Origin of the sequence: Cryobacterium levicorallinum (assembly GCF_004402405.1) — a bacterium.
Lineage (GTDB): Bacteria > Actinomycetota > Actinomycetes > Actinomycetales > Microbacteriaceae > Cryobacterium > Cryobacterium levicorallinum.
The window spans coordinates 1-57,221 of the sequence record NZ_SOFE01000012.1; the positions used below are offsets into that span (position 1 = coordinate 1).

At 64.8% G+C, this 57,221-nt stretch carries 52 protein-coding genes and 3 tRNA genes (1 of these 55 running past the window's edge); 15 read left to right on the forward strand and 40 right to left on the reverse strand.

Going from position 1 to position 57,221, the window contains the following annotated elements:
- Positions 1-384 (forward strand): HNH endonuclease signature motif containing protein (locus tag E3O11_RS06595; RefSeq protein ID WP_134495448.1); only part of this gene is annotated, 384 nt, incomplete at its 5' end.
- A 212-nt stretch (positions 385-596) separates the two neighbouring features.
- Here E3O11_RS06595 and E3O11_RS06600 read toward each other — a convergent pair.
- From E3O11_RS06600 to glgX, 5 genes are all read right to left on the reverse strand, one after another.
- Positions 597-1,343: an enoyl-CoA hydratase/isomerase family protein gene (locus tag E3O11_RS06600; RefSeq protein ID WP_092450750.1), complete on the reverse strand. Its 747-nt coding sequence runs from the start codon at positions 1,341-1,343 to the stop codon at positions 597-599.
- Positions 1,340-1,855, reverse strand: coding sequence for a hypothetical protein (locus tag E3O11_RS06605; RefSeq protein ID WP_092450752.1), 516 nt, complete (start codon positions 1,853-1,855; stop codon positions 1,340-1,342). Before E3O11_RS06605 ends, E3O11_RS06600 begins: the two co-directional genes overlap by 4 nt.
- 78 nt (positions 1,856-1,933) lie before the next feature.
- Positions 1,934-3,688: a malto-oligosyltrehalose trehalohydrolase gene (gene treZ / locus E3O11_RS06610; protein ID WP_092450754.1), complete on the reverse strand. Its 1,755-nt coding sequence runs from the start codon at positions 3,686-3,688 to the stop codon at positions 1,934-1,936.
- Entirely contained in the window at positions 3,685-6,030 is a 2,346-nt protein-coding gene (treY, locus tag E3O11_RS06615) for a malto-oligosyltrehalose synthase (RefSeq protein WP_092450756.1), read from the reverse strand. Before treY ends, treZ begins: the two co-directional genes overlap by 4 nt.
- On the reverse strand, positions 6,030-8,216 hold the full coding sequence (glgX, locus tag E3O11_RS06620; protein ID WP_092450758.1) for a glycogen debranching protein GlgX: 2,187 nt from the start codon (positions 8,214-8,216) through the stop codon (positions 6,030-6,032). Before glgX ends, treY begins: the two co-directional genes overlap by 1 nt.
- Before the next feature lie 462 nt (positions 8,217-8,678).
- On the opposite strand from glgX, the gene E3O11_RS17565 reads away from it, so the two are divergent.
- Positions 8,679-9,077, forward strand: a complete 399-nt coding sequence (locus E3O11_RS17565) for a hypothetical protein (protein WP_134471194.1) — start codon at positions 8,679-8,681, stop codon at positions 9,075-9,077.
- Between the two features lie 20 nt (positions 9,078-9,097).
- On the opposite strand, the gene E3O11_RS06630 is transcribed toward E3O11_RS17565, so the two are convergent.
- The 15 genes from E3O11_RS06630 to E3O11_RS17570 form a co-directional block, all read right to left on the reverse strand.
- A complete protein-coding gene (locus E3O11_RS06630; RefSeq protein WP_092450762.1) occupies positions 9,098-9,439 on the reverse strand; it encodes a TIGR02611 family protein in 342 nt (113 codons plus the stop codon).
- 47 nt (positions 9,440-9,486) lie between these two features.
- Positions 9,487-9,876: a YchJ family protein gene (locus E3O11_RS06635; RefSeq protein ID WP_092450764.1), complete on the reverse strand. Its 390-nt coding sequence runs from the start codon at positions 9,874-9,876 to the stop codon at positions 9,487-9,489.
- A 15-nt stretch (positions 9,877-9,891) separates the two neighbouring features.
- Positions 9,892-10,236 (reverse strand): histone-like nucleoid-structuring protein Lsr2, encoded by a 345-nt coding sequence (locus E3O11_RS06640; protein WP_092450766.1) that lies wholly within the window; start codon positions 10,234-10,236, stop codon positions 9,892-9,894.
- A gap of 317 nt (positions 10,237-10,553) precedes the next feature.
- Positions 10,554-10,629: transfer RNA gene (locus E3O11_RS06645), tRNA-Ala, on the reverse strand.
- Between the two features lie 73 nt (positions 10,630-10,702).
- Entirely contained in the window at positions 10,703-11,104 is a 402-nt protein-coding gene (gene rsfS, locus E3O11_RS06650) for a ribosome silencing factor (RefSeq protein WP_092450768.1), read from the reverse strand.
- A 124-nt stretch (positions 11,105-11,228) separates the two neighbouring features.
- Positions 11,229-12,197 (reverse strand): hypothetical protein, encoded by a 969-nt coding sequence (locus tag E3O11_RS06655; protein WP_134495450.1) that lies wholly within the window; start codon positions 12,195-12,197, stop codon positions 11,229-11,231.
- On the reverse strand, positions 12,194-12,787 hold the full coding sequence (gene nadD / locus E3O11_RS06660; RefSeq protein ID WP_092450772.1) for a nicotinate-nucleotide adenylyltransferase: 594 nt from the start codon (positions 12,785-12,787) through the stop codon (positions 12,194-12,196). The genes E3O11_RS06655 and nadD overlap by 4 nt, the downstream gene beginning before the upstream one ends.
- A gap of 15 nt (positions 12,788-12,802) precedes the next feature.
- Entirely contained in the window at positions 12,803-13,012 is a 210-nt protein-coding gene (locus tag E3O11_RS06665; protein ID WP_092450774.1) for a hypothetical protein, read from the reverse strand.
- 121 nt (positions 13,013-13,133) lie between these two features.
- A complete protein-coding gene (locus E3O11_RS06670) occupies positions 13,134-14,402 on the reverse strand; it encodes a glutamate-5-semialdehyde dehydrogenase (protein WP_092450776.1) in 1,269 nt (422 codons plus the stop codon).
- Positions 14,403-14,449: 47 nt separating this feature from the next.
- Positions 14,450-15,256, reverse strand: a complete 807-nt coding sequence (gene proB / locus E3O11_RS06675) for a glutamate 5-kinase (protein ID WP_092450778.1) — start codon at positions 15,254-15,256, stop codon at positions 14,450-14,452.
- A gap of 149 nt (positions 15,257-15,405) precedes the next feature.
- Positions 15,406-16,212 carry a glutamate 5-kinase gene (gene proB, locus E3O11_RS06680; protein WP_092450780.1) on the reverse strand — a complete coding sequence of 269 codons (807 nt, stop codon included), beginning with the start codon at positions 16,210-16,212 and terminating at the stop codon, positions 15,406-15,408.
- A complete protein-coding gene (gene obgE, locus E3O11_RS06685; RefSeq protein WP_092450782.1) occupies positions 16,209-17,879 on the reverse strand; it encodes a GTPase ObgE in 1,671 nt (556 codons plus the stop codon). Before obgE ends, proB (E3O11_RS06680) begins: the two co-directional genes overlap by 4 nt.
- A 180-nt stretch (positions 17,880-18,059) precedes the next feature.
- Positions 18,060-18,317, reverse strand: a complete 258-nt coding sequence (gene rpmA, locus E3O11_RS06690; protein WP_092450784.1) for a 50S ribosomal protein L27 — start codon at positions 18,315-18,317, stop codon at positions 18,060-18,062.
- 18 nt (positions 18,318-18,335) lie between these two features.
- On the reverse strand, positions 18,336-18,644 hold the full coding sequence (gene rplU, locus E3O11_RS06695; protein ID WP_092450786.1) for a 50S ribosomal protein L21: 309 nt from the start codon (positions 18,642-18,644) through the stop codon (positions 18,336-18,338).
- 108 nt (positions 18,645-18,752) lie between these two features.
- Complete coding sequence (locus tag E3O11_RS17570; protein ID WP_158251689.1) at positions 18,753-18,896, reverse strand: hypothetical protein; 144 nt, start codon at positions 18,894-18,896, stop codon at positions 18,753-18,755.
- Here E3O11_RS17570 and E3O11_RS06700 point away from each other — a divergent pair.
- Entirely contained in the window at positions 18,895-19,167 is a 273-nt protein-coding gene (locus E3O11_RS06700) for a DUF4031 domain-containing protein (protein WP_092450788.1), read from the forward strand. The two genes, E3O11_RS17570 and E3O11_RS06700, sit on opposite strands and share 2 nt — an antisense overlap.
- 23 nt (positions 19,168-19,190) lie before the next feature.
- Here the strand turns inward: E3O11_RS06700 and E3O11_RS06705 are convergent, their stop codons facing one another.
- The 4 genes from E3O11_RS06705 to E3O11_RS06720 are packed head-to-tail and all read right to left on the reverse strand — an operon-like array spanning position 19,191 to position 25,407.
- Entirely contained in the window at positions 19,191-20,666 is a 1,476-nt protein-coding gene (locus E3O11_RS06705) for a hypothetical protein (protein ID WP_092450790.1), read from the reverse strand.
- Positions 20,656-21,423 carry a TIGR03943 family putative permease subunit gene (locus E3O11_RS06710; protein ID WP_092450792.1) on the reverse strand — a complete coding sequence of 256 codons (768 nt, stop codon included), beginning with the start codon at positions 21,421-21,423 and terminating at the stop codon, positions 20,656-20,658. The genes E3O11_RS06705 and E3O11_RS06710 overlap by 11 nt, the downstream gene beginning before the upstream one ends.
- Entirely contained in the window at positions 21,413-22,480 is a 1,068-nt protein-coding gene (locus E3O11_RS06715) for a permease (RefSeq protein WP_092450794.1), read from the reverse strand. The genes E3O11_RS06710 and E3O11_RS06715 overlap by 11 nt, the downstream gene beginning before the upstream one ends.
- A 14-nt stretch (positions 22,481-22,494) precedes the next feature.
- Entirely contained in the window at positions 22,495-25,407 is a 2,913-nt protein-coding gene (locus tag E3O11_RS06720) for an Rne/Rng family ribonuclease (RefSeq protein ID WP_092450797.1), read from the reverse strand.
- Between the two features lie 318 nt (positions 25,408-25,725).
- On the opposite strand from E3O11_RS06720, the gene E3O11_RS06725 reads away from it, so the two are divergent.
- Complete coding sequence (locus tag E3O11_RS06725; RefSeq protein ID WP_233195431.1) at positions 25,726-26,325, forward strand: vitamin K epoxide reductase family protein; 600 nt, start codon at positions 25,726-25,728, stop codon at positions 26,323-26,325.
- Positions 26,326-26,379: 54 nt separating this feature from the next.
- Here E3O11_RS06725 and ndk read toward each other — a convergent pair whose 3' ends face one another.
- From ndk to ileS, 4 genes are all read right to left on the reverse strand, one after another.
- The gene (ndk, locus tag E3O11_RS06730) at positions 26,380-26,802 is read right to left on the reverse strand and encodes a nucleoside-diphosphate kinase (protein WP_092450801.1); all 423 of its coding nucleotides are present in this window, start codon (positions 26,800-26,802) and stop codon (positions 26,380-26,382) included.
- Positions 26,799-27,176, reverse strand: coding sequence for a DUF4233 domain-containing protein (locus E3O11_RS06735; RefSeq protein WP_158251688.1), 378 nt, complete (start codon positions 27,174-27,176; stop codon positions 26,799-26,801). The genes ndk and E3O11_RS06735 overlap by 4 nt, the downstream gene beginning before the upstream one ends.
- Positions 27,173-28,543, reverse strand: a complete 1,371-nt coding sequence (locus E3O11_RS06740; RefSeq protein WP_092450988.1) for a bifunctional folylpolyglutamate synthase/dihydrofolate synthase — start codon at positions 28,541-28,543, stop codon at positions 27,173-27,175. Before E3O11_RS06740 ends, E3O11_RS06735 begins: the two co-directional genes overlap by 4 nt.
- Positions 28,544-28,628: 85 nt before the next feature.
- Complete coding sequence (ileS, locus tag E3O11_RS06745) at positions 28,629-32,045, reverse strand: isoleucine--tRNA ligase (protein ID WP_241994669.1); 3,417 nt, start codon at positions 32,043-32,045, stop codon at positions 28,629-28,631.
- 333 nt (positions 32,046-32,378) lie between these two features.
- Here ileS and E3O11_RS06750 point away from each other — a divergent pair, with 333 nt between their 5' ends.
- From E3O11_RS06750 to E3O11_RS06780, 7 genes are all read left to right on the forward strand, one after another.
- Positions 32,379-34,043 carry an ABC transporter substrate-binding protein gene (locus tag E3O11_RS06750; RefSeq protein WP_092450807.1) on the forward strand — a complete coding sequence of 555 codons (1,665 nt, stop codon included), beginning with the start codon at positions 32,379-32,381 and terminating at the stop codon, positions 34,041-34,043.
- Entirely contained in the window at positions 34,028-34,996 is a 969-nt protein-coding gene (locus E3O11_RS06755; protein WP_092450990.1) for an ABC transporter permease, read from the forward strand. The genes E3O11_RS06750 and E3O11_RS06755 overlap by 16 nt, the downstream gene beginning before the upstream one ends.
- A complete protein-coding gene (locus E3O11_RS06760; protein ID WP_092450809.1) occupies positions 34,993-35,853 on the forward strand; it encodes an ABC transporter permease in 861 nt (286 codons plus the stop codon). The genes E3O11_RS06755 and E3O11_RS06760 overlap by 4 nt, the downstream gene beginning before the upstream one ends.
- On the forward strand, positions 35,850-37,508 hold the full coding sequence (locus E3O11_RS06765) for a dipeptide ABC transporter ATP-binding protein (protein ID WP_092450812.1): 1,659 nt from the start codon (positions 35,850-35,852) through the stop codon (positions 37,506-37,508). The genes E3O11_RS06760 and E3O11_RS06765 overlap by 4 nt, the downstream gene beginning before the upstream one ends.
- Positions 37,509-37,629: 121 nt before the next feature.
- Entirely contained in the window at positions 37,630-40,239 is a 2,610-nt protein-coding gene (gene valS / locus E3O11_RS06770) for a valine--tRNA ligase (protein ID WP_092450814.1), read from the forward strand.
- An 8-nt stretch (positions 40,240-40,247) separates the two neighbouring features.
- On the forward strand, positions 40,248-40,694 hold the full coding sequence (locus E3O11_RS06775; RefSeq protein ID WP_092450816.1) for a GNAT family N-acetyltransferase: 447 nt from the start codon (positions 40,248-40,250) through the stop codon (positions 40,692-40,694).
- Between the two features lie 3 nt (positions 40,695-40,697).
- Positions 40,698-40,967 (forward strand): hypothetical protein, encoded by a 270-nt coding sequence (locus tag E3O11_RS06780; protein WP_092450818.1) that lies wholly within the window; start codon positions 40,698-40,700, stop codon positions 40,965-40,967.
- A gap of 15 nt (positions 40,968-40,982) precedes the next feature.
- Here the strand turns inward: E3O11_RS06780 and E3O11_RS06785 are convergent, their stop codons facing one another.
- Positions 40,983-41,816: a class I SAM-dependent methyltransferase gene (locus E3O11_RS06785; protein WP_092450820.1), complete on the reverse strand. Its 834-nt coding sequence runs from the start codon at positions 41,814-41,816 to the stop codon at positions 40,983-40,985.
- 90 nt (positions 41,817-41,906) lie between these two features.
- Between E3O11_RS06785 and E3O11_RS06790 the strand changes: the two genes are divergently transcribed.
- A complete protein-coding gene (locus tag E3O11_RS06790; protein ID WP_092450822.1) occupies positions 41,907-43,970 on the forward strand; it encodes a M3 family metallopeptidase in 2,064 nt (687 codons plus the stop codon).
- Between the two features lie 89 nt (positions 43,971-44,059).
- Here E3O11_RS06790 and E3O11_RS06795 read toward each other — a convergent pair whose 3' ends face one another.
- The 6 genes from E3O11_RS06795 to E3O11_RS06820 form a co-directional block, all read right to left on the reverse strand.
- A complete protein-coding gene (locus E3O11_RS06795) occupies positions 44,060-45,250 on the reverse strand; it encodes a benzoate/H(+) symporter BenE family transporter (RefSeq protein ID WP_092450825.1) in 1,191 nt (396 codons plus the stop codon).
- Between the two features lie 30 nt (positions 45,251-45,280).
- Positions 45,281-46,558 carry an ATP-dependent Clp protease ATP-binding subunit ClpX gene (gene clpX / locus E3O11_RS06800; protein ID WP_092450827.1) on the reverse strand — a complete coding sequence of 426 codons (1,278 nt, stop codon included), beginning with the start codon at positions 46,556-46,558 and terminating at the stop codon, positions 45,281-45,283.
- Positions 46,559-46,689: 131 nt separating this feature from the next.
- Positions 46,690-47,349: an ATP-dependent Clp protease proteolytic subunit gene (locus E3O11_RS06805; protein ID WP_241977922.1), complete on the reverse strand. Its 660-nt coding sequence runs from the start codon at positions 47,347-47,349 to the stop codon at positions 46,690-46,692.
- Positions 47,350-47,415: 66 nt separating this feature from the next.
- Positions 47,416-48,012: an ATP-dependent Clp protease proteolytic subunit gene (locus E3O11_RS06810; RefSeq protein WP_092450832.1), complete on the reverse strand. Its 597-nt coding sequence runs from the start codon at positions 48,010-48,012 to the stop codon at positions 47,416-47,418.
- A 180-nt stretch (positions 48,013-48,192) separates the two neighbouring features.
- Positions 48,193-49,602: a trigger factor gene (gene tig, locus E3O11_RS06815; protein WP_166787516.1), complete on the reverse strand. Its 1,410-nt coding sequence runs from the start codon at positions 49,600-49,602 to the stop codon at positions 48,193-48,195.
- 43 nt (positions 49,603-49,645) lie between these two features.
- Positions 49,646-49,719, reverse strand: a tRNA-Pro gene (locus E3O11_RS06820).
- A gap of 184 nt (positions 49,720-49,903) precedes the next feature.
- On the opposite strand from E3O11_RS06820, the gene E3O11_RS06825 reads away from it, so the two are divergent.
- Positions 49,904-49,974 (forward strand) — tRNA-Gly (locus E3O11_RS06825).
- A 73-nt stretch (positions 49,975-50,047) separates the two neighbouring features.
- Here the strand turns inward: E3O11_RS06825 and E3O11_RS06830 are convergent.
- Genes E3O11_RS06830 through E3O11_RS06845 form a run of 4 tightly spaced genes read right to left on the reverse strand, consistent with a single transcriptional unit; the run spans position 50,048 to position 53,798 of the window.
- A complete protein-coding gene (locus E3O11_RS06830; protein ID WP_092450836.1) occupies positions 50,048-51,628 on the reverse strand; it encodes a multicopper oxidase family protein in 1,581 nt (526 codons plus the stop codon).
- Between the two features lie 45 nt (positions 51,629-51,673).
- Complete coding sequence (locus tag E3O11_RS06835) at positions 51,674-52,657, reverse strand: Fpg/Nei family DNA glycosylase (protein ID WP_092450838.1); 984 nt, start codon at positions 52,655-52,657, stop codon at positions 51,674-51,676.
- 1 nt (position 52,658) lies between these two features.
- A complete protein-coding gene (locus tag E3O11_RS06840) occupies positions 52,659-53,156 on the reverse strand; it encodes a ribose-5-phosphate isomerase (protein WP_092450840.1) in 498 nt (165 codons plus the stop codon).
- 9 nt (positions 53,157-53,165) lie between these two features.
- Positions 53,166-53,798 carry a mycothiol-dependent nitroreductase Rv2466c family protein gene (locus E3O11_RS06845; protein WP_092450842.1) on the reverse strand — a complete coding sequence of 211 codons (633 nt, stop codon included), beginning with the start codon at positions 53,796-53,798 and terminating at the stop codon, positions 53,166-53,168.
- Positions 53,799-53,963: 165 nt separating this feature from the next.
- Here E3O11_RS06845 and E3O11_RS06850 point away from each other — a divergent pair, with 165 nt between their 5' ends.
- A complete protein-coding gene (locus E3O11_RS06850; protein WP_092450844.1) occupies positions 53,964-55,532 on the forward strand; it encodes an MFS transporter in 1,569 nt (522 codons plus the stop codon).
- A 98-nt stretch (positions 55,533-55,630) separates the two neighbouring features.
- Positions 55,631-57,157, forward strand: coding sequence for an SDR family oxidoreductase (locus E3O11_RS06855; RefSeq protein ID WP_092450846.1), 1,527 nt, complete (start codon positions 55,631-55,633; stop codon positions 57,155-57,157).
- On the opposite strand, the gene E3O11_RS06860 is transcribed toward E3O11_RS06855, so the two are convergent.
- A protein-coding gene (locus E3O11_RS06860) for a type II toxin-antitoxin system PemK/MazF family toxin (protein WP_338419212.1) crosses the window boundary here: on the reverse strand, positions 57,158-57,221 show its 3' portion. The gene runs 221 nt beyond the window's last position; 64 of the gene's 285 nt are visible here — the last part of the coding sequence; its start codon lies beyond the right edge, outside the window — the gene reads right to left on this strand; its stop codon occupies positions 57,158-57,160.

Below are 57,221 nucleotides of genomic sequence, written 5' to 3' on the forward strand. Positions count from 1 at the left end.
TTCGGCGAGAACGGCGACGTGCTCTACCTCGGCGACAAAATCCGCTGCTTCACCGCCAAACAACGCGCCGCGATCGCCGCCCGCGACGGCGGCTGCATCATCCCCGGCTCCACCATCCCCGCCCGCTGGACCGAAGTCCACCACGTCCTCCCCTGGGAACAGGGCGGCCCCACCAACATCGAAAACGGAACACTCTTGTGCTGGTTCCACCACCACACCATCAACACAAACGGGTGGAAAATCCGCATGGTCAAAGGCCGGCCCCAAGTGCTCGGCCCACTGCTGTGGGACCCGTCCCAAACCTGGCGACCCGCCCAGACCCACCGGGCCAATACGCCCAGCCCGGAACCACCGTTAAAGAGACAGTCCCCGCACGTGAGTTGAAGTGTGTTTCATGTGGCAGAGCAGTGCTGTTGGCGTAGCGTCCAGCGCTGAACGAGTCTGGCCCTTTCCTGAATTCGCCGTGGCCACATCCAAGTGGGTCGCAACCGCACGCGAGTGGCCTCGCGATGCGATAGTGGGCGCAAAGAGGGAGTATTCATGGAATGGGCTGCGATCGCTATTGGCACTGTCACCGCTTTAGCCGTGGTCTTCGTCTAGCGCTTGCGACGGGCGAGGAAGGCATCCATTCGGGCGAACTTGGCCTCGGATTCGAACAGAATCGACTGAGCAACGTTGTCGACGAGCGGATGCGCCGCCCGCGGAGCGTGGAAAACTTCTTTGGCCAGACGGGTCGCCAGAGGGTCCTGCGCGGCGATGCGGTCGGCCAGCGCGTGGGCGGCAGCGAGCAGGTCGTCGGGGTCGTGCACCTCGGTGACCAGATGCACGGCAAGGCATTCGGGGGCGCTCAGAATGCGTCCGGCCAGGATGATCTCCTTGGCCACCGGCTCGCCGACGAGCTCGGCCAGTCGCCAAAGCGCACCGGCAGCGGGCAGAATGCCGAGGGCTGTCTCAGGATTGCCGATCCGGGCGCTCGTGGAGGCGATGCGAAAGTCAGCCGCATAGGCCAGTTCGGCGCCGCCGCCGAGCGCCCAGCCGTCGATCGCGGCGATCACCGGCATCGGCAGTTTCGCAATGCGGGAGAACAGCCCGGAGTTGATGCCGAGCAGCGCGTCGTCGCGGCGCCGTTCGCGCAGCTGGGCGATGTCGGCACCCGAGGCGAAGACACCGTTCGCTCCGCTGATAATCAGGATACGCGGCTGCTGCTCCAGTTCAGCGCAAATTGCGTGCAGCTCATCGATCATGGTCTGGTCGATGGCGTTGCGCACGTCGGGCCGGTCGAGCTGCACGTGCACCCGGTCGGCGCGATGCTCAATCGTGAGAGTAGTGGGAATGTTGTTCATTGTGGAACGTCTCCGTTGAGGTCGGGGCTGGAATCGGGGTCAGTCGTGCCGGCCGGGAACACCCGCTTGTAATTGCGGCCGTCGGGCAGGGTCACCGTGCGGCTGACCAGGGTGCCGCGCCGCACCTGCAGGTAAATCGCCTGGGCGCTCACACCGCGTTCGGCCGCCGCCTCGGCGACGGACAGGCCGGGGAGGTCGGTCGGCACACTGCTTGGCCGCACGGATCGTTTGCGGCCGGCTTCGAGGCGGGCGCTGATCTCGTCGTCGGTGCCGCCCCAACGCCATTTGGCCGCCGGAGGCTTCAGTCCGGTCGCATCAGCGATCTGGTCCCACGACACGTCAGCAGCGAGGGCGCCGCGAACAGCGGCCAGGGTCGCCGGGTCCTGTTCGAGGGCGGTCTGCAGCGAGCGGATGGCGCGCAGCCGATCCAGGGGCGAACCAGCGGTATCCGTTTGCAGCGTCAGCACCCGCTTGAGCGCGGCCGCCGTGGTCGGCGCCAGAAACGATCCCATGCGTGGTCCCCCATCGAGTGTGCTGCGACTGGAGGCAGCAGCCCCATCTTGCCAGATCCAACGCGTCGTTTGAACAGATCACGCCAGCACGACGACCGAGTGCGGAGCCAGCTGCAGGGCGTTAGGCAGTCGGTCCTGCACAGCATCGCCAGCGGCGGCGAAGGACAGCACGACCTCTCCCCCGCTGGCCGGGATGTGCGCCGAACGCTCGCCGAGGTTGATCAGAATCTTGGTGCGGCCACGGTGCAGCCGCAGCCACCCCTCGGCCGCATCCAACTCGACGGCGATCTGGTCGAACCGGGGATCGGTGATATCGGGGTGGGTGCGGCGCAGCGCAGCCAAAGCACGGTAGAACTCGAGCAGTCGAGCGTGCTCGGGCTCGGCCAGTTCGTTCCAATTGAGCTTGGAGCGCTCGAACGTCGCCGGGTCCTGCGGGTCGGGGACGAGCGCCGGATTCCAGCCCATGCGGGCAAACTCGCTGATGCGTCCGGTGGCCGTTGCCGTGCCGAGTTCAGGTTCGGGATGCGAGGTGAAGAACTGCCAGGGTGTCGTCGCCCCCCATTCTTCCCCCATGAACAGCATTGGCGTATACGGCCCGAGCAGGGTCAGCGCCGCGGCAATTGCGAGCTGGCCGACATCCAGTTGGGCGCTGAGCCGGTCGCCGACGGCCCGATTACCGATCTGGTCGTGATTCTGGGATGCGACGACCAACCGCCAGGTGGGCATCCGTTCCCGGTCGATCCGGCGACCGTGGGTGCGCTCCCGAAAACTCGAATAAGTGCCGTCGTGAAAAAACCCGTGGGTGAGCACCTTGGCCAGGGCGTCGAGCGGCTCGAAGTCGGCGTAGTACCCTGAGGTTTCCCCGGTGAGGGCGACGTGCACGGCGTGATGAAAGTCGTCGCTCCACTGGGCGTCGAGGCCGTAGCCGTTCGCCTCTCGGGGGGTGATGAGGCGCGGATCGTTGAGGTCGGATTCGGCGATCAAGGTGAGTGGCCGCCCGGTCTCGGCGCTGAGTGCGGCGACCTCGACGGAGAGTTGCTCGAGCAGGTGGGTGGCGCTGCTGTCGCGCAGCGCGTGCACGGCGTCGAGGCGCAGGCCGTCGACGTGGTAGTCGCCGAGCCACATGAGTGCGTTGTCGAGAATGTATCGGCGCACCGGATCGGAGTGCGGCCCGTCGAGGTTGAGCGAGGACCCCCAGGTGTTACCGGCGGCCTCGCTCAGGTAGGGACCGAACTGTGGCAGATAGTTGCCGCTCGGGCCGAGGTGGTTGTAGACGACATCCTGAATGACGCCAATGCCACGCTGGTGGCAAGCATCGACAAAGGCCTGGTACGCGGCCGGACCGCCATAACCCTCGTGCACGGCGTACCAGAGCACACCGTCGTAGCCCCAGTTGTGGGTGCCGTTGAAGGCATTCACCGGCAACAGCTCGACGAAGTCAACGCCGATCGATTGCAGGTGATCGAGCCGGCTCGCGGCCGCCCCGAACGTACCCTCGGGTGTAAAGGTTCCCACGTGTAACTCGTAGATGACGGCGCCGGCCAGCTGCCTCCCGGTCCAGTCGGCATCCTGCCAGACATGCGCGGACGCATCGAAACTACGCGACGGGGCGTGCACCCCGGCCGGCTGCCGCCGTGATCGCGGGTCGGCGTACGGCCCGCGCCCGTCCACGATGAAGCCGTAGTCGTTCTCGGCGCGCACCGCCGGTCGAGCGGATGCCGGCAGTTCCCACCAGCCGTCATCGCGGGCGGTAAGTTCCAGCCTTCGCGTGCCCAACACCAGCTGCACGGTCTGCGCGTCGGGTGCCCAGACCTCGAATCTCTGCTCGTTCATGTGTGACGTCCGATGCGGTGGGAAGGGCGGTCTCGGTCGTCGGCAGCCACCAGTAACGCCACCGGATACCGGGCCAGCACATCGGCGACTCGCAGGCTCGGGCCGTCAAAGCGCTGGCGCGTGAACACATCGACGATGGTGCGACCGGCCACGGCAATGGTCGTGTCGCGCCAGCCGCCGGCCTCGTGCAACCCGATCGGCAGCCGCGTGGCCACGGTGATCGCTCCGCCGCGGTCGAACGCGACGATATGGCCAGCAGCCGGGCCGAAGGCGGGTACGGGCAGGTAGCGGGTGAACAGGTCTGACCGGTCGCCGCGCAGGTGCAGGGCGCTGGAGGTGACCAGCAGCTTGGCGGCGCCGGTCTCGTCGACCGGGGGGAGCCATCCGCTTTCCAGACGGGTCAGCAGCTCGCGGCGCAGCGCATAGTCGACCGGGCGACGATTGTCGGGGTCGACGAGCGAGGTCTCCCACAGCTCGCTGCCCTGGTAGACGTCTGGGACGCCCGGCATGGTCAGCTGCAGCAGCTTCTGGGAAAGCGAATTGCTCCACCCGGGCTGCTGCAGCCGGTCAACCAGTGCGGTGAGGAGATCGCGGGTCGGCCCCGACTCGACGGCGGCTGTGACGAGGTCGTCGAGAGCCGCTTCGAAACCGGTGTTCGGCTGGGTCCAGGTGGTCGACGTGCCGGCTTCGCGCGCGGCCTTGAGGGCGTAAGCGGCGAGCCGCTCCCGGCTGGCCGGCCAGGCGCCCACGATCGCCTGCCAGAGCAGGTTCTCGAAGGGCGCATCGTCGAGCGGATGCGCTGCCCGCAGCTGGTGTAGCGCCTCCGCCCACTCGGCGGGGATCTCGGCAAGCACCGCAATGCGCGCCCGCACGTCTTCGCCGCGTTTGGTGTCGTGAGTCGACAGCGTCGTCATCGAGTGCGGAAAACCCGCCTGACGCGTGCGCTGCCGCTTGTGAAACTCAGCCACCGGCACGGCGAACTCGTCGGGATCGGCCCCGACCTCGTTGAGCGAGGTCAACCGACTGAACCGGTAGTAAGCCCGATCTTCAACGCCCTTGGCCATGACCATGCCCGAGGTCTGTTGAAAGCGCACGGCGGCCGGATGCCCCGGGTCGCCGAGCAGGGGCAGCAGCCGGTCGATCTCGGATTGAAGTTCCGGGCGGCGGGTAGCCGAGCGGCGGGCCGCCTCGCGCAGATTCTCCGAGCCAACGGGCAGGTACGAGCGATAGACCGGAAACCAGGCCAGCAGGTCGGCCAGGGCCTCGGCGGTCGGTGCCAGGTTCCCCGTATCGCTCGGCACGAGTCGGGCGATTCGCAGCACCTCGGAACGCAGAATGCCGTCGGTCACGTCGCGCTTGTTGCGATAGACCAGGTCGGCCCAGTCGGTGGCGACGCCCTGCAGGCTGGCCTCGAGCGCATCGAGGGGCTCCTGGCCGGCCGGATCGACGAGCACCCGGTCGACGTCGGCGAGGGCGTCATAACCGGTGGTGCCGGCAGTCGCCCAGCTGGTCGGCAGCGCTTCGCGCCCTTCCAGGATCTTCTCGACCAGAACGTAGCAGCCGTCGGTGGCCCGCCGCAGGGCTTCCAGGTAGCCGGCAGGATCGGCGAGCCCGTCGGGGTGGTCGACCCGCAATCCCTGCACGAGGCCGTCGCGCACCCAACGCACGATCTCGCGGTGCGATTCCTCAAACACCCACGGCACCTCGACCCGGATACCAGCGAGGCTGTTCACCGCGAAAAATCGGCGGTAGTTCAACTCGGCGTCGGCGCGACGCCAGTTCACCAACTCGTAGTGTTGCCTGGAGTGCACATCGGCCGGGCTGGCACCGTCATTGTTGCTTTCGGCCGCCAGGGGAAATCGGTTGTCAAAATAATGCAGCTCGCCGCCCACGATCTTGAGCCGGTCGAGTTCCGTGCGGCCATCCGAACCATCGTCGCCGAGAACCGGAATGCGAATCTTGCCATTGCCGAACGCCCAGTCGACGTCGAAGGCCTCGGCATAACGCGACTGCTGACCGTTCTGCAGCAGGTCCCACCACCAGGCGTTCTGCGCCGGGCTGGCGACCCCCATATGGTTGGGCACAATGTCTACGAGCACGCCGCACCCGGCCTGGTGCGCTGCCGTTGCAAGCCGGACGAGCCCCGCCGCACCGCCACGGGCCGGGTCAACCAGCGAGTGGTCGACCACGTCGTAGCCGTGATCCGATCCGGGTTCGGCCTTCAGCAGCGGCGACAGGTAGACCCAGCCAGCACCGAGGGAGCGCACGTAGTCCACGATTTCGGCCGCTGCATCGAGGTCGAATCCGGCCGTGATCTGCAGCCGATAAGTGCTCAGCGGCATTAGGTCAGACCCGGGAGGGAGATCAACCCGGTGTTGCCCGCGAGTGACGCGGCCACCGAATGATCCGGGGCAGCTTCGGGTTCGTGATACGCGCGCAGAACCACGAGGGACCGACCAACTACCGTTTGAATGGCTCCGGCCGGACGGGCAACGGAATCGGCCCCCTCGCCGGCGGTGTCGACGACGATCTCCCAGGCCGGGGCGTACTCATCGGGCGGCAGCTTGAATTCGACGTCCTCGGCATCCGCGTTGAACAGGAGCAGAAAATTGACGTCGACGACCTCTTGCCCGCGCACGTCGCGTTCGCGGATTCCGTTGCCATTGAGAAACTTGGCCACCGTGCGGGCCAGATTCTCGTCCCAGTCTTCTGACGCCATCGGCTCGCCGTCGGTGTTGAGCCAGACGATGTCGGGCAGGGACTCCCCTGCCACCCGTTTGCCCGGGCGTCCGTCGAAGAACCGGCTGCGCCGGAACGTCGGGTGCTCGCGGCGCAGGCGGGAGACCGCCGCCGTGAACTCGATCAGTGGCAGGTCGGCTTCGTCCCAGTGCACCCAGGTCAGCTCGGAGTCCTGCGCATAGGTGTTGTTATTGCCAAGCTGGGTGCGGCCCAGTTCGTCGCCGTGCAACAGCATCGGAACCCCCTGCGACAGCAACAGGGTGGCAAGGAAATTGCGCGCCTGGCGGGCGCGCAGCCCGCGAATCTCGGGGTCGTCAGTAGGGCCCTCGACGCCGGAGTTCCAGGACCGGTTGTGCGATTCGCCGTCGTTGTTGTCTTCGCCGTTGGCATCGTTGTGTTTCTCGTTGTAGGACACGAGGTCAGCGATGGTGAAGCCGTCGTGCGCCGTGACGAAGTTGATCGAGGCCATCGGGCGCCGCCCTGAGTGCTCGTACAGGTCGGCCGAGCCGGCCACGCGCGAGGCGAACTCGCCGAGTGTGGACGGCTCTCCCCGCCAGAAGTCTCGAACGGTGTCGCGGTACTTGCCGTTCCATTCCGACCACTGGGAGGGGAAATTACCGACCTGGTAGCCGCCCGGGCCGACGTCCCACGGCTCGGCGATGAGCTTGACCTGCGACACGATCGGGTCCTGCTGCACAAGCTCGAAGAAGGTGGACAGTTTGTCGACTTCGTACAGGTCTCGGGCCAGAGCGGAGGCCAGATCGAACCGAAAGCCGTCAACGTGCATCTCGAGCACCCAGTAGCGCAGCGAATCCATGATGAGCTGCAGCACGTGCGGGTGCCGAACATTGAGGGTGTTGCCGGTGCCCGTGTAGTCCATATAGTAGCGCTTGTCGTCATCCATGAGGCGGTAGTAGGCCTCATTGTCGATGCCCTTGAACGATAGGGTGGGCCCCATTTGGTTGCCCTCGGCGGTGTGGTTGTAGACCACGTCGAGGATGACTTCAATTCCGGCGGCGTGCAGGCTGCGCACCATGCCCTTGAACTCCTGCACCTGCTGACCGAGATCACCGGTGGAGGAATACGCGTTGTGCGGCGCGAAGAATCCGATCGAGTTGTAGCCCCAGTAATTGTTCAGGCCCTGCTCCATGAGGGTGCCGTCGTTCACGAACTGGTGCACCGGCATGAGTTCGATAGCCGTCACCCCCAATTTCTGCAGATGGTCGATGACCGAAGGATGCGCCAATCCCGCGTAGGTGCCCCGTTGGGTCTCCGGTACGGACTCCTGAAGCTTGGTGAGTCCCTTGACGTGTGCCTCGTAGATTAGGGACTCGCTGTATGGCGTGCGCAACGACCGGTCGCCGGTCCAGTCGAAGAATGGGTTGACGACCACGCCGAGCATCATGTGTGCCGCGGAGTCTTCGTCGTTCGGGGAATCCGGGTCGTCGAAGTCATAGGAGAACAGCGACGGATCCCAGTCGATGGCCCCGGTCGTAGCCTTGGCGTAGGGGTCAAGCAGCAGCTTGCTCGGGTTGAGCCGGTTGCCCGCTGCGGGGTTGTAATCGCCATGCACCCGGTAGCCGTAGCGCTGGCCCGGCTGCACGAGCGGAAGATAGCAGTGCCAGATATAAGCGGATGACTCGCGTACCTCGATGCGCGTCTCACCGCCGTCTTCATCAAAGAGGCACAGTTCGACTCGTTGGGCCGCCTCACTGAACAGGGCGAAGTTGGTGCCGCTCCCGTCAAAGGTTGCGCCGAGGGGGTAGGCGGTGCCGGGCCAGGTTTCCATGAGACTCCTCGAAGGGAAGGTGGGACACGGTCAGGTGCTAGTTGAGGGACACGGCAGCACCCGACGGTGGCCGCGCTTGGAAAATACGCTACAGGCATCCGCCGACATATCTGCCTTCCGCTCGAGCGGGAGTTGGTTGGGACCCTAAGAAGTTCCTCGCGGCGCTGGAGGGTCAGTCGCCAACCGGCACTGTCTTTCCACCGCGACTGCGCGTTGAACAAAGGCATGGCATCCTCAGTCGCAGATCAACCCATCGGCCAACTTCTGCGGGCGGGCGTGCGCCGAATTTATGGGATCGTCGGCGATAGCCCGAATCCCATCGTGGATGCGGTTCGCCGAACCAACGGCTCGGCCAATTCATCGTCCGATCCAACGGATGATCTCGCTGAACACGCTGAACACGCTGAACACGCAAGAATGGAGTCAGGCGCCGTCGGCGGTGCCACAACGAATGGAGCCACCATGACGGAATCCCAGCTCATAACTTTCTGGGGCAAGGCACGCGCACACATTATCGTGTCCCAGGCCGCCCCGACGTTTCTGCTGACCGCTGTCGTCGGCTTTCTCGCACTCGGACTGGCAACCGCTGACCCGGCCGTACGCATCGCTGCGGCAGGCATCCTGCTCGCCTCGGGTATTTTTGGTGCCCTTGCACAGATAAGTGCCGCCAACGAGGGTCTCGCCGTCATCGCCGACCTGCGGGCCCTGGAAGCGCCCAGCGCGCTCACCCGGTGCATCATTGCCATGGCGCCGTGGGTGAATGTCGTGCGCTACGTCACCCCGGCAATTTTCGTCATCGTTTACGTCGCCATTCTGGCGTCACTGTTCTTCAGCGCTCCCGCCATGCCCTTCGGCCGCTGAAGCAGCCGCCCTGGCGAGGGTTACGCCGAGCTCGCAACGCGGCGAGCACGGCGTGCGCGCCACCAGGCCCAGGCACGAGTGACGATCCGTTTGAGGAACGCACCCACCCGTCGAGCCGAGGCGAACTCCGTTCCAAGCACGGCGAGGCCCAGAAAAACGATGAGCCAGCCCGGCCCAGGCAGGGGGATCAGAATGACTCCCACAAGAATGACGAGGGTGCCCAGCAGGGCAACCGCCAGGCGATAGGCGAAGAGCAGATAAGCATGCCCATCAACCCAGGCCCGTGCCCGGCCCAACGCGCGACGCACCGGATGCCGGGGATCGGTGCCGGTGGCGATATCGCGGGAGAGGGCGTTAGACATGGCATTCAATCTATGACGCATGGCTGGGAAGACGCCGCCGGGAGTGGTCAGCCCGCCGATTCGCCGTCGAGGTAATACCAACACCCCGTCACCTTCTGAAAGCGGCTAACTTCATGTTGCTGCCCGGGAATACCATCCTGGCGATAGTGAGCAGTGAATTCGACGACGCCGTCGCTATCGAGCATTCCCCCGCTCTCGGTCCGCAGAATGTCAAGGCGACGCCAGGTGAGGGACGGGTCTAATTCGAGTGAGCTCGGCTTAGTGAGCGGATGCCAAGTGTCCAGCAGATACTGCGCGTGACCGAGTGCAAAGGCGCTGTAACGCGACCGCATCAACCACTGGGCGGTGGAAGGAACGGCCGCGCCGGCGTGAAACCGACCGCAGCAGGCGGAATAGGTGTCTCCGCTCAGGCAGGGACACCGCACATCCTCGTGCATAAAGCAGAACCTGTCTTAGTTGGCCAGTGCTCGTGAATAGGCCTCACGAACGGTCGCCGCAATGCGCCCGCGGTCGGAAACCTGAATGCCATTGGCCGCAGCCCATGCCCGCACGGCTTGAAGCTCGGCACGATCCGACTTTGATCCGCTGGCGGCTCGCGCTTTCGCGGGAACATAGCCAACTCTGCGGGCAACGTCGGCGTAGGGCTTCAAGGCTGCACGAAACTCAGCGAGATTCTTTTCTGACAGATCGACCTCATAGGAGTCGCCCTCAAACGCGAAAGAAACGGATGCCCCCGAGCCATTCTCGATAACGGAACCGTCGAGGTCGTCTAACAATTGAACGGTGGTCTTCTTCATGCTGTATATCTCCAATTTATGAGGGATGCATTCGGGACGCATATATTGAATTCGTGCTTGTGGGATCAACCACTAAGAGATTATCGCTGCCCAAAACTTTTTCCGATACCCGCCACGCGGTATTTCTTCGGCAGCTTTGAACCTGGCAAGGATGCCACTCTTGCCCAGCCAGGTCGGGGACTCGACTAACTCTGGCACTCGGCCGCAGAAACTCACGAAAAAACTCGTCATGAAGATTGCAACACTTTTTAGCCGGCTCCAAAAAATACCGGGAGAGGGCACAAAAAAGCCCCGACACTGTCGGGGCTTTTTTATTCTGGTGGATCCGAGGGGATTCGAACCCCTGACCCCCTGCATGCCATGCAGGTGCGCTACCAGCTGCGCCACGGACCCAGATTGTCGTTTCGAATCTCTCCGAAACAACTTTGTTAGCTTACAACACAGAATGTGATCTGCGAAACCGAAGCTACTCCGCGACCTCTTCCGCGTCAACTTCGGCTGCCACTTTGGCCGGAATCCCGGTCGGAATCACCGGGCAGTCCTTCCACAGGCGCTCCAGAGCGTAGTACTGGCGCTCTTCCTCGTGGAAGACGTGCACGACCAGGTCGCCGAAGTCAACGAGGACCCAGCGTCCGGCAGCGCGTCCCTCACGGCGGAGCGGCTTGTGGCCGGCCTCGATTAGCTTGTCTTCGATTTCACCGGCGATGGCAACGACGTTACGTTCGGAGCGTCCGGTGACGATGAAGAAAATATCAGCCAGGGGAAGCGGATTGGACACGTCAAGCGCAACCAGATCTTCCCCACCCTTCGAATCGGCGGCGGCAACGGCAATTTTGAGCAGCTCGAGGGCGTGCGGCGACGTGGTCATAACTGAATCCTTGAGATTGTGCCGCGGGGCGTGAATGCGCACGCAGCGATGATGGGGGGAACGGAGGGAAACGAGTCACATCGACGCGTCGGAGAAAATTGTGGGATCGATCCGCGTAGCGGCACTAGAAAATGCCCAACAGGTAGCCAGTCACGAAGAGAGCGAGAACACTGACCGCAAGGATCGCCGTCGTGATGACCAGAACCATGGGAAGCGACGCTCGCTGCTTCTTTGGCGGCGTCAGCATGCCGCGAGTCGAGGCATGCGTACTCACTGCGCGACTGGCACTGACCGGTGCCGAGTCGCCGCCAAGCTGGTCAGCATCGAGCTGGTCCATCATGTGGTCCATCTCGGACGAATCAAACAGATTGGGATGCGCCCCGGTGGAGCCAAGACTGCGTGGCAGATCGAAAGATCCCGTGATTATGATCTCACCGGTGTTGGAGATCGGACTCACGCTGGGGCCCTGATGCGGAATCGACGGCAGAATGAGCGCATTCGTCGTCGTTGGGATGCCGCCGGCGCCGATTCCGCGATTGATCAGTTCATCCAGCGACTGTTCGGGCGCGTGCACCGGCGTTTGCTCGCCCGAATCAACGGACCAGTGACCGACGGGCGGAGTCCAACCGGCGGGCTCACTCCGCCCCGATTCGATCTGCTCCGATTCGATCTGCTCCGGTTCCATCAGCTCGGCCTCGATCAGCTCGGCCTCGGGAACCGCGGCCTCGCGCGCGACCGGCGCTGACACCGTCGGCACGGCATCCTCTTGCTCTGATTGATTTTGACGCGCCTGCAGGGCTCGCAGTTCGCGGCGGCTGAGGGCGTGCTCGACGGCGGGAACCGCAGACGGGGGTGTCGGGGTTTCCGCTGGTGCAGTGGATGCCGCCGACTCGGCCGGTTCGCTGGCTCGGTCGGGCGTGTGGTGGCGACTGGACCGCCGCGCGACTGGGGCACTCCCCGGGGCTGCCAGCGCAGCTGGGCGTAAGGCTGCGGGGGTCAGCGCGGGCACGTCAAGAACGGGAACGGGCTCCTGATGACGCGCAAGTTCACGCGCCTGACGTCGGCTGAGCGGCTGAGGCTCTCCCAACGTCATGCCACACTCCGATACAGATGATGCTTTGAGATGTACTGGACGACCCCATCGGGGACCAGATACCAGACCGGGAAACCCCGATTGACCCGTGCCCGGCAGTCAGTAGACGAAATGGACAGTGCCGGAACTTCCAACAAGCTTACGTCCTGGTTGGGTAAACCCGAAACGCTCAGCTCATGCCCCGGGCGACTCACAGCGACGAAATGGGCCAGCTGCCACAGCTCGCGCACGTCTTTCCACCCGAGAATCTGCGTGATGGCATCCGCTCCGGTGATGAAGAACAGTTCGGCGTCTGGTCGTTCCTCGTGCAGGTCCCGAAGCGTGTCGATCGTATATGTCGGCCCGACCCGGTCGATATCGACGCGGCTGGTGGTGAATCGGGGATTCGACGCGGTGGCAATGACCGTCATCAGGTAACGATGCTCCCCGCCGGTCACGCCGCTTTTTTGCCAAGGTTGCCCGGTGGGTACGAAGACGACTTCGTCCAGGTCGAAGCTCTGCGCCACTTCGCTCGCGGCGACGAGGTGTCCATGGTGGATGGGGTCGAAGGTACCGCCCATCACGCCGATGCGCGGACGACGAACTGTCACGTTACGATCAGGCTTCTAGTGGCCACCGGTGCTGGAGCCGTGTCCGCCGTGCGCTGCCGCGTAGGCGTCGGCCTTACCACTGTGACGGTTGGAGACATCGCGAAAGCTCCACAGCACGATGCCGAGGGCGAGGAACAACACGGCCGCGACCATCGGGTAGGCAATCAGGGGCAGCGGCAGGGCGATGTGCTCGACCTCGGTCAGCACAGCAGTCACAAAGGACATCGGTTCTCCATTCAGGCACAACGACCAGCACGCTGCTCGAGCTGTTCAAATCAAATTATGGGTGCGACGTTTCACGCCGCCGTACCCATTCTAGCGGCAGCCAGCAGTGACCTGGCTAAAGCTACGAGCGCACCTGTCCGGTGCCGCGCACGATCCACTTGGTGCTGGTCAGCTCGGGCAACCCCATCGGGCCGCGGGCATGCAGCTTCTGGGTGGAAATGCCCACCTCGGCGCCGAAACCGAACTCGCCGCCGTCGGTGAACCGAGTCGAGGTGTTGACCATGACCGAGGCCGAATCCACCTCGTTCAGGAACCGCTCCGCGTTCTGCAGGTCGTTGGTAATGATCGACTCGGTGTGCCCGGTCGAATAGCGACGGATGTGCGCAATCGCCTCGTCGAGAGAATCCACGATCGCGACCGAGAGGTCGAGGCTCATATATTCGGTGGCCCAGTCATCGTCGGTCGCCGGGACGGCGGACGGGTAGAGGGCGCGGGTGCGGGCATCCGCGTGAATCGTCACCCCGGAGGCTTCCAGCTTGGCCAGCACGTCGGGCAGAAGTCGTTCGGCGGCGCTGCGGTGCACGAGCAGGGTTTCGAGGGCGTTGCAGACGCTGGGCCGGTGCGTTTTGGAGTTGTGCACGATGTCGATCGCCCACTGCTTGGTGGCCGTTTCGTCGAGGAAGATGTGCACGACGCCGGCGCCGGTTTCAATGACGGGAACCTGGGACTCGGTCACGACGGTGCGAATGAGGTTGGCGCTGCCGCGCGGAATGAGCACATCGACGAAGCCGCGTGCCTTCATGAGTTCGGTCGCGCCGGCCCGGCCGAAGGGATCGATGGTCTGCACCGAGTCGGGGTTGAGCCCGGCCGCGGCGATGGCGGCCTGGACGAGATCGATGAGAACTCGGTTGCTGTTCTCGGCGGCGGACCCACCGCGCAGCACGACAGCGTTGCCGCTCTTAATGGCGAGGGCGGCGAGGTCGACGGTGACGTTGGGGCGGGCCTCATAGATGACGCCGATGACGCCGAACGGCACGCGCACCTGGCTGATCTTGATGCCGTTGGGCAGGCTGCTGCCGCGCACGACCTGGCCGACCGGGTCGGTCAATAGGGCGATCTGGTCGACGGAATCAGCGAGAGCCGTGAGACGCGCCTCGTCGAGCTTGAGCCGGTCGAGCAGCCCGGCGGTCAGGCCGTTGGTCGCCCCAGCATCGAGGTCGATCTGGTTCGCCGTGACGATGGCCGCGACGTTCTCCCGCAAAGACTGGGCGATCAGCTTGAGCGCCGTGTTCTTCACCTCTGTCGGTGCCGAAGCGAGCGACAGGGAAGCGGTGCGAGCGGCCTCAAGGGTGGGCGTGAGCTGGGCGACATCGTTCAGTGACTGCAACATGCCCGCCAGTTTACCGGAGGGCCTGCCGAGAGACTATTTAGACTTTCTCAGCGGATGCGCTGGGCCGACGGTGCCGGCGAGGGTTCAAACCAGGTTCCGACCGGTTCGCCGCGCAACGCTTCGGACACGAGTCCGGTCGCGGTGACGAGCACGGCGGTTCCGGCCTGCGCGGCGATCCGGGCGGCCGTGATCTTGGTGCTCGCTCCCCCGGTGCCCACCCCGTTGACCTTGGTCGCGCCAAATTCCATGCCGATCAGTGGATCGCCGGAAGCGACGTGGCTGATGCGCTCGGCGCCGGGCAGGTGCGGCGGGCAGGTGTAGAGCGCGTCGACGTCGCTGAGTAGCACCAGCAGGTCGGCATCGATCAGGATGGCTACGAGGGCGGCGAGTCGATCGTTGTCACCGAATCGAATTTCGTGGGTCGCCACCGTGTCGTTTTCGTTCACGATCGGCAGGATCCGCAACGCCATCAGGCGCTCCATCGCCCGCTGGGCATTGCCGCGGTGGGTGGCGTTATCGAGATCGCTCGCGGTGAGCAGCACCTGCCCTGCGACGATGTCATAGCGGTCGAGGCTGTCCTGGTAGCGAAAGATCAACAAATTCTGACCAACGGATGCCGCGGCCTGCTGGGTCGCCAGGTCGGTGGGGCGCTCCTGCAGCTTCAGGTACGGCATGCCTATGGCGATCGCACCCGACGACACCAGGATGACCTCGGTGCCGCGGCCATGGGCTTCGGCGAGGGCATCAACGAGCGGTGCGATCTGCCCGGAATTCTCGCCGCTGATCGACGAGGAACCCACTTTGACGACGATGCGCGCCGCCGAACGAACAAGTTCCTGCGAGCGGGCCCTCACTCGGAAACCATGAATAGTGCACGTATCAACGGACTGCAACCGCACATGTAACTGGTCCTCCGGCGAGAATTACGGACGCAACGGAAGCGACCAGAGGCAGTTTAGCGCAGCCGGGTCGGGCTCCCGATCCGGCTCAGACCCGATCCGGCTCAGAGTAGGGCGCGACGCTCTTCGCTGGCCGTCGGCTCGAACCAGGTGCCGACGTGCTCGCCGCGCAGGGCTGCAGCGGCCAATTCGGTCGAGGTGACCAGAACGGCGGTTCCGGCCTTGGTCGCGAGGCGGGCCGCGACGACCTTCGTGCTCGCTCCCCCGGTACCGACCCCGGTCGCTCCACTAGAGCTGAACTCGAAACCGTCGAGCGGGTCATCCGCCGCGATGAAATCGAGCTTCTCGGCGCCGGGCAGGTGCGGCGGCTTGGTGTAGAGCGCGTCAACGTCGCTGAGCATGATGAGCAGGTCCGCGTGGATGAGCGTGGCAACGAGTGCGGCGAGACGGTCGTTGCTTCCAAAGCGCAGGCCGTACACGGCGACGGTGTCGTTCTCGTTGACGACGGGCAGGATGCGCAGGTCGAGCAGACGCTCGAGCGCGCGCCGGGTATTGCTGCGGTGCGGCTCCTTGAGGGCGTCGCCCTCGGTCAGCAGCACCGTGCCGGCGGCGATGCCGTACCGGTCCAGGCTCTCCTGGTATCGAAAGATGAGCACGTTCTGACCGACGGCGGCAGCCGCCTGCTGGGTGGCGACGTCACTCGGACGTTCTTCCAGGTTCAGGAATGGCATGCCGGTGGCAACCGCGCCGGAGGAGATGAGCACGACCTCGGTGCCGCGACCGTAAGACTCGGCCAGAGCGTCGACCAGTAGGGTGATCTGGTCGGAGTTGTCGCCGCTGATCGACGACGAGCCGACCTTCACGACGACCCGTTTCGCGCTCGCTACATTTTCTCTAGCTAAGCCACTCACTTCTGTACTTCTTCCGTTGTGTCGTTCTCGCTGTCGGCGTCGACGTTTGTTTCGACCTCGACCTCGACCTCGACCTCGACCTCGACCTCAGTGTCGACCGGGGCGACGCTGCCGTCCGCAGCCACCGTGACGTCGGCGAGGCGCACGTCCTCGTTGTATTCCTCTTCACCGGTCTGCCACATTCCGGCTTCGCGCTCACGAATGAGTTCGGCGCGGGCCGATGACTTGGCATCCATCCTGCCGAAGTACTCCTCGCGGCGTTCGTTACTGGTACGACGTTTGGGCTCGTCAAGGCGGGCGTCTGTTCCGCGGGGAGCCGTGATGAGTTCGGCGGTCGAGGTGAGCGTGGGCTCCCAGTCGAAGACGACACCATGGCCCGGGCCGATGATGACGGTCGAGCCGGCGATGGCACCCGACTTGTACAGTTCGTTCTCGATACCGAGTTTGGCGAGTCGGTCGGCGAGGAAGCCGACGGCCTCGTCGTTGGTGAAGTCGGTCTGCTGGATCCAGCGTTCCGGCTTGGTGCCGAGGATGCGGTAGATGTTGCCGAAGGTGCCACCCTCGACCTTGATGACGAAGCCACCCTCGTCGACGGCCTTGGGACGGATGATGATGCGCGGCTTCTTCGCTTCGGCTGCAGCTGCCTCGACGCGGCCCTGTTCGACGACCTCGGCGAGGGCATAGTTGAGCTGCTTGAGGCCCTCGTGGGTGACGGTGGAGATCTCGAAGACGCGGTAGCCGCGGGCTTCGAGGTCGGCCTTGACGAAGGCGGCAAGTTCGCGGCCTTCCGGTACGTCGATCTTGTTCAGGGCGATGAGCTGGGAGCGCTGCAGCAGCGGCTTCTGGCCCTCGGGCACCGGGTAGGCGTCCAGTTCACCGAGGATGACGTCGAGGTCGCTGATCGGGTCACGGCCGGGCTCAAGGGTGGCACAGTCGAGCACGTGCAGCAGGGCGGTACAGCGCTCAACATGGCGCAGGAACTCCAGGCCGAGGCCCTTTCCCTCGCTCGCACCCTCGATCAGTCCGGGTACGTCGGCGATGGTATAGCGCGACTCGCCGGATTCGACGACGCCAAGGTTGGGGTGCAGCGTGGTGAACGGGTAGTCGGCAATCTTGGGCCGAGCCGCGCTCATGGCGGCGATGAGGCTGGATTTGCCGGCGGAGGGATATCCAACGAGCGCGACATCCGCTACCGTCTTGAGCTCAAGGTAAACGTCGCCTTCCCAGCCGAGCGTGCCGAGCAGGGCGAAGCCGGGGGCCTTGCGCTTGGTCGAAGCGAGGGCAGCGTTACCGAGCCCGCCCTGACCGCCGGGCGCGACGACGAGGCGCAGCCCGGGTTCATTCATATCGAGCAGCTCGTTGCCCTCGATGTCCTTGACGACGGTACCGATGGGCACCATGAGCTCACGCAGGTCGCCGTTGTGCCCGTTGCGGTGGTCACCCATGCCGGGGCCGCCATTGTCGGAGCTGCGGTGCGGTGAGCGGTGGTAGCCGAGCAGGGTGGTCGTGCTCGGATCGGCCACGAGCACGAGGTCTCCGCCGCCGCCGCCGTTGCCGCCGTCCGGGCCGGCGAGGGGTTTGAACTTCTCGCGCTTGACCGAAACGCATCCGTTTCCTCCATTGCCCGCTCGTAAATGCAGCGTCACGTGGTCAACGAATGTGGCCATGGAGTGCCCCTTTCAGGTGGCGCAAGAAATGCTTCAAAACAAAGGTGCTATGAAACGTTGTGCGGTAAATCGGTGCTGCGGTAAATCGGTGCTGTGTTTGATCAACACCGCGGAGAAACACGTCAGGGCGGACCGAAGCCCGCCCTGACGATGTGCTGAAAAGCACCGTACTGTGAAAACCTACTCGGCTGCCACCACGATGTTGATGACCTTGCGGCCACCCTTGGCACCGAACTGCACGGAGCCGGCTGCCAGGGCGAAGAGCGTGTCGTCGCCACCACGGCCGACGTTGACGCCGGGGTGGAAGTGCGTGCCGCGCTGACGAACGATGATCTCGCCCGCGCCGACAACCTGACCACCGAAGCGCTTCACGCCGAGGCGCTGAGCGTTCGAGTCACGACCGTTGCGAGTGGAACTCGCACCTTTTTTATGTGCCATCTGTCTATCTCCTCAGGCCTAGGCGATGCCGGTAACCTGAACGCGAGTGAGCTCCTGACGGTGCCCCTGACGCTTCTTGTACCCGGTCTTGTTCTTGAACTTCTGGATGACGATCTTCGGACCGCGAAGGTTGTTCAAAACCTCAGCGGTGACCTTGATCTTGGCCAGCGACGCCCCGTCAGAGGTGATCTTGTCGCCGTCGACGAGAAGCACGGCGGCCAGCTCGACGTTGCCGTCCTTGTCAGCCTTGATTCGGTCCATCGTCACGATGGTACCGACCTCTACCTTCTCCTGCCGCCCTCCGGCGCGCACAACTGCGTAAACCACTTTACGTACCAATCTCTGGGGAGCCCAAGGCTCCGAATCTGAAAATTCACTAGTGTGAATTGACTGCTGTAATTGACTGCAGCGTACGAACCGGCTGGCTGCGCACACTCAGAAAACCTTGGCATTTGCGTTGATTTTGCCTAACGCACACCAAGGGTTGACTTTACCTGATTCGCTACCCGCGGTCAAACCAACGGCGCGGCGTGTCTGAACCACATCTGAAACACGGTGCGGCTCGTAGACTTCGATCATGGCAATACTTATCGACCAGCCTAGCTGGCCGGCGCACGGAACGGTGTGGGCACACCTCGTGAGCGACTTGAATCTTGACGAATTACACGCCTTCGCCGCTGCCGCCGGCCTTCCGCGGCGCGGATTCGACCTGGATCACTACGACGTGCCGGAAGCCAACTACCACGAGCTGGTGGCCGCCGGCGCTCTCCCGGTCACCTTTCGCGAGATGATCGTGCGGTTGCGCGCCAGTGGCCTGCGGGTGACCGCTCGAAAGCGCCGCGGGCTGTAGCCGGGGCGTTGGCCACCCGGCAACTACTGCCAGGTGGCGTCGAAACCGAGCACGCTGCGGCGCAGCTCACCGGTCGCCACGTTCACAAACAGGGTCGTCGCATCCGTCGCCTGGGCATTCTCCGGGTAGCCGTCGGAGAGTTCGCTGTCTCGATTGGGCACCACCTGCACCGCCAAGTACTGGTCGTTGGGTGAGATCTCGAAGCCGATGATGGTTTCCAAAGCGGATGCCGGCGCGTAGACCGTGCGCGCCTCACCCCCCGCAACGAGGGACAGGTACTGCCGCACGGCACCGGTCGCCGGATCAAACTCGGCCACCCTCTGCACGTACCGGTCGGTCTCCGTATCCCCGTCTCCCCCGGCCAGAAACTTGAGCTCGGCCGTGTACCGCGTGGTGCCTTCCACGCTCTGCGGCACAATCGCCGACTCAGTGCCCCGCGAGAGATCGAGCACGTATTGGCCATCGCGGTCGGAGACGGCGATGCGCACCCCGTCGGGGGCAAAGGCGGTGAGGTTGGCAAATTGGCCGAGCGGTACCGGCGGGTCGAGCTCTGGTTCGTTCTCGAGCGGGTTGCCGCCGGACTGGTCGATCGGGTTGATCAGCAGCATGGTCGAGTCGTATTGCTGCGCGACGATATCGGCACGATTCGCCATGAATCCCCAAGTAGTGACGCTGAGTGGGTCACCGTTCAGATCGGCCACCGGAGTGGACGCGTTGGTGCGCAGGTCGAGGATGAACAGCACATTGTCGTAGCGGGGGCCCGCGGCATTCGCTGCGCTGGTGAATCGAAAGCCGACCAGGGACTGGCCGGGAGCGGCCTGCAAGGCGTGCACGATGCCAACTCCGGGCAGGTTGAGCACCTCGGCGCTGCCGTCGGCGTCGACCCGGTAGAGCGCGTTGGCCAGGTCGTCGTTGACCGTAACGACGGCCAGCTCCGTGCCCATCGGCACGAACTCCTGAATATTCGCGGCGGCAAAGGCAACGCTTGTTTCAGTCGAACCGACCGTGGTGCGAAGGATCCGGTCGAGGGCCCGCGCGTCGGCACCGACCGAAGGGGCGGCCCGGCTGAGGTAGTACAACGACGGTTCGGAGGTGCTGAACTCCGTACTGAAGGACGACTGGCGGTCAACGGCTGCCCCGGTAACACCCCGCACGGAGACGACGTAGTCGGTGTTGTAGGCGAGCGGCTGGGGAAAGGAGATCACGACGGAGTTACCGCTCGTCGTCACCTGGAAGTCCGTGGCGGGCGCGATATCCACCTGGTCCGGCGTGACCTCGACGAGCTGACGATTGGTCGCGATAACCAGGCGCTGGTTGGCGGCGGAAACCACAGCGGTCGTGTCGACGTCGACGGAGGTGAGCCGGGGACCACTAATCAGGTTCACGGCGACAAGGGCGAAACAGGCCACGACCAGACCGCCAACGAGCAGCCAGAGTGCGCGACGAAACGGACGCAGTGCTGGCTGCTGCTGCTGCTGCGTAGCCTGCTCAATAGACATAGGGATCATTCGGCTGATCGACGGGAAGAATTTCGACCGGGGTAATCGCGAGCGGGTCGCTCGCCGCTGCGCTCGCGCTCACCTCGAACCGACCGGTGACCTGCACCCAGTCATCGACCTCGTACTCGGCCTGCCAGCCGGGCAGATAGACCGGGACGCCAATTGGCTGGGCGTCGACGGCGCAGCACGTCACGACGAACCGGGCGACGTAGAACACGTTCTCCGGGTCGCCGGCATCGGGGGTCACAAACCCGGTGACCTGCGCGGTCTTATCGGAGTAAAAGGCTGGGTCGGAGGATTGCGCGAGCAGGGAGACCCATTCCCGTACGCTCAGCTTCTCGAAATCACCCGTGCCGATGAGTGCAGCCGCCTGCTCGGCATCCTCGTCGGTGCCGAGTCCGCCGGAGTTTACCTCGCGCTGGGTAGCGGTCGCGCTCGTCAGTGTGGTCGGCGGCAACACGACAATGGCGACACCCATGACGAGCAGCAGCACGACCCCCACACCGGTCAGGGTCGTTTCCACCCAGCCGGTACGTTCCACCGCGAAGTGGCGGCGGCGCGCGAAACCGGCGCTCACCAGCACGAGCCCGACGACCGCCATGGCGATCGTGAAGACGAAGTAGCGCGGGTGGATATACAGCCCGAGCTGACCGCTCAGGCCGAGCCACAGGGTCGCCACGACGACGACGAGGCTGAGCAAAACTCCCTGCCAGCGCTCAGCCCAGTAGCGGAGCGCCGAACCGTTCCTACGCAACATAGTTCACCAGCAATCCGAGCGCCGCGCTCATCAACCCCACCACCACTGTGATGTGCAGGAGCGTGCGACTCGTGAAAGTCGTGCGCATAAGGGCGAGCATCTTGACGTCGATCAGGGCGCCGAACACGAGGAACGCCACGATACCGCCGGGAAGAAAAGTGCTACCAAAGGACAGTACGAAGAAGGCATCGACGTTGGAACAGACCGCCACGATGAAGGCCAGGGCCATCATGGCCAGCACGGACCAGACCGGGTTGCTGCCGAGGGCCAGCAGCACCGAGCGCGGCACGAACACCTGGGTGAGGGCGGCCACGGCCGATCCGATGAACAGGGCCGGCATGATGACCGAAGTCTCGCGAATGAAAATCTCGGTGGTGCGGCTGAACCGGCTCTCACGGCCGTGCTCATGATCGTGGCCTGCACCGCCGTGGCCGCTGGTCGAACCAACCGCGCAGGCGGCAGCGAACCTCGTCGTCAGCAGGCTTTGGGGGTCTGGGTGCTTGCTGAACAGCCAGCCGACGACGTTAGCGATCAGAAACCCGCCGAGCAGCCGGGCGACCAGGATGTGGCCGTCCCAGCCGAAGGCCTGGTGCGTGGTGATGATGGTGATCGGATTCAAAATAGGCGCGGCGAGCAGAAATGTGATCGATTCGGAGACAGTGAAGCCTCCCACCATGAATCCGCGCGCGAGCGGAACGTTGCCGCACTCGCAGACCGGAAAGAACATGCCGAGGAGCGAAATGGATGCCCGCCGCAAAATCGGATTGCGCGGCAGGTGCCGGGCCAGCACGCCGTGCGGCAGCCAGACCTGCACGACCGCGGACAGCAGAATGCCCAGAAAAACGAAGGGCACCGACTCGATGATGACGCTAATGGCGAGAGTGAGGGTGTCCTGTACCCGGTCGGGCAGCTGCCAGTCGGTGAGCTGCTCGTCGACGAAGGCCGGCGACAGGGCCCGCACGACGAAAACGGCGAGCACCACCAACACCCCTGCGGTGAGGCCGAGAGGCCATCGCCGCAGGAGCGGAAGCCGCCCGCCGATTACGTCGTCGCCCAACTCGCTGCTCGCGCCTACTCGCCGTGCGGCGGCTGGCTGGTGGCAGAGGCGGCGGACGCGACCGGAACCGTTCCGGTCGCGGTCAGAATGGCCTGGCCGGCGGCACCACCAGCGGTTGTGACGCGACGGCTGCGCGCGCGTCCCTGACCGGGCAGTTTCGGTTCTGGCAGGGAATCGAGCACGGAGTCCAACAGCTGGTCGGTGACCTGCTTGCTGGGGCGCCGCGTATTGCGGGTGGACTTCTGAACCGGGATGTCAAGAATTTCGACGGATTCCGACTGCTCGGGCGCGGGTGACTGCACGGCCGGCGCACCGGCTGCCAGGTTGCTGCGACCGCCACGGGTGCGGGGTGCTGCTTCCGTGGCGACCGACTCGACTGCCGGCTCGACTGTTGCCGCGGGTGCTGTCTCAGCGGCCGGGGCAGCGGATGCCGCTGGCTCGGCCGGCACGGTGTTCGCCGGTGCAGTGCTGGCCTGAACGGTGCTGGCCTGAACGGTGCTGGCCTGAGCGGTGCTGGCCTGCTCCGCCTGGCGGGCGCGGGCCTGTTCGGATCGCGACTGCTGGCCGCGCCCACCCTGGCCGCGCGAGCGCGACTGGCGACCACGCGAACGCTCGGTGCCCGTCGTCGGGTCGCCCGGTTCCGTGCTGACTGGCTCGGCTGTCGACTGATCCGCTGCTTCCGGTTGGACTCCGGCCTGCGCGGTACCGGCCTGCGCGGTACCGGCCTGCGAGACCGCAGGTGCCGGAGCATCCGGTGCGGTCACGATGGCGATGGAACCGGTGCGGGTGATGGTGCGGGCGGCGATCAATGCGAGGGCATGCTTGGCGTCTTCGGTTATGCCGTGCGTGCCCGCCCCGCTCTTGGGAGCGTCGGACGACGAGTTGGAACCCGCGTGCTGGTCGCGGTTGGAGCCGTCACGCTGGCCGGAGTTGTGCGCGTTGTCACCGTTGCTCGTGCCCCCGTTGCTTCCGCTCTTGGTGCGCGGGCGTCGTTCCTGCGGCGGCTGCGCCGTCTGGCGGTGCTTGATGACCGGGTCGTGGTGCACGATGATGCCGCGGCCAGCGCAGGCCTCACAGTTCTCGCTGAACGATTCGAGCAGCCCGAGGCCCAGCTTCTTGCGGGTCATCTGCACGAGTCCGAGCGAGGTGACCTCGGCCACCTGGTGCTTGGTGCGATCCCGGCTGAGGCATTCGATCAAGCGACGCGACACGAGGTCGCGGTTGCTTTCGAGCACCATGTCGATGAAGTCGACGACGATGATGCCGCCGATGTCGCGCAGGCGCAGCTGGCGCACAATCTCTTCGGCCGCTTCGAGGTTGTTCTTGGTGACGGTCTCTTCGAGGTTGCCGCCGCTGCCGACGAACTTGCCGGTGTTGACGTCAACGACGGTCATGGCTTCGGTGCGGTCGATCACGAGGGATCCACCGGACGGCAGCCAGACCTTGCGGTCGAGGGCCTTTTCGATCTGCTCCGAGATGCGGTACTCGTCGAAGGCGTCGACCTCGCCCTCGTGGGTTTCCACGCGCTCGAGCAGGTCGGGGGCGACTTGACTGAGGTAGTTCTCAATCGTCGAGCGCACGTCGGGGCCGGCCACGACCATCCGCTGGAAATCTTCGTTGAAGACGTCACGCACGATCTTGACCAACAGGTCGGGCTCGCTGTGCAGCTCGGCGGGCGCCTGCGCCGACTCGACCTGCTCTGCGATGTTCGCCCACTGCAGGCGCAGCCGGTTGACGTCGACGGTGAGCTGCTCGTCGGTGGCGCCCTCGGCGGCGGTGCGCACGATGACGCCGACGTTGTCGGGCAGAACCTCCTTGAGGATCTTCTTCAGGCGGGCCCGCTCGGTGTCGGGAAGCTTACGGCTGATACCGTTCATCGACCCGTTGGGCACGTAGACCAGGTAGCGGCCGGGTAGCGAAACTTGGCTGGTGAGGCGGGCACCCTTGTGGCCGATCGGGTCTTTGGTGACCTGCACGAGCACCTTGTCGCCGGGCTTGAGCGCGAGCTCGATGCGGCGGGCCTGGTTGCTGGTGCCGGAGTTCTCGGCGGCGGCGTCCCAGTCGACTTCACCGGAGTAGAGCACGGCGTTGCGGCCGCGTCCGATGTCGACGAAGGCGGCTTCCATGCTGGGGAGCACGTTCTGCACCCGGCCGAGGTAAACGTTGCCGATGAGCGAGGCGTCCTGGTTCTTGGCGACGTAGTGCTCGACCAGCACGCCGTCCTCGAGTACGCCAATCTGGATCTTGTTGTGCTTGGCGCGCACGACCATGAGGCGGTCGACGGACTCACGACGGGCCAGGAACTCGGCCTCCGTGATCACCGGGCGACGACGTCCGGCATCGCGGCCGTCGCGACGACGCTGCTTCTTCGCTTCGAGCCGGGTCGAGCCCTTGATGCGCTGGGGTTCGGTGATGAGTTCGGGTTCGCGCGGGGCGCGCACCTTGACCACGGTGTTGGCGGGGTCGTCGGTACCCGAACGGTTCTCGTCGCCGGTGCGACGACGGGCCCGACGACGAACCGTCGTGGACTCTTCTTCCTCGTCGTCATCCAGCTCGTGCAGTCCCTGCTGCGATTGCTGCTGCGACGAGCGGATGCCGGTGCGCGCCGGCAACGGCAGAATCTCCGGCGCCTGAAACAACAGGGAGAACGACGGGCGAACCTGGGCCTGGGCCTGACCGTCCTTCTGGTCGTCCGTCGTCTTGGCGCGCTCTGGCGTGGAGTCGGTCATCTGCTGCGCTCCGGTGACGTTGTTGTACTCGGCGATGGTCACCTTGTTAATCGGAGGCTCCGGCGGCATTGCGGGCGCTTCGATGGCGGGCGCTTCGGCTGCTGGCGCAACGGTCGGCACAGTGACCGGCGTCTTCCGGGTTGACTTGCGAGTGCCGAACAGGCTCTTGCGTTTTTTGTTTTCGTTGTCTTCCACCATCGCTGGTGCGCTCCTTGACCGCTGTGAATGACCGCGCCATCCACCGGTTACTCTCTCGTGCGAGGTCTCCACCTGCGTGAAATCCCCGCGAATCTTTTACTGCTGCACCCGGCTTTGACCCCCGGTGTAAATTCGGGGACCTGTGCTCTGGCTGCTAATACTGCGGGTCGTGGGACCCTTCTACTGGGCGACTTTTGCCCATTAAGCTCTGTACTCGTTAAGCACTGTGGCGTCTGCTTGAGCGCGGCTCAACGACTACCAACGATTATCGCATGCAATCGCACTAAGCCACGCCGTGCGGGTGGCATAATCACAAGAGTGCCGCAGACAGAGCGTTATCACCGTCCAACGGGGCTGGCCTTTTTCCTGATCATCGCCGGAATCATCGCGTTTGCCGCCGCATTCGCCCTCACGCTGGACAAGATCCACCTGCTGGAGGATCCCAATGCGCAGCTCAGCTGCAGCTTCAGTGTGTTGATTGGCTGCGCGACGAATCTGTCCTCGCCACAGGGCGCCGTTTTCGGTTTTCCGAACCCGCTGATCGGGCTCGCCGCCTGGAGCGTCGTGATCACGATCGGCATGGCCATTCTGGCCGGCGCCCGGTTTGCGCGCTGGTTCTGGGTCGGCTTCAACGTCGGTGTGCTCGGTGCGATCGTGTTTGTGATCTGGCTGATCGGGCAGAGCATCTTCGTGCTCGATGTGTTGTGCCCCTGGTGCATGGCCACCTGGGCGGTGACCATTCCGGTCTTTTTAGCCGTGACGCTGTACAACTTCAAGGTCGGCAATCTGCCGGGTGGGGCATCCGTTCGCCGCGCGGCTGCTGGGGCTTATTCGTGGATGTTCGTCATCACGATCGTCTGCTACATCGTGTTCTTCATCGTTGCCCAGGTCAATATGGACGTGCTGAACCGCCTGTAACGATAACCAGAAAAGGCCCCCGTCTTCTCGAGACGGGGTCCTTTTAGATGGTGCCTAGTCGAACCAGAGCGCGAGTTCACGCGCGGCGGATTCGGGCGAATCGGAGCCGTGCACGAGGTTCTGCTGCACCTTGGAACCCCAGTCGCGGCCAAGGTCACCACGGATGGTGCCCGGAGCGGCGGTCGTGGGGTCTGTGGTTCCGGCCAGGGCGCGAAAGCCTTCGATGACCCGATTGCCGGCAACGCGGAACGCGACGATGGGGCCGCTCTCCATGAATTCGACGAGGGGCTCGTAGAAGGGCTTGCCCGCGTGCTCGGCGTAGTGCGCGGCGAGCAGTGAGCGGTCGGGTTCGACGAGCTTCACGTCGACCAGGGAGTACCCCTTGGCCTCGATGCGCCGCAAAATTTCGCCGGTCAGGTTGCGGGCAACGCCGTCGGGCTTGACCAAAACGAGGGTTTCTTCAATCGGGGTGTTCATTCAATCTCCTTGTGTTGATCTGGATGCGTGTGATCTATTCGGGAGCCGGTGACCATGCAGTAGGTCCACATGGCGGCAAACAGCGCGCCGACAAAAAACATGGCCGGGGTGACGAACCCGGTGGCGATAATGATCGCCTGCAGCGCCCAGCCGATCGGGTACGACCAGCGGTAGCGGAGCAGTGGGATCAGGGCGACCATGGCCGCACAGAGCAGCACGCCGCCGATGATCACGCCGAGCGGTGCGACCGGGCCGGGCTCGGTCGCCACGGACACCAGCCCCAGGGTGACGACGCCGCCCAGAAAGACGACGATGGTCTCGAAACCGAGCAGAATCGTCGCGAGCGACCGCTTGACCGAGCGCGGACCGCTCACTTCTCCATCCACTCACCGGCGGCGGCGAGGATGATCGCGTCGCCGACTAGCACGATCGATCCGGTGACGAGCACAGCACGCTTGGGCGCCTCGGCGGCCCATTCACGGGCGCTCTCCAGGGCACCGGCCAGGTCATCGAAGCGGAAGGTGATCTGGTCGCTGGTCCACTCGGCAATGTTGTCGGCGAGGTCGTCCATGCGCACAGCCCGCTCCGAGTGCGGCTCGGTCACGTAGAAGCGGTCGACCTGCGGCGCGAGCGCAGCGATGATTCCCTGCGCGTCTTTCTCGGCCAGAATTCCCACGACCACGGCGATTTCGTCGAAGTCGAAGTACGCCTCGAGGGCTGTTGCGAGGGCTGTGGCACCGTGCGGGTTGTGCGCGGCGTCCACGAGCACGGCCGGTTCGATTCCGACAAGCTGCAAGCGGCCGGGAGACGTCGCCGTCGCGAGGCCCTCGGCGAGGAGATCGCTGGCGAGGGCCTGGCTGCCGGCGCCGAGAAACGATTCGACGGCGGCAATGGCCACGGTGGCATTCTGCGCCTGGTGGGTGCCGTAGAGCGGCAGGAAAAGTTCGCTGTAGGTGCCGGCCAGGCCGCGCACCGAGATGACCTGCCCGCCGACGGCGACGGTGCTCGAGAGCAGTTCGAAGCCCTCATTCTCGAGGGCCAGCGTTGACTCGGTCAGTTGCGCTGCGCGATTAAGTTCGGCCTGCACCTCAGCGCTCTGCGCCGCCGAGACCACGGATGCCGCCGGCTTGATGATTCCGCTCTTGGTGCGGGCAATCTCGGCGACGGTATTGCCCAGGCGCAGCGTGTGATCGAGGGCGATCGGGGTGAAGACGGCGACCTGGCCGTCGGCGACGTTGGTGGAATCCCACTCGCCGCCCATGCCGACCTCGATCACGGCGACATCCACCGGCGCGTCAGCGAAGCAGGCGAATGCCAGCACGGTGAGCGCCTCGAAGAAGGTCAGCGGCGCTTCGCCGGCGGCTTCAAGCTCGCCGTCGACCAGCTGCAGGTAAGGCTGGATGTCGGTCCAGTTCGCGGCGAGGATCTGGTCGCTGATCGGTTCGCCATCGATGACGATGCGCTCGTTCAGCCGGACCAGGTGCGGACTGGTCAGCAGGCCGGTGCGCAGACCGTAGGCGCGCACGATGCTCTCGACCATACGACTCGTGCTGGTCTTGCCGTTAGTGCCGGCGATGTGAATGATCGGATACGACGTCTGCGGGTCGCCGAGGAATTCCAGCGCCCGACGCGTCGGTGCGAGACGCGGTTGCGGCTGGGCCTCGCCCACCCGCAGCAGCAGGGCGGCGAAGACGGCGTCGCCGGCTTCACGAAAAGCATTGAGCGGAGCCGGCTGGTTCATCGGCTCCTCATCGTCACCGCGACCGGTGATGCTCTTCCAGCCGGCAGTGTCGTCGTCGGGAGTGCCCTCAGCAGGGGCGTTGGTGTCAGACAAGGATGGCTCCATTCACGCGTGCGACGGCAACAATGACGGCACCCAAATTGACATAGTGGTCGGCTTCAAAGCGCACGTAGTGTTCGACCGGCGCGCCGACGCGCGCTTCGAGCCACTCGGACGGCAGGTCGGCGGAGAATTCGCCCTGCGACGGGCGATGGGTGCTGAACGTCGTGGCGAGGGTTTCGTCCGCGACGTTCACCCCGAGGGCCAGGTCGAAGGAGTCGGCATCCGCTTCATTCTGAAACAGCAGATCGAGACGGATGCGGTCGCTCACCTGAAAACCGGCCGATTTGCGGGTGTCCTGCACGGCGCGAATGAGGTCGCGGGCAAAGCCCTCGGCCTCGAGTTCGGGCGTGGTGCTGGTGGCGAGCAGGGCGAACCCGCCGCCGGGCAATAACGCCAGCGCGGTGCTGCCGTCACCCGCCTCGTTGTTCGCTTCGAGGGTCAGTTCGAATTCCCTCGGCTCAAGGGCGATGCCGCCGGCCGTCACGATGCCGTCGGTCTCACTCCAGTCGCCGGCGCGAGCGGCCTTGATCACCTGCTGCACCTGCTTGCCGAGGCGGGGACCGGCGGCGCGGGCGTTGACGACGAGTTTGCTGGTGACGCCGTACGCGGCGGCACTGTCATCTTCGAGCTCGATCAGGGTGACCGTTTTCACGTTGAGTTCGTCGCGGAGGATGCCGACGAACGCAGCGAGAGCGGACGTGTTTCCGGTGACGACGGTGAGGTTGGTTAGCGGCAGACGCACGCGCAGGCCGGCCTGTTTGCGCAGCGACAGCACGGTGCTACTGATCAGGCGCACCTGGTCCATCGCGGTGACGAGTTCTTCGTCGGCAGGGAACAGGGCGGCATCGGGCCAGTCTTCGAGGTGCACGCTGCGGCCGCCGGTCAGGCCCTGCCAGATGCGTTCGGTGACGAGCGGCAGCAGCGGAGCCGTGACCCGGCAGACGGTTTCCAGCACGGTGTAAAGGGTGTCGAAGGCTTCGTGCGAGGTGGCACCGGCAGCGGCGCCGCCCCAGAACCGGTCGCGGGACCGGCGTACGTACCAGTTGGTGAGCACGTCGGCGAAGTCGCGCAGGCGGGCGGCGGCGACCGTGCTGTCGAGGGCTTCGAGGTCGCTCGTGACGCCGACGATGAGGTCGCGGGTCTTGGCGAGCAGGTAGCGGTCGAGCACGTCGGTCGAGTCGGTACGCCAGGTGGCGTCGTAGCCGGCGGCACCGGCGGTGTCAGTGGACGCAGACGCGTTGGCGTAGAGGGAGAAGAAGTACCAGGTGCTCCACAGCGGCAGCATGACCTGGCGGGTACCCTCACGAATTCCCTCCTCGGTGACGACGAGGTTGCCGCCGCGCAGCACCGGTGAGCTCATCAGGAACCAGCGCATGGCGTCGGCGCCATCGCGGTCGAAGACCTCGTTGACGTCGGGGTAGTTGCGCAGCGACTTGCTCATCTTCTGGCCATCGTTGCCGAGCACGATGCCGTGACTGACCACGTTCTTGAACGCCGGCCGGTCGAACAGGGCGGTGGAGAGCACGTGCAGCAGGTAGAACCAGCCGCGGGTCTGCCCGATATACTCCACGATAAAGTCGGCCGGGTTGTGCGCTTCAAACCATTCCCGGTTCTCGAACGGGTAGTGCACCTGGGCGAACGGCATGGAGCCCGAGTCGAACCAGACGTCGAGCACGTCCGTGATGCGGCGCATGGTGGACTGGCCGGTGGGATCGTCGGGGTTCGGTCGGGTGAGTTCGTCGATATACGGGCGGTGCAGGTCGGTCGGGCGCACCCCGAAATCGGCTTCCAACTCGTCAAGCGAGCCGTAGACATCCGTTCTGGGGTAATCGGGGTTGTCGCTTTTCCAGACCGGAATCGGGGAACCCCAGTAGCGGTTGCGGCTGATCGACCAGTCGCGGGCGTTGCCGATCCACTTGCCGAACTGGCCGTCTTTGACGTTCTCCGGAACCCAGTTCACCTCTTGGTTGAGCTCGACCATGCGCGGGCGAAAGTCGGTGACGCGCACGAACCAGCTCGACACGGCCTTATAGATGAGCGGGTTGCGGCAGCGCCAGCAGTGCGGGTAAGAGTGCTCGTGGCTGGCCTGGCGCAACAGCCGGCCGTTGGCCTTGAGCAGCGCGGTGAGCGGCTTGTTGGCGTCGCTCCAGAGCTGGCCGGCCACCTCGGAAATGTCGCTGAGAAACTTTCCCCCGTCGTCGAGGGAGAGAATGACCGGGATTCCGGCGGCCTCGCAGACCTTCTGGTCCTCCTCGCCGTAGGCGGGAGCCTGATGCACGATGCCGGTACCGTCGCTCGTGGTGACGTAGTCGGCGACGACGAAACGCCAGGCCTGCTCGGTGCCCCAGACTGCGGTGTCGGCGTAGTAGTCGAACAGGCGGTCATAGCCGACACCGGCGAGCTCGGTCCCGGTAACAGTGCGCGAAACGGATGCGACGGCGTCCGCCGCCGACTCATAGCCCAGGTCCTTGGCATAGTTGCCGACCAGGTCGATGGCGATCAGGTATTCGGCGCCGAGTACTTCTGCCGTGGCATCGGCGGCCTCCCGCAGCACCTCGGCGTCCGGCGTGCCGTTCGGGCCGGCCGGAACGATGGCATAGGTGATGTCGGGGCCGACGGCGAGGGCCATGTTGGACGGCAGGGTCCACGGGGTGGTGGTCCAGGCCAGGGCACGCACCGCGGTCAGGCCGAGGGCTTCGGCCTTCGTGCCGATCAGCGGGAACGTGACCGTGACGGTCTGGTCCTGGCGCATCTTGTAGACGTCGTCGTCCATACGCAGCTCGTGGTTGGAGAGCGGGGTCTCGTCTCGCCAGCAGTAGGGCAGCACCCGGTAACCCTCGTAGGCGAGGCCCTTGGTGTGCAGCTGCTTGAAGGCCCAGATCACCGATTCCATGAAGGTGATGTCGAGGGTCTTATAGTCGTTCTCGAAGTCGACCCAGCGGGCCTGCCGGGTGACGTACTCTTCCCAGTCCTTGGTGTATTCGAGCACCGACTCGCGGGCGACGGCGTTGAAGGCAGCGAGGCCCATCTCTTCGATCTGGCTCTTGTCGGTAATGCCGAGCTTACGTTCAGCCTCGAGCTCAGCCGGCAGACCGTGGGTGTCCCAGCCGAAGCGGCGGTGTACTTGCTTTCCGCGCATGGTCTGAAACCGGGGGAACAGGTCTTTGGCGTATCCGGTGAGCAGGTGCCCGTAGTGCGGCAGCCCGTTGGCGAACGGCGGGCCGTCATAAAAGGTCCACTCTTCGGCGCCGGCGCGTGCGTCGATCGAGGCCTGGAAGGTGTCGTCGTTCTTCCAAAATTCCAGCACCTCGCTCTCGAGCGCGGGAAAGTTCGGTGACGGAACGATGGCCTCGGCGGGCGTGCCGTGGGGGGTCGTGTTGCGGCTCTTGGGGTACAAAATGCTTCTCCTACCGGGACGGGTCACTGGGGCCCTGCTCCACGAGGACGAACGATTCTGTAGAAATCGCCGCGGTACCACCTCGCTTGCCGCCCAAAACCGCCGGGCGACCGCTTGTTCACAGGCTGTAACGGGCCCGACTCGTTCGGTTCTACTGAGCTGTCCACCCGAAGGTGGGCATCCGTTCTTCCGAAGACTTCCCGGTGATGGCCGGGTCACTGTCATCCACTTTTGATTGTACTGGAGTGGGACGGCGTTAGTGTTATAGGTCGGCCCATTCGCACGATGGGTCGGTTCAGTTGAGACCAACTCGGCAATGGATGAAAGAGTTTGTGAATGTCTGCTCCCCACCGCGTTTCCACGCGCACCGCTCGGTCATTCGGAGGGCTCGTCGGCCTGGTCACCGTCGGCCTGCTGGTCGCCGGCTGCACGCCGACCACCTCGAACGACCTCGTCGGCGAGCCGCAAAGCGGCGGCACCCTCACGTACGCCTCGGGCGATGCCGAACCGAGCTGCCTCGACCCGCACGTCGGGGGCAATTTTCCGCAGGGAATGATCAGCGCGCAGTACCTGGAGTCGCTGGTTTCGCGCGATTCCGCCGGCCAGATCATTCCGTGGCTGGCCGAGACCTGGACGCCGAGCGCCGATGGCCTGACCTGGGACTTCACTCTGCGCGATGACGTCACCTTCACCGACGGCACGGTCTTCGACGCCGCAGCCGTGCAGGCGAATGTCGCCCACCTGCAGGACCCCGAAACGCTCTCCTCGACCGGTTACCTCGCCCTCGGCAAGGTCGCCAGCACTGAGGTTGTCTCCCCCACCGTGGTGCGTTTCACCCTGACCGAACCCGACAGCGCTCTGCTCGAGTCGCTGTCGCAGGTCTGGCTCGCGATGGAATCCCCCACCGCGCTCGAGCGCAGCCAGGACGAGAACTGTGCCACCCCGGTGGGCACCGGCCCGTTCCGTGTCGACAGCTGGGTCAAGCAGAACGCGATCACCCTCGTGCGCAATGATGACTATGTTTCCCCGCCGGCGGATGCCGACCACAGCGGTCCCGCCTACCTCGACAAGGTGATCTGGCGCTTCATTCCCGACTCGGCCTCCCGCTATGCCGCGCTGCAGTCCGGCGAGGTCGACGTGATCGACAACGCCCAGCCCGACACCATCGTGCAGGCCGAGCAGAGCGACTCGATCGAGCAGCTCGACTCGCCGCGCCCCGGCGCCTCCAACCGCATCGAACTGAACTCGGGTCAGGCACCGTTCAACGATGTGCGCGTTCGTGAGGCGTTTATCCGCTCGGCCAACGTCGACGACGCGGTGTCGAGCCTGTTCCAGGGCACCGCCACTCGGTCGTACTCGGCGCTGTCGAGCGTTGAGGCCATGGGCGTGTCGAACGAAGCCCTGTTCAACTACGACCCGTCGGCCGCCGCGGAGCTGCTCGATGCGGCAGGCTGGCGTGAGACGGATACCGACGGCTACCGGGTCAAAGACGGCGTGCGACTCTCGGTGGAATTTCCGGTCAGCACCAACCAGTCCATTCCGGCCGAGCAGAGCGTGTTCGAACAGATCCAGGCCACGGCCAAGGAGACCGGTTTCGAAGTGAAGCTCGCCCCGATGGATCTCTCCAGCTGGTATGCCGCGCTCGCCACCAACGACTACGACGCCGTGAGCGCGCCGTATACCAAGGTCGGCCCCGACGTGCTGCGCATCCTGTATCACTCCGATAGCATCGTGCCGGCCCCGAGCGGGTACTTCGCCAACCTCGCCCAGGTCAACGATCCCGAGATCGACGAACTGCTCACGACGGCGGCCCGAACCGCGGATGAAACAAAGCGCACGTCGCTCTACGCCGAAGCGCAGGACCGCATTCTGGCGGGCTTCTACATTCTGCCGCTCTACGACCAGCAGAACCACTACCTGCTGCGCAGCGACGTCGTTGGCCTGCGCACGCTGCCGACCGTGGCCGTTCCCACGCTGTACGACGCGTGGCTGAACCGGTAGCGCCGACCGATCGCTCCGGGCCGCGGGCGCTCGGCCGACTCGGCGTGCGTCTGGGCGGAGCGGTCTTCGTGCTGTGGGCCGTGGCATCCGTCACTTTTTTTGCGGTGCGGTTGATTCCCGGCGACCCGGCTCAGGCTGTGCTCGGCGGCCCGGGGTCGCAGGCCTCCCCCGAAGCACTCGCTGCGGTCACCGCGGAGTACGGCTTCGACCAGCCCGTTTTCACGCAGTACCTGGTTCAGCTGGGACGCCTCGCGACCGGTGACCTCGGGCGTTCCTACGCCCTTAATATGGAGGTCGGTCCGCTCGTTCTGGCCCAACTCGGGGGCACCCTGCTGCTCGCCGTGCTCGCCCTCGGCCTGGCCTGGATGATTGCGCTGGCCCTGGCCACCTGGTCGACCCGCGGTGGTCGGGTCGCTGCCCGGGTGGGGTCGAGCCTCGAAATCGTCGCGGCGGCGATGCCGCATTTCTGGCTCGCGACCTCACTGATCGTCGTGTTCAGCATCTGGCTCGGCGCACTGCCCCCGATCAGTACTGGCGGGGTGGCCGGACTGGTCTTACCGGTGCTCACCCTGGCCATTCCGCTGGCCGGTTTTCTCGGGCAGATCATGCGTGAGTCCCTCATGATCGCCCTGGAGAGCCCGTTCGTGCTCTCGGCGCGGGCGCGTGGCGAGGGTGAGCGCGGCGTCCGCTGGATCCACGCACTGCGTCATGCCTCCCTGCCGGCGATCAGCCTCTCCGGCTGGGCCTTCGGCTCACTGATCAGTGGCGCGGTCGTCGTCGAGACCATTTTCGCCCGCCCCGGACTGGGCCGCACCCTGCTGAACGCGGTCACCCTGCGCGACGTTCCGGTGGTGATCGGCGTCGTCATGATCGTCGCCGTCGCCTATATCCTGATGACTTTGCTGACGGATGCCGTCAGTCGCCTGGTCGATCCCCGGCTGCGACTCTCGTGAGCGATCTCGAGGTACAGGCCGAACTCGCCGTGCGGTCCAGCCAGTCCTTTCGGCCACGACGTCTGGGAGTGGCCGAGGGCGTGGCCGGCTTGCTCGCCCTCCTGTTATTGATCGCGGCAGTGGCGCCGCAGTTTCTAGCCCCTGGCGATCCACTCGTCATCGACCCGCTGGCGGCGTTTTCGCCACCGACCTTCGCTCACGGTTTCGGCACCGACGAATCCGGCCGCGACATCTACACCCGGGTCGTGCACGGCACCCAGTACTCGCTCGTGATCGGTATCGCCGCGACCGCGATCGGTCTGGGGCTCGGCGTGATGCTCGGAACTCTGGCCGGAATGCTCGGACCCATCGTCGATTTCACCGTGAACCGGGTTCTCGAGGTATTGTTCGCGTTTCCGGGTCTGCTGCTGGCCCTGCTGTTCATTCTGGTGTTCGGCCCCGGCGTGGCGACGGCGACCATAGCGGTCGGGCTGTCCACCGCCCCGGGCTACGCCCGCATTATTCGCGCGCAGCTCATCGCCGTGCGCGGGGCCGCCTTCGTCGAGGCCGCGACCGTGCTCGGCCGCACCCGCTGGCAGATATTGGTGCGTCATATTCTGCCGAATACGCTCGCGCCGTTGTTCGTGCTCGCCACCCTCGGAGTGGGCCAGGCGATCGTCTGGGCCGCAACACTGAGCTATCTCGGCCTCGGTGCCGAACCGCCGACCGCAGAGTGGGGCGCGATGCTCTCGGCCGGACGTACTTACATCACCTCGGCCTGGTGGATGAGTTTCTTTCCCGGTCTGTTCATCGTGCTCACCGCCGTGACCGCCACCGTGCTCGGCCGCAGCATCGACCGTCGAATGCGGCACGCATGAGCGCCACCGCGGCGCTGACCGTGCACAACCTGCGTGTGGGCTTCGGCGCGACCGAGTCGGTCGTGAACGGAGTGTCGTTCGAGATAGCGCCGGGCGAGTGCCTCGCCATCGTCGGCGAATCCGGCTCGGGCAAGAGCGTGACCGCGCGCAGCCTGCTCGGACTCGCCGGCGGCAACGCCCGGGTGCAGGCCGACCGGCTCGACCTCGGCGGGCGCAGCGTGCTGGGGCTGACCGACCGGGCCTGGCAGTCTCGGCGCGGCAAGGACGTCGGCCTGGTGCTGCAGGATGCCCTGGTTTCGCTCGACCCGCTCCGGCCGATCGGGCGGGAGATCGCCGACTCGCTGCGGCTGCACACGACCCTCGGCGCCGCGGCTCGTGCCCGCCGGGTGGTCGAACTGCTCGATGCCGTCGGACTGCCCGACCCGGCTCAACAGGTACACAAACTGTCCGGGCAGCTTTCCGGCGGTGAACGCCAACGCGCCCTGATCGCGGCGGCGATCGCGCTGGGCCCGCCGCTGCTCATCGCCGACGAACCGACGACGGCGCTCGACGTGACCGTGCAGGCGCAGATTCTGGCGCTGCTCGAGCAGATCAAACTGAGCGGCACTGCCCTGCTCCTGATCAGCCACGACCTCGCGGTGGTGAGCCGCATCGCCGATCGGGTTGCGGTGATGCACAACGGCCGGTTCATTGAATCCGGCCAGACCGAACAGGTTTTGGGTTCCCCACAGCACGAGCAGACCCGCCGCATGGTCGCCGCGGTTCCGGCGGACAAGCCGCGCGGAAGCCGGCTGAGCCCGCTAGATTCCCCCGCCACCCAAACTGTTCCCCGCTCCCCGGCTCCGGCCCCGAACGCCACGGAGCAGGGCGAAATCGTGCTCGAGGCCATCGGCCTGACCAGGAGTTTTCGGCGTCCCGACGGCAGCCGGCAGCTCGCCGTCGACGACGTCTCGTTCGCACTGCACCGGGGTAGCACCCTCGGCATCGTCGGTGAATCCGGCTCCGGAAAAACCACGACGGCTCGCCTGATGCTCGCACTGCTGAAACCGGAACAGGGCGAAGTAGCGCTGTTTGGCCGGCCGTGGAGTTCGATCGCCGAGAAGGACCGGCGGGGACAACGACCCGGCATTGGGGCGATCTATCAGGATGCCCTCGGCTCGTTCGATCCGCGCCGCAGCGTCGCCGAGATTCTCGCGGATGCCCTCGGTCCCGCGCTCACCAACTCACGGGGTTCGCGGCGGTCCCCGCAGAGCCTTGCCCGGCTCACGACTCTGCTGGACGAGGTCGAACTGGCCGGAACAGTACTGCCGCGGCGCCCGCTCGAACTTTCCGGCGGACAGCGCCAGCGTGTCGGTATCGCCAGAGCACTGGCCGGGCGTCCCGAAATCCTCATTTGCGACGAGCCCGTGTCCTCCCTCGACGTGAGCGTTCAGGCGCAGGTGCTCGATCTCCTCGACGACGTGCAGCGGGAACGCGGACTCAGCCTGATCTTCATATCGCACGACCTCGGGGTCGTGCAGCACATCAGCGACGAGGTCGCCGTGATGCGCAGCGGGCGCATCGTGGAGAGTGGTCCTGCGGCGCGCGTATTCGCCGCACCGCAGCATCCGTATTCGGTGCAATTGCTCTCAGCTGTACCCCGACTACTCGGGTAAACACCTGCCGACGCGCCCTACCGCTCTGCCCGTTCGGGGAAAAAGAGCCGATCGGGTAGATTAGACGGGCAGACTTAGGCACCTCACCACCGACACGGTGCCGCATACGAACCGGAGAGCTATGACCACCGCCGATCGCGCCGCAGACAATCGAGTGCCAGAGAAACCAGCCCTCGAAGGGCTCGAAGCTAAATGGGAGTCCCGCTGGGAGACCGACGGCACCTATCGCTTCGCCCGGGAGAACGCGACCCGCGAGACGATCTACTCGATCGACACTCCCCCGCCGACCGCCTCCGGCTCGCTGCACATCGGCCACGTGTTCTCGTACACCCACACAGATGTCGTCGCCCGCTTTCAGCGCATGCGCGGCAAGAACGTGTTCTACCCGATGGGCTGGGACGACAACGGCCTGCCCACCGAGCGTCGTGTGCAGAACTACTACGGTGTGCGCTGCGACCCATCGCTCGGCTACACCGACGACTTCGTTCCGCCGTTCGAGGGCGGCGATGGCAAAAGCGTCAAGGCCGCCGACCAGCTGCCGATCAGCCGCCGCAACTTCATCGAACTGTGCGAAACCCTCACCAAGGAAGATGAGAAGCAGTTCGAAGCGCTGTGGCGCACCCTCGGCCTCTCTGTCGACTGGACCCAGACTTACCGCACCATCGGCCAGGAAGCCTTGTTCACCTCGCAGCTGGCTTTTCTCGGCAACGTCGAACGCGGCGAGGCATACCAGGCGATGGCACCGACCCTGTGGGACGTCACGTTCCGCACCGCGGTCGCCCAGGCCGAACTCGAAGACAAGGACATGCCGGCCGCGTACCACCGGGTGTCGTTCGCAAAGCCCGACGGCACCACGATAGAGATCGAAACGACCCGCCCCGAGCTGATGCCGGCCTGCGTGGCGCTGGTGGCGCATCCGGATGACGAACGGTACAAGCACCTGTTCGGCACCACGGTGACCACCCCCGTGTTCGGCGTTGAGGTTCCGGTGCTCGCCCACCACCTCGCCCAAAAGGACAAGGGCTCGGGAATCGCCATGATCTGCACCTTCGGCGACGTGACCGACGTCGTCTGGTGGCGGGAGCTCGATCTGCCCAACCGTGCAATCATGGGCTTCGACGGTCGCATCATGGCCGAAGTGCCAGAGGCGATCACCTCCGAAGCCGGTCGTGAAGCGTATGCGCAGCTCGCCGGCAAGACGGTGTTCGGTGCGAAAGCGGCCGTGGTCGAGCTGCTGAAAGCCAGCGGCGACCTGATCGGCGAACCCAAGCCCATCGTGCACGCGGTGAAGTTCTTCGAAAAAGGCGACAAGCCGCTCGAAATCGTCTCGACCCGCCAGTGGTATATCCGCAACGGTGCTCGCGACGAAAAGCTGCGCGCCCGCCTGCTCGAGCACGGCACCGAGCTGGCCTGGCACCCCGAATTCATGAAGGTGCGTTACGAGAACTGGGTCAACGGCCTCACCGGCGACTGGCTCGTCTCGCGTCAGCGCTTCTTCGGCGTGCCACTGCCGGTCTGGTATCCGCTCGACGCCGACGCCAACCCGGTCTTCGACCAGCCGATCGTCGCCACCCGCGACCTGCTGCCGGTTGACCCCTCGTCGGATGCCGCCCCCGGCTACACCGAGAGCCAGCGCGGCCAGGCCAACGGTTTCGTCGGCGAGGTCGACGTGATGGACACCTGGGCGACCTCCTCGCTCACCCCGCAGCTCGCCGGCGGCTGGGAGCGGGACCTGGAGCTGTTCAACCTCGTCTTCCCGTACTCGCTGCGACCGCAGGGCCAGGACATCATTCGCACCTGGCTGTTCTCCACCCTGCTGCGCGCAGAGCAGCAGCACGGCAAGTCACCCTGGCAGCACGCCGCGCTCAGCGGCTTCATCGTCGACCCCGACCGTAAGAAAATGTCGAAGTCGAAGGGCAACGTGGTCACCCCGGCCGACATGCTCGAAAAGCATGGTTCCGATGCAGTGCGCTACTGGGCGGCATCCTCTCGCCTGGGCACCGATGCGGCCTTCGATCCGCAGAACCCGACGCAGATCAAGATCGGCCGTCGCCTCGCCATCAAGATTCTCAACGCGAGCAAATTCGTCTCCATGTCGCAGGGCAGCATCGACGCCCCGGTGACCGAGCCGGTCGACCAGAGCATGCTCGCCGGCCTGACCGCCGTCGTCGCCCAGGCCACGACCGCGTTCGAGAACTATGACCACGCTCGGGCGCTGGAAACCACCGAGAGCTTCTTCTGGACTTTCTGCGACGACTACCTCGAACTGGTCAAGGAGCGCGCCTACGGCGAGCCCGGAACCGGTCAGGCTTCCGCTGTTGCTGCGCTGCGCACCGCGCTGGCCACCCTGCTGCGCTTGTTCGCACCGTTCGTGCCGTTCGCGACCGAAGAAGCTTGGTCCTGGTCGAATGAGGGTTCGGTGCACACCGCGCCGTGGCCCGTCGCGGCGGAGCTGCTCGGCAGCGATGAGGTTGCCACCGGCAACATCGCCCTGCTGGATTTGGCCAGTCGTGCGCTCACCGGCATCCGTCGGGCTAAAACGGATGCCAAGGCCTCCCAGAAGTCCGAGCTGGATTCCGCAGTGATCTGCGGTGCACCGGCCGAAATCGCGCTGCTTACCCTGGCCGCCGCCGATCTCAAAGCGGTCGGCCGAATTCAAGAATTAACCTTTGTCGACGGCAGTGAACTCGCCGTGACCGACATCGTTTTCGCCACCGTGTTGGAAAGTTAGGAAACCAGATGTCAGTTACCGTACGCCCGCTGGGTGACAAAGATTTCTTCCCCTGGCTGGGCCTGTTTGAGGGTTACAGCGCGTTCTACGCGAGCGAGTTGACCGACCAGATCGCGCTGCAGGTCTGGAGCTGGATCATCGACGCGAACAACTCTCTCGACGGTGCCGTCGCGGTCAATGACGCCGGCGACTTCGTCGGTTTCGCGCACTACCGCACCGTGCCGCGCACGCTCAGCGGCGATCATGCACTCTTTCTCGATGACCTGTTCGTGGCCGAGGATTCCCGCGGCCAGGGCGTCGCAACGCAGCTGATGGATTTCACCAAGTCCTACGCGCGTGCGCGAAAGCTGGCCCAGGTGCAGCTGCTGACCGCCGCCGACAATGCCACCGCCCAGGTGCTCTATGACCAGGTCGGCACCCGCACGGACTGGGTCACCTACGAGATCGACGTCTAAGTCATGCAACTCGGCACTCGCTGGTCGCTCGGCGGCACCCTGCCCGCCGGCCTCCCCCACGTCGTGGAAATCGCCCTGCACACCGTGGAGGAGGACCTCGCTGCCCTCGCCGTGGACACCAGCACCTGGCGCTGGACACTGACCTGGCTGGAGTCCAAGCCGGTGATCGAGCTGGACGATGGCACCATCATTCGGTTCAACCCGGTCGATGACAGTGCCACCATCACGCAGCCGTCCACCAACACGGATGACGATGACGAGGAGTGGATCTAACCCGTAACTCCTGGGTCAATCCCGCGCAAGAATTTCGCCGTGCGGCATGCCGAACCACCCGGTCGGATCGCGCAGCCACACGCGCCAGGCGGCCGCCATCCGTTTGAGATCGGCCAGCTCGGCCACGCCGGCTTCGATGGCGTGCGCCGCGAAGCTCGACTCGGTCACGCGCACAGCCCAGGATTCTCCCCACCATTCCCGTTCGGCATCGGACGCGAAACACCACATGGAGGCACTACTCGTCACGCTGGTGAAGCCCGCCGCCAAAGCCCACGCTTTCAGCGAGCGTCCGGCGTCCGGGTCACCGCCGTTCCAGTAGTGCACCTCGCGGTAGACCCGCATCCACTCGGTGAGACCATCGATCACGGGAGCAATCATCACTCCCCCGTAGTCGACGTCACGGGCGGCGAAGACGCCGCCGGGCCGCAGCACTCGCCGAATCTCGGCCATGGCGGCGACGGGACGGGCCAGATGCTGCATCACCTGGTGGGCGTGCACAATGTCAAACGACGCATCCGGAAAGTCCAACGCGTAGATATTTCCGACCTGGAACTGCGCGTTGTGCACTCCCGCATCGGCGGCCAGCCCGGCTGCACGCTCGACGATCTCGGACGAAGCGTCCAGGCCGACAACTCGGCCGGGGGCGATCCGACGGGCCAGATCAACCGTGATCGTGCCGGGTCCGCAGCCGACATCCAGCAGCACGCCGCCGGCTGCGAGCTCGGGAATCAGATAGGCGGCCGAGTTGGCCACCGTGCGCCAGGTGTGTGAGCGCAGCACGCTTTCGTGATGACCGTGGGTGTACTGGTCACGTGGAGCGGACTCGGAGCTCGCGGTCTGGTCTGTCATGGTCAGATCCTACGACCCCGCGGCAGCCTGCGGCTGATTTGCGCGCCGCGCGCTGGCGAGCGTGCTCGGGCCGGTCGCTAGTCTGGGAGCATGGCTTCCACCGCGAACAATCCCTTCTTCGCCCGCAGTACGCTGCCCTACCAGCTGCCGCCCTTCGCGCAGATTGCCGACGCCCATTACCGGCCGGCTTTTGTGCAGGGCATGACTGACCAGCTCGCCGAGGTCGCTCTCATCACCGGCACAGCGGATGCGCCCACCTTTGAAAACACGTTCGTCGCCCTCGAGCGCAGCGGGCAGACCCTGGGTCGGGTTGCCGAAGTCTTCTTCACCCAGAGTTCGTCAGACTCCAGCGACTTCACCAACGACCTCGAAGAAGAACTCGCGCCGTTGCTGGCCGCCCACGCCGATTCGATCCGACTCGATCCCGCACTGTACACGCGCATCTCCGCCGTGCACTCGCAGCGAACGAGCCTGAGTCTCGATGCCGAGTCGCTCTATCTGATCGACCGCTACTACACCGAGTTCACGCTCGCCGGAGCCGGGCTCGACGATGAAGACAAGCGGGCACTGGGTGATTTCAACTCACGCCTGTCGACCCTGACCACCCGCTTTGAGAAGAATCTGCTGGCCGATACCAACGAACTCGCGTTGGTGATCGACGACGTGGCCGAGCTCGCCGGGCTCACCGACGGCGAGATCTCGGCTGCGGCTGAAGCGGCCGCCGAACGCCGCCTCGACGGTAAATACCTGATCAGCCTCGTTCTGCCCACGTCGCACCCGTACCTAGCGAGCTTAACCAACCGGAGCGTGCGGGAACGGTTGCTGACGGCAAGCCGGGCCCGCGGCATCCGTTCTGATGAGGCCGGAGCCGGCAACGACAACCAGCCGCTCGTGATCGAGATCACGCACCTGCGTGCCCAGCGCGCCGGCCTGCTCGGGTTCGACAGCCATGCCGCCTACGTTACCGCCGACGAGACAGCCAAGACTCCCGGCGCCGTCTGGGATCTGCTCGGCGGCCTCGCCCCGGCCGCCGCCCGCAACGCCCTCGTGGAACAGGCCGACCTGCAGGCCGTGATCGATGCCGAGGGCGGTGGCTTCGAGCTGGCGGCCTGGGACTGGGCGTTCTACACGGAGAAGGTGCGCCGGGCGAAGTACGACGTCGATACCGCGGCGATGCGCCCCTATTTCGAACTCGAAAGCGTGCTCGCCAACGGAGTATTCTTCGCGGCCCAGCAGCTCTACGGCCTCAGCTTCACGGCGCGGCCCGACCTGGTCGGCTGGCATCCCGAAGCACGCGTGTTCGAGGTCAGCACCGACGACGGCACCGGTATCGGATTGTACATCGGCGATTTCTACACCCGCGATTCTAAGCGTGGCGGGGCGTGGATGAATTCCCTCGTCTCGCAGTCCGCGCTGCTCAGCACGGACACAACCGTGGTCTGTAACAACCTCAACGTGTCCAGGCCGGCAGCTGGCCAACCCACGCTGCTCACCTATGACCAGGTCACCACGCTGTTTCACGAGTTTGGCCATGCCCTGCACGGGCTGCTCGCCCGCGCGACCTATCCCAAATTCTCCGGCACCAACGTGTATCGCGACTTCGTGGAGTTTCCCAGCCAGGTCAACGAAATGTGGATGCTCTGGCCCGAAGTGCTGGCGAACTACGCCCACCACTACGAGACCGGCGAAGCGATGCCGCAACACCTGGTAAGTCGCATCCAGGCGTCCTCGGCCTTCAACGAGGGATTTCTGACCAGCGAATACCTCGCCGCCGCGCTTCTCGACCAGGCCTGGCACCGCATCGACGCCGACACGGTCGTTACCGACGTTGCCCAGTTCGAAGCGGATGCCCTCGCCTCCGTTGGACTCGACAATCCTGCCGTGCCCACCCGTTACGCGAGCACCTACTTCGCGCACACGTTCTCCGGCGGTTATGACGCCGGGTATTACTCCTATATCTGGAGTGAGGTGCTCGACGCGGACACGGTCGAATGGTTCAAGGAGAATGGCGGGCTAACCCGCACCAATGGTGACCGTTTTCGTGATCGGCTGCTCGGCGTCGGAGGTACGAAGGACCCGCTTGAGGCCTACCGCCACTGGCGCGGGCGCGACGCAGCGTTGCAGCCGCTCCTCGACCGCCGCGGCCTGAACTAGGCTGAGGCATCCGCTCAATAGACAACTTTGGTGGGTGCGGACCCGCCGGCACCCACCAAAGTTGTCCACTGAGCCGGGTCCATGGTCGTCTACGCACCGAGGGGCCGCCGCCAGCCAAGCCAGAGCATAAAGATGCCACCGACCACGAGGCCCCAGAACGCCGACCCGATGCCCACGATTGTAATGCCCGATGCGGTCACGAGAAAGGTCGCCATCGCGCTGATGCGGTGTTCCGGTTCTTCGAGCGCGCTGGTCACACTCGTCACAAGCGCACCGAGCAGGGCCAGACCGGCGACGGCAATGATCAAAATGGGCGGCGACGCCGCAACGAGGGCTGTGGCTAGCCCTGACCCGAGTCCAAGCACGAGATAGCCGAAACCCGATGCGACCGTGGCAATCCAGCGTTTCGACGGATCGCGGTGAGCATCCGGACTACCCATGAGGGCCGCCGTAATGGCCGCCAGGTTCATATTGTGCGCGCCGAAGACCGATCCGAGCATGGTGCCGATCCCCGACCAGACCAGCACCGAACGCGGCGGCGGCCGGTAGCCGAAGGTTGAGAGCACGGCGAATCCGGGAACGTTTTGGCCCGCCATGGTCACGACGAACAACGGCAAGCCGAGGCTCACAATGACGAGCGGATCAAAAACCGGCGCGACGAAGACCAGACCGGGAGCGGATGTCGGTGCTGACAGCCAGCCCGTTCCCGCGGTTATGCCGATACCGATCGCCGCCACGACCATGGCCATCGGGACCGCCCAGCGCGGGGCCAGCCGGTAAAGCACCAGCCACACCAGCACGACGGGAATCGCCAGCAGCGGCTGTTCAATTGACGCCTGAATCGGCGCGAGACAGATGGGAAAGAGGATACCGGCCAGCATCGCGCCGGCGAGGGGCCTCGGGATGCTCGTGATGACCCGTCCGAGCGGCGGCCAGACGCCACAGAGCACGATGAGCGCACCGCAGACGAGAAAGGCGCCGACGGCCGCGCCGAAGTTGTCGGTCGTGGCGCCCGCCGCGACGAGGAGTGCCGCGCCGGGTGTTGACCAGGCAAATGAGATCGGCATGCGAAAGTACAAGGGCAACGCGATGCAGGCCAAACCGACGAGTAGGCACAGCGCCAGCAGCCCTGAAGACGCCTGAGCTTCGGAGGCGCCGACGGCGCGCAGCCCCGCAATCACCAACACGAACGAACTGGCAAACCCGGTGATCGCGGCGACAATGCCGGTCGAGATCGGCTGAAACACACCGGGGCTTGCGCCGGATGACTGCTCGCTCATCGTCGCTCCCCCATGCGACTATTCAGCGGCCTACGCCGACTTCACCTGACGGGTCTTGTGCAGAACCATTTCAGCGGGGGCATTGTTCAACACGGTGTCGCGGGTGATGATGACCCGCTCGACGTCGGTGCTGGAGGGCACCTCGAACATGACCGGGCCAAGCACTTCTTCGAGGATGGCGCGCAAACCGCGGGCACCGGTCTTGCGAAGCACAGCCAGGTCGGCAATGGCTTCCAGGGCGGGCTGCTCAAATTCCAGCTCAACGCCGTCGAGCTCGAACATGCGCTGATATTGCCGCACGAGCGCGTTCTTGGGCACGGTGAGAATCTGCATGAGCGCCACCTGGTCGAGCTGGGTGACCGTCGTGACGACGGGAAGCCGGCCGATGAACTCGGGAATCAGCCCGAACTTGTGCAGGTCTTCGGGCAGAACCTCGCTGAACAGGTTGATGTCGTCGCCCTTGATGTGCAGCGGAGCGCCGAAACCGATGCCCTTCTTGCCGGCCCGAGACGAGATGATGTCTTCGAGCCCGGCGAAGGCGCCGGCCACAATGAATAGTACGTTCGTGGTGTCGATCTGAATGAACTCTTGATGCGGATGCTTGCGCCCACCCTGTGGGGGCACGGAGGCAATGGTGCCCTCAAGGATCTTCAGGAGCGCCTGCTGCACGCCCTCGCCGGAGACGTCACGGGTGATCGACGGGTTCTCGGCCTTGCGGGCGATCTTGTCGATCTCGTCAATGTAAATAATGCCGGTCTCGGCGCGCTTGACGTCGTAGTCGGCGGCCTGAATCAGCTTGAGCAGAATGTTCTCGACGTCTTCACCGACGTAGCCGGCCTCGGTGAGGGCCGTCGCATCCGCTACGGCGAAGGGTACATTGAGACGCTTGGCCAGGGTCTGGGCCAGGTAGGTCTTGCCACAGCCGGTCGGGCCGATCAGCAGAATATTGGACTTGGCAATCTCGACATCGTCGTGGATCGCCTCGGCTGCGGTGAGCGTGGCACGAGACCGCACACGCTTGTAGTGGTTGTACACGGCGACGGCGAGGGCACGCTTGGCGGGTTCCTGGCCGATGACGTATTCCTCGAGGAAACCGAAGATTTCTTTGGGCTTGGGGAGGTCGAATTCACCGGCGGTCGCTTCAGAGCCGGCCTCGGCCAGTCGCTCTTCAATGATCTCGTTGCACAGCTCGACGCACTCGTCACAGATGTACACGCCGGGGCCGGCGATAAGCTGTTGTACCTGCTTCTGGCTCTTTCCGCAGAAGGAACACTTGAGCAGGTCGGCACTTTCGCCTATTCGGGCCATGTCCGCCTCCTCCATTGGTCTCGCTGCAATCGAGCCTAGCCTGTGCGTACGACACTTGCGTGCAGCGCGCCACAAACCGAAACGGCGCGGCGCCGGAAGGCGACGCGCCGCAGCGGTATATAGGTGTGCGGCTACTTTACCAACATCGGAAGGTTCTTGCGGCTGGTCAGAACCTGGTCGATCAGGCCGTACTCGAGGGCCTCGGCCGCGCTCATGATCTTGTCGCGGTCGATGTCCTTATTGACCTGCTCAACGCTCCGGTTGGAGTGGTGCGCGAGGGTCTCTTCGAGCCAGACCCGCATGCGCAGAATCTCGGCGGCCTGAATCTCGATATCCGAAGCCTGGCCGCCACCCTGCCCACCAACCGAGGGCTGGTGAATCAGGATACGCGCGTTCGGCAGCGCGAGGCGCTTGCCGGCGGTTCCACCGGCGAGCAGCACGGCTGCAGCGGATGCCGCCTGGCCGAGGCACACCGTCATCACGTGCGGGCGAATGTACTGCATGGTGTCGTAGATCGCCGTCATGGCGGTGAACGATCCACCGGGCGAGTTGATGTACATCGTGATGTCGCGGTCCGGGTCCTGGCTTTCGAGCACGAGGAGCTGGGCCATCACGTCATCGGCGGAGGCGTCGTCAACCTGCACGCCGAGGAAGATAATGCGGTCCTCGAACAGCTTGGCGTACGGGTCTTGGCGCTTGTAGCCGTAGGCGGTGCGTTCTTCGAAGGTGGGGAGGATGTAGCGCGATTCAGGTGCGCCGTTATTAGTCAAGTGCTTGGTCGAGCCGCCCATCGAGCTGTAGGCCGTTCCACCGAATGTGGGGATAGTCATGATTTCTTCCTGTTCAGTTTCGGCGGACTACTTGGTGGCGTCGGGGTCGGTGCCGCCGCCGCCGATGACATCCGAAGCGGATGCGCGGAGATGGTCGACGAAGCCGTACTCGAGGGCTTCCTGCGCACTGAACCAGTTGTCGCGGTCACCGTCGGCGTTGATCTGCTCGGGGGTCTTGCCGGTCTGCGCGGCCGTGATCTCGGAGAGGCGCTGCTTCATGTCGAGGATGAGGCGCGCCTGGGTCTGGATGTCGGCGGCCGTGCCGCCGAACCCGCCGGACGGCTGGTGCAGAAGCACGCGAGCGTTCGGGGTGATGTACCGCTTACCCTTGGTCCCCGAGGTAAGCAGGAACTGACCCATCGAGGCTGCCATGCCGATACCGACCGTGACGATGTCGTTGGGTACGAACTGCATCGTGTCGTAGATCGCCATGCCGGCGGTGATCGAGCCGCCGGGAGAGTTGATGTAGAGGTAGATGTCGCGTTTGGAATCTTCCGCTGCCAGCAAGAGGATCTTGGCACAGATCTCGTTCGCGTTTTCGTCACGGACCTCTGAGCCGAGCCAGATGATGCGGTCCTTCAGCAGTCGGTCAAATACACCATTGGTGGGTGTCGGGTCGGCCATGTCGTGCTCCGTTTCAGTTGTCGCTTCTCAATGAATCTATCGGAGCGCGAGCGTCAAAATGGCTCTGTTCGCCCTCGGCAGATTACCGGCCCTCGCACAGGTGCCCGGCAGCATGCAAGAGGCCGGCTGGCCAGCACTTCTGAAAAGTACTGGCCAGCCGGCCTTTCACGCACACAGGTACTACTTCTTGGCAGCAGCCTTCTTCTTCTTGGGCTTCTCGTCGGCCTCAGCTGCGACCTCAGCGTCAGCCTCGGCGGCCGGAGCTGCCTCGACTGCGCTGTCAGCAGCATCCGTTTCAACAGCCGTGTCGTCGCCGACCGGGCCGGTGAATTCACTCAGGTCGACCGGCTTACCGTTGGAGTCAACGACCTCGGCCTTGCCCAGAGCAATGGCGAGGGCCTTGTTGCGAGCGACCTCGGCCACCATCGACGGAATCTGTCCGTTGGTGTTGAGCGTCTGCACGAACTCGCTCGGGTCCATGCCGTACTGGCTGGCACCCTGGATGAGGTACTGGGTGAGTTCGTCCTGGCTGACCTTGACCTGCTCGGCTTCGGCGATCGTGTCGAGCAGAATCTGCTGACGGAACGTCTTCTCGCTGGCTTCGGTGACCTCGGCGCGGTGGGTGTCGTCTTCGAGGCGACTTTCGCCCTCGAGGTGACGGTTGACTTCGTCGAGGATGATCGCGGCCGGGATCGGAACCTCGACCGAGCCGAGAAGCGTCTCGATGAGACGCTCACGGGCCTGGCTGCCCTGGCCGAAGGCCTTGGACTTCTCAACCTGAACCTTGAGGCTCTCGGTCAGCTCGGCGATCGTGTCGAACTCGCTGGAGATCTGAGCGAAGTCGTCGTTCGCCTCGGGAAGCTCGCGCTCCTTGACAGCGATAACTGTGATGGTGATCTCGGCCGTCTCACCCTCGTGGTCTCCGCCCATGAGGTCGGAGTTGAAGGTCGTGGTCTCGCCGGCGCTGAGCGAGTCAAGCGCCTCGTCGATGCCGTCGATGAGGTCGCCGGAGCCAACCTCGTAGGAGATTCCGCTCGCGGTGTCAACCTCTTCGCCGTCGATCGCGGCGTTCAGGTCGATTTGGGCGAAGTCGCCGGTCTTTGCGGGGCGGTCCACCGTGATGAGCGTGCCGAAGCGGCTGCGCAGCTTGTCGAGCTCTTCGGCGACTTCCTCGTCGGACACCGCGACGGCCTCAACGGTGAGTTTGAGACCGTCGTAGCTGGGCAGGTCGATCTCCGGGCGCACGTCAACCTCGATGGCGAGGAGCAGGTCACCGGAGAAGTCGGTGTTGCTCGGCCATTCGACGATGTCGGCCTCTGGACGGCCGAGCGGGCGCAGCTTGTTCTCTTCGACAGCCGCGCGGTAGAAACCGTCGAGACCCTCGTTGACGGCGTGCTCCAGAACGGCGGCCTTGCCGACGCGCTGGTCGATGATTGCCGGCGGGACCTTGCCCTTACGGAAACCGGGGATGTTGATGTCTTCGGCAATGTGGCCGTAAGCATGGGTGATGGCTGGCTTCAGCTCGTCGGGGCTCACCGTGATGGTGAGCTTGGCGCGCGTGGGGCTCAGTTTTTCGACCGTGGACTTCACTCGAGACTCTCCTGTGTATTGAAACGGTGTGCTGCGGATAATGTCGGGGCGACAGGAATTGAACCTGCGACTTCTCGCCCCCAAAACGAGCGCTCTACCAAGCTGAGCTACGCCCCGGATCTACTTCGACCCATCGGTACTACTTTGTTGGGGAACCAATCCGGTGGCGCACGCAATAGCTCGCGACACGCGGATTGACCTCCGCCAGTCTAATGCACGCCTTTCGAGCGGATGCGCCCGCACTGGCAAACGACCCCCGGTTTCCTGTACTACGATATTCGAGTGCCCAGATTTTGGGGCTGGGGTCGTAGCTCAATGGTAGAGCCTGAGTTTTCCAAACTTATGACGCGGGTTCGATTCCCGTCGACCCCTCTGTTTAATGCAGAAACACTGAAAGCCGCCGGCTCAAGCTGGCGGCTTTCTCTCTCAGAGCGGATGCGGACAGTTAGTGACCGTGGGCCGGCGCGAGTGCCCGCGGCCCGCTCCCGACGGCCAGGTTCGACTGTGGAACAATGGCGTCGTGAGCGGTCGGCGGGGTGCCTGCTTCCTCGCCGGGCTCGACCACGACGAACTGGCCCATCATTCCGGCGTCCTCGTGCGAGAGCATATGGCAGTGGAACATATACGGAAAGTCGGGGTCGGTATATTCCGCAAACTGCATAATGAGTTCGTAGCGCACTCCGGGCTCAAGGTAGATCGTGTCCTTCCAGCCGGCCAGCTCGACGGGCGGCGGCTCGGTGCCCACCCGCAGCATCTGAAACTGCACGCCGTGCACGTGAAAGTTGTGGGGCAGCGGCATGGCGTTGTCGACGGTCCAGACCTCGGTCGCGCCGGCCTCGATCGTCTCGTCGATGCGGGTCATGTCCATCAGCCGATTGTTGATCGTGTAACCGTTGAGGGTGAACGACCGGTCGACTGTGGCATCCGCTTGGTCGAGCGGTTCGATGCTCGCGAGGGTGCTGGCGGTCTCCCCGATGCTGCTGAGCGTGTCGGCGGCGCGCAGCTCCAGCACATCGAGGGTGTCGTCACCGGCGTTGCGCGTCGCGGCACTGGCTGAGATGCCGAGGTCTGGCGGGTTCGACTGCAGATTCACGGTCTCCCCCGGCACCAGCTCAACGAGCACTTCGGCGCGTTCCCCCGGCGACAAACGGATGCCGTCCATCGGCGCCGCCTCCTCCAGCAGTCCGCCATCGGTTCCGATCAGGTCGAAGGACCGGCCGTCACTCAATCCGAAGTCGTAAACCCGGGAGGTTGACCCGTTGAGCAGTCGGAGGCGCACCACCTCGGAGGTGACGTCGAGGTAGGGCGCGAGGGTGCCGTTGACGAGCAGCTGGTCACCGATCGGACCGATGTAGCCGCGCACGTCGGTGACGAACTGCCCGTTCTCGTCGAAACGGCGGTCCTGCACCACCACCGGAATATCGTCGACGCCGTAGCTGCGCGGCAGGTTTAGGGCTGCCTCCTCGTCGTCCTGCACGATGAAGACCCCAGCCAGACCCATCTCCACCTGGTGCTCGGTATCGCCTTCCGGGTGCGGGTGATACCAAAGGGTTGAGGCTGGCTGGTCAATCTCGAAGTTGGGGCTCCATTCGGCGCCGGGCTCGACCATTTGGTGCGGTCCACCGTCCATTTCGGCGGGCAGATTGGCGCCGTGCCAGTGCACGGTGGTGGCTACATCGAGGTCATTGTTGACGTTTATGCGCACGTTTTCGCCGCGCCGGGCGACGATCGTCGGGCCGAGGTAGCTGCGGTTGTAGCCCCAGGTCTCGGTCACGACGCCCGGAGTGAACTCGGTCGTGCCAGCCTCCGCCGTGAGGTCGAACACCCGCTCACCGACGGCATTGACCGTTGATTCGGCGAGCGGCGGGATCGCCAGCGGGTTGACGAAGTCAACGCTGCCGACCGTGTCGATCACGCCGGCCCCGTCTTCGCCGGAACACGCGGTGAGGCCGAGGGCCAACACGACCGCGCCGACGACGCTCACAAAGGTTGCGACGCGACGACGGGGCCTGGCAATTCGGATCATGCTTCTATTTTCGCAGTCCACCCAGTGCGCTGACACCACAGGGACTCAGGCCTGGCAGCGCGGGCACCAGTACAGCTTGCGGGCGGCCATCTCTTCAAGCACTATGTGGGTGCCGCAGACCCGGCAGGGCAGCCCCTCCCGCTTGTAGACCCAGTGCCGGTCGGCCCGATTCTTCATGGCGAGTCGGTACGGCTCGCCATCGAGGCCGTCCATGGTCATCATCTGGCCGGTCGCCACCCCGATGTGAAGGAGGTGTGCCCAGTCGCTCCACAGGTCGCGTACGGTTTCGTCGCTGAGCGATTTTCCGGGCGCGTGCGGGTTGAGTCCCGCGCGAAAGAGCATTTCGGCGCGATACACGTTGCCGATTCCGCTGACCACGGTCTGGTCCATCAGCAGGCGGCCGATCGGCGTGGGCTTCTTGCGCACGACGCTGACGAAGCGCTGCTCCGCCTCCGGCGTATTATCCAGCTCGGGGTCGGGCCCCAGCTTGGCGATGACGGCCTCGACCTGGGACGGGTCGAGCACCTCGCAGGCGGTCGGTCCGCGCAGGTCGGCACACACCGTGTCGCTGAGCAGCCGCACCCGCACCTGACCGACCGGCTCCGGCGGGAAAGCGTCGGCGAGGTCGATCTCTTTCTCCTGCTCCGACATGCGCACCCGGGTGCGGCGGGGCGCACCGATGCTGAAGATCGAATTCTCCCCCGCGGCGTCAAACGTTGGTAGATCCGTGCCGTGCTGGTTGGTTTGCCCCATCCGGCCGTTGGCCGAAGCCATCGTGGCATCCATCTGAATCTCGCCGCTGAAATCCCACGCCCCATACATGCCCAAGTGGATGCGCAACCACAACCAGTGGTCGAACTCCAGAAACATCTGTTTGCCGACGGCGCGGGCATCCGTCACCGTGTGCCCGCTGAGCTGGGCGGCACCGATCACGAACCGTCCCTGCGGTGAGGAGACGGTGACCCGGTGACCGACGAAGTTGCGCTGAAACTGGCGGGTGATGCGGTGAACGGAGTGGCCCTCTGGCACCTCAGTTCACGACGCCGTCGACGTCTTTTCCGGCGATGGTTCCGGTCGTTTCATACTCTCCGAGCTGGTGGATACGACGCACGTGACGCTCCTCGGAGGTGAACGGCTCGGCGATGAACGCGTCGATGAAGCTGGTGGCTTCCTCGATGGTGTGCTCGCGGGCACCGATGGAAATAACGTTGGCGTCATTGTGCTCACGGGCCAGACGGGCCGTACTGAGGTTCCAGACCAGGGCGGCGCGGGCACCGGACACCTTGTTGGCGGCCATCTGCTCGCCGTTGCCGGAACCGCCGAACACGACGCCGAGCGCTTCGATGCCGCTTTCTCGGTCGTCGACGGTGGCCTGCGCGGCATTAATACAAAAAGCAGGGTAGTCATCGAGGGCGTCGTAGGTCTGGGGCCCGTGATCGACGACCTCGTGCCCGGCCGCACGCAGGTGCGTGATCAGGTGGTGGCTGAGGTCGAGACCGGCATGGTCCGTGGCGATGTGGATGCGCATATGAGCAGTCTATTTTGTGCTGGCCGACGTGCTGACGGCCTGGGCGAAAATAGGCTCGCGGGTTCGACTGCGCTTGAGTTCGAAGAATCCGTCGTAGCTCGCCAGCGCGACGACGCCGTCCCAGAGGGCCAGGGCCTGCTCACCCATCGGGGCCGGGGAAATGACCGGGCCAAAGAAAGCGACACCGTTCACCGCGATCACGGGCGTTCCGACGTCCTGGCCGACCCGGTTGATGCCGTCAAAGTGGCTCGCCCGCATCTGGCGGTCGTACTCGTCGCTGTCGGCGTAGGCGGCGAAGCTGGCAGGCAGGCCGACCTCGGCGAGCGCGGCCGGAATGACCTCGTCCGGGTTCGTATTGCTGCCTGGGTGAATCTGCTGGCCCAGTGCGTCGTAGAGGGCCTTGACCATCGCCTGGCCGTGCAGTTCATTGGCGGCGGCGACGAGGCGGGTGTACTTGAGCGCCCGCGGAAAGAACGCCGCGTACTCCTCGCTCACCTGCTGATCTTCGTTGAGCACGGCGAGGCTCATGACATGCCAGGTCACCTCGAAATGACGCAGCCGGGCGACCTCGTCCACCCAGCGCGAAGTCATCCAGGCCCAGGGGCACGAGGGGTCAAACCAGAAATCCACAGAATCAGTCATGCAACCAGCCTAAGCGGGGGCGTGCGGTCCCGTTCATCCCCAAACCCGAGAATTCCCATTAGAGCAATGCCCCCCATTCAGGTATTGTCGACGGGTCGAAAAAAATCTGCAGTATGCAGTACAGCTCTACGTCGCAAGCACAATATCTCCCCGGGAGAAATTAACATGCCCATTGACCGAAGCACGCCCAACGCGAATTCCGGCGCCACGAGCGCCGCCGCGGTGAAGCCCAAAAAGGCGCTCCTGCGCCGCCGCATCTCAGTATCCGACGTCAACGTCGTCGACAAGCCCATTATGAAGCGCGCCCTCGGCGGCACCATCGTGGGAAACACCATGGAATGGTACGACGTCGGTATCTTCGGATACCTCATCACCACCATGGGACCGGTCTTCCTGCCAGAGGCCGACGCATCCGTTCAAACCCTGTTTCTGCTCGGCACCTTCGCCGCGACGTTCTTCGCCCGACCGCTCGGCGGCGTGTTCTTCGGCTGGCTCGGCGACCGGATCGGTCGCCAGAAGGTGCTCGCCACCACACTGATTCTGATGGCAGCCTCAACCTTCGCGGTCGGCCTGCTGCCCGGCTACGCGCAGATCGGCGTCTGGGCGGCGGTGCTGCTGGTGTTCGTCAAGCTCGTGCAGGGGTTCTCCACCGGCGGCGAGTACGCCGGTGCGACGACCTTCGTCAGCGAGCACGCACCCGACAAGCAGCGAGGCTATTTTGCCAGCTTTCTCGACATGGGCAGCTACCTCGGTTTCGCCATCGGAGCCTCGCTCGTCTCGGTGCTGCAGCTCACACTCGGTCAGTCGGTCATGGAAGATTGGGGCTGGCGCATCCCGTTCCTCATTGCCGGGCCGCTCGGCCTGATCGCCATCTACTTCCGTATGAAGATCGACGAATCGCCCGCGTTTCAGGCCACCCTCGACGCCCAGGAAGCCGCCCAGAAGAACCCAGTGGGGGCCACTGCCGAAACCCCTAAGGGCCCGATCCAGATCTTCAAGGCCTACTGGCGCAACATCATCATCGCAATGATCCTGGTCGCCGCTGCGAACACCGTCGGTTACGCGCTCACCTCCTATATGCCCACCTATCTCACCGAGAACAAGGGCTATGACGAGCTGCACGGAACGGCGCTGACCATTCCGATTCTCGTGATCATGGCACTGTGCATCCCGCTGGCCGGCCGCCTGTCTGACCGAATCGGGCGCAGGCCGGTGTTGTGGATCGGAGCCATCAGCACGGTGGTGCTGGCCTACCCGGCGTTCCTGCTGATCGGCATCGGTGACATCTGGTCGACGCTGTTCGGCCTAGCGCTTATTGCGTTCCCGGTCACGTTCTACGTCTCCAACCTCGCCTCGGCCCTGCCTGCCCTGTTCCCGACGGCGAGCCGTTACGGAGCGATGGGCATCTCGTACAACTTCGCCGTAGCCATTTTCGGCGGAACCACGCCGTTCATCATTGCGGCGCTCATCGTGGGCACCGGCAACGATATGATGCCGGCCTTCTACCTGATGGCCACCTCGTTCATCGGGGCGATCGCCATCTTCTTCCTGCGGGAATCGGCCAACCGCCCGCTGCCGGGCTCCATGCCAAACGTGAACACCGACGAGGAAGCGCACGAACTGGTGAAGACGCAGGACGACAACCCGCTGCTCGACACTGACCAGATGCCCTTCGACCACACCTACGAGCCGCCGACCATCGCCATTCCCATTCAGGAACCGGCCAAGGTCTAGTTCAGTAGTTGCCGGCGGGCGTGGGCGGTTTCGATCGCGCACGCCCGTTTGTCGTCGGTTGAACGGATGCTCACAGTCGGCCCGCGTAGAATTCGCGGATGACCACCGCGCCCCCCACCACTGCGCCCACCAATGCGAGTGCGGCCGAATCGAGTGCGGCGGCCCCCGAATTCGCCGGAATCGACCCGCACGACCTCGAAGTGACCCTGCGGGTGCTCGCCTCGCTGCGCGACGTGGACCCGGACAGCGCCGACTTCGTCACCGTGCGCCAGGCGACCGCCAAGATGTTCAAGTCGGTCAAGATGTCCAGGCGTCTGGAGAAACGCGCGGTTATCGCCGACGCCGATCGCAGCGTCATCGCCGCCACAGCGACCGGCGCCCCGACCCGCATCGACGACGAGACCCGCGGCGCCCAGCTCTCCCTCGGCACCAGCGCGGCGACGGCCGGCGAGCTGCTCGTTCCGCGCGCCTGCTATATCTGCAAGCAGAAGTACACCGTGGTCGACGCGTTCTACCACCAGCTCTGCCCGAGCTGCGCCCTCTCGGGTCACGCCAAGCGCGACGCTCGCACCGATCTCAGTGGCAAGCGGGCGCTGCTCACCGGCGGCCGCGCCAAAATCGGCATGTACATCGCGCTGCGCCTGCTGCGTGACGGCGCTCACACCACCGTCACCACCCGGTTTCCGCGCGATGCCGTTCGTCGCTTCGCGGCGATGGACGATTCGAAGGATTGGCTGCACCGCCTGCGCATTGTCGGTATCGATTTGCGTGACCCGGCCCAGGTGATCGCGCTGGCCGATTCGGTTGCGGCCCAGGGTCCGCTCGACATTCTCATCAACAACGCAGCGCAGACCGTGCGCCGCTCGCGCGGCTCGTACTCCCCGCTCGTCGAGGCCGAGGAATCTCCCCTGCCCGACGGGCCGCTGCCCGAGATCGTGTCATTCGGGCACACCAACGATGCGCATCCGCTCGCCCTGGCCGCGTCGGTCTCCGGTCACCCGCTGCTCGCGGTCGCGTCCGGTGCCGGCGCCCTCACCGCGGATGACCTCACCCGGCTGGCCCTCGCGGCGGGGTCCTCGTCGCTTGAGCGACTCGCCGCTGGCACCGCGATCGACGCCGGCGGTCTCGTACCCGACCTGCACTCGCGGAACAGCTGGACCGCGAACGTCGAAGACGTAGACCCGCTCGAGATGCTCGAGGTGCAGCTGTGCAACACGACCGCACCATTCTTGTTGGTGAGCCGTCTGCGGGCCTCGCTCACGGCATCCGCTGCCCGCCGAACTTACATCGTGAACGTGTCGGCGATGGAGGGCGTGTTCGGTCGCGGGTATAAAGGACCGGGCCACCCGCACACCAACATGGCCAAGGCCGCGCTAAACATGCTCACCCGCACCAGCGCCAAGGAGATGCTCGAAGACGGCATTCTCATGACGAGCGTCGACACCGGCTGGATCACCGATGAGCGTCCGCACCCGACCAAGGTGCGCCTGGCCGAGGAGGGCTTTCATGCCCCGCTCGACCTGGTCGATGGCGCGGCCAGGGTGTACGACCCGATCGTGCGCGGCGAGGCCGGCGAAGACCTCTACGGCGTCTTTCTCAAGGACTACCAACCGGGCGCCTGGTAGTCAGTCGAGGTCGAATGCCGCGGCGATGGCGGCACTCAGCCGCACCTCTTGTTGGGGCAGCAGA

Excerpts from the sequence above, each read along its gene's own strand:
- E3O11_RS06705 (WP_092450790.1), bottom strand. The coding sequence starts at position 20,666 with ATGTCTATTGAGCAGGCTACGCAGCAGCAGCAGCAGCCAGCACTGCGT.
- clpX (WP_092450827.1), bottom strand. The coding sequence starts at position 46,558 with ATGGCCCGAATAGGCGAAAGTGCCGACCTGCTCAAGTGTTCCTTCTGC.
- E3O11_RS06605 (WP_092450752.1), bottom strand. The coding sequence starts at position 1,855 with ATGGGATCGTTTCTGGCGCCGACCACGGCGGCCGCGCTCAAGCGGGTG.
- E3O11_RS06700 (WP_092450788.1), top strand. The coding sequence starts at position 18,895 with ATGGCAATACTTATCGACCAGCCTAGCTGGCCGGCGCACGGAACGGTG.
- E3O11_RS06635 (WP_092450764.1), bottom strand. The coding sequence starts at position 9,876 with ATGCACGAGGATGTGCGGTGTCCCTGCCTGAGCGGAGACACCTATTCC.
- obgE (WP_092450782.1), bottom strand. The coding sequence starts at position 17,879 with ATGGCCACATTCGTTGACCACGTGACGCTGCATTTACGAGCGGGCAAT.
- E3O11_RS06710 (WP_092450792.1), bottom strand. The coding sequence starts at position 21,423 with ATGTTGCGTAGGAACGGTTCGGCGCTCCGCTACTGGGCTGAGCGCTGG.
- E3O11_RS06750 (WP_092450807.1), top strand. The coding sequence starts at position 32,379 with ATGTCTGCTCCCCACCGCGTTTCCACGCGCACCGCTCGGTCATTCGGA.
- treZ (WP_092450754.1), bottom strand. The coding sequence starts at position 3,688 with ATGAACGAGCAGAGATTCGAGGTCTGGGCACCCGACGCGCAGACCGTG.
- E3O11_RS06720 (WP_092450797.1), bottom strand. The coding sequence starts at position 25,407 with ATGGTGGAAGACAACGAAAACAAAAAACGCAAGAGCCTGTTCGGCACT.
- E3O11_RS06640 (WP_092450766.1), bottom strand. The coding sequence starts at position 10,236 with ATGAAGAAGACCACCGTTCAATTGTTAGACGACCTCGACGGTTCCGTT.
- E3O11_RS06780 (WP_092450818.1), top strand. The coding sequence starts at position 40,698 with ATGCAACTCGGCACTCGCTGGTCGCTCGGCGGCACCCTGCCCGCCGGC.
- E3O11_RS06740 (WP_092450988.1), bottom strand. The coding sequence starts at position 28,543 with ATGAACCAGCCGGCTCCGCTCAATGCTTTTCGTGAAGCCGGCGACGCC.
- rsfS (WP_092450768.1), bottom strand. The coding sequence starts at position 11,104 with ATGACCACGTCGCCGCACGCCCTCGAGCTGCTCAAAATTGCCGTTGCC.
- E3O11_RS06855 (WP_092450846.1), top strand. The coding sequence starts at position 55,631 with ATGACCACCGCGCCCCCCACCACTGCGCCCACCAATGCGAGTGCGGCC.
- E3O11_RS17570 (WP_158251689.1), bottom strand. The coding sequence starts at position 18,896 with ATGATCGAAGTCTACGAGCCGCACCGTGTTTCAGATGTGGTTCAGACA.
- E3O11_RS06795 (WP_092450825.1), bottom strand. The coding sequence starts at position 45,250 with ATGAGCGAGCAGTCATCCGGCGCAAGCCCCGGTGTGTTTCAGCCGATC.
- E3O11_RS06785 (WP_092450820.1), bottom strand. The coding sequence starts at position 41,816 with ATGACAGACCAGACCGCGAGCTCCGAGTCCGCTCCACGTGACCAGTAC.
- E3O11_RS06790 (WP_092450822.1), top strand. The coding sequence starts at position 41,907 with ATGGCTTCCACCGCGAACAATCCCTTCTTCGCCCGCAGTACGCTGCCC.
- E3O11_RS06665 (WP_092450774.1), bottom strand. The coding sequence starts at position 13,012 with ATGTCCTTTGTGACTGCTGTGCTGACCGAGGTCGAGCACATCGCCCTG.
- E3O11_RS06805 (WP_241977922.1), bottom strand. The coding sequence starts at position 47,349 with ATGGGCGGCTCGACCAAGCACTTGACTAATAACGGCGCACCTGAATCG.
- E3O11_RS06600 (WP_092450750.1), bottom strand. The coding sequence starts at position 1,343 with ATGAACAACATTCCCACTACTCTCACGATTGAGCATCGCGCCGACCGG.
- E3O11_RS06765 (WP_092450812.1), top strand. The coding sequence starts at position 35,850 with ATGAGCGCCACCGCGGCGCTGACCGTGCACAACCTGCGTGTGGGCTTC.
- E3O11_RS06630 (WP_092450762.1), bottom strand. The coding sequence starts at position 9,439 with ATGTCTAACGCCCTCTCCCGCGATATCGCCACCGGCACCGATCCCCGG.
- E3O11_RS06655 (WP_134495450.1), bottom strand. The coding sequence starts at position 12,197 with ATGACGTTGGGAGAGCCTCAGCCGCTCAGCCGACGTCAGGCGCGTGAA.
- E3O11_RS06840 (WP_092450840.1), bottom strand. The coding sequence starts at position 53,156 with ATGCGCATCCACATCGCCACGGACCATGCCGGTCTCGACCTCAGCCAC.
- E3O11_RS06810 (WP_092450832.1), bottom strand. The coding sequence starts at position 48,012 with ATGGCCGACCCGACACCCACCAATGGTGTATTTGACCGACTGCTGAAG.
- ndk (WP_092450801.1), bottom strand. The coding sequence starts at position 26,802 with ATGAACACCCCGATTGAAGAAACCCTCGTTTTGGTCAAGCCCGACGGC.
- E3O11_RS06850 (WP_092450844.1), top strand. The coding sequence starts at position 53,964 with ATGCCCATTGACCGAAGCACGCCCAACGCGAATTCCGGCGCCACGAGC.
- E3O11_RS17565 (WP_134471194.1), top strand. The coding sequence starts at position 8,679 with ATGACGGAATCCCAGCTCATAACTTTCTGGGGCAAGGCACGCGCACAC.
- valS (WP_092450814.1), top strand. The coding sequence starts at position 37,630 with ATGACCACCGCCGATCGCGCCGCAGACAATCGAGTGCCAGAGAAACCA.
- E3O11_RS06775 (WP_092450816.1), top strand. The coding sequence starts at position 40,248 with ATGTCAGTTACCGTACGCCCGCTGGGTGACAAAGATTTCTTCCCCTGG.
- E3O11_RS06670 (WP_092450776.1), bottom strand. The coding sequence starts at position 14,402 with ATGTTGCAGTCACTGAACGATGTCGCCCAGCTCACGCCCACCCTTGAG.
- E3O11_RS06830 (WP_092450836.1), bottom strand. The coding sequence starts at position 51,628 with ATGATCCGAATTGCCAGGCCCCGTCGTCGCGTCGCAACCTTTGTGAGC.
- glgX (WP_092450758.1), bottom strand. The coding sequence starts at position 8,216 with ATGGAAACCTGGCCCGGCACCGCCTACCCCCTCGGCGCAACCTTTGAC.
- rpmA (WP_092450784.1), bottom strand. The coding sequence starts at position 18,317 with ATGGCACATAAAAAAGGTGCGAGTTCCACTCGCAACGGTCGTGACTCG.
- E3O11_RS06845 (WP_092450842.1), bottom strand. The coding sequence starts at position 53,798 with ATGACTGATTCTGTGGATTTCTGGTTTGACCCCTCGTGCCCCTGGGCC.
- treY (WP_092450756.1), bottom strand. The coding sequence starts at position 6,030 with ATGCCGCTGAGCACTTATCGGCTGCAGATCACGGCCGGATTCGACCTC.